The sequence below is a fragment of the Nonomuraea sp. NPDC050310 genome (assembly GCF_040655795.1).
GTDB lineage: Bacteria > Actinomycetota > Actinomycetes > Streptosporangiales > Streptosporangiaceae > Nonomuraea.
Genome location: NZ_JBFAKP010000022.1, coordinates 55,771 through 110,289, shown reverse-complemented (window position 1 = coordinate 110,289; position 54,519 = coordinate 55,771). Strand labels below are relative to the sequence as shown.

Annotated in this window: 58 protein-coding genes (2 of these 58 cut by a window edge); 30 read left to right on the top strand and 28 right to left on the bottom strand. The window is 72.6% G+C overall.

Going from position 1 to position 54,519, the window contains the following annotated elements; all coding sequences use genetic code 11:
* The 4 genes in view from AB0I67_RS35350 to AB0I67_RS35335 are tightly spaced (at most 27 nt apart) and all read right to left on the bottom strand, a layout consistent with a single transcriptional unit that may run on beyond the window.
* On the bottom strand, positions 1-784 hold the 5' portion of the coding sequence (locus AB0I67_RS35350) for an ATP-binding protein (protein ID WP_357932883.1). Its footprint begins 626 nt before the window's first position; 784 of the gene's 1,410 nt are visible here — the first part of the coding sequence; its start codon is at positions 782-784; the stop codon falls past the left edge of the window.
* The gene (locus AB0I67_RS35345) at positions 781-2,436 is read right to left on the bottom strand and encodes an FAD-dependent oxidoreductase (RefSeq protein WP_357932880.1); all 1,656 of its coding nucleotides are present in this window, start codon (positions 2,434-2,436) and stop codon (positions 781-783) included. The genes AB0I67_RS35350 and AB0I67_RS35345 overlap by 4 nt, the downstream gene beginning before the upstream one ends.
* A gap of 27 nt (positions 2,437-2,463) precedes the next feature.
* On the bottom strand, positions 2,464-3,225 hold the full coding sequence (locus AB0I67_RS35340; RefSeq protein WP_357932878.1) for an SDR family oxidoreductase: 762 nt from the start codon (positions 3,223-3,225) through the stop codon (positions 2,464-2,466).
* A gap of 8 nt (positions 3,226-3,233) precedes the next feature.
* A complete protein-coding gene (locus AB0I67_RS35335) occupies positions 3,234-4,076 on the bottom strand; it encodes an RNA polymerase sigma-70 factor (protein WP_357932875.1) in 843 nt (280 codons plus the stop codon).
* 67 nt (positions 4,077-4,143) lie between these two features.
* On the opposite strand from AB0I67_RS35335, the gene AB0I67_RS35330 reads away from it, so the two are divergent.
* Entirely contained in the window at positions 4,144-4,818 is a 675-nt protein-coding gene (locus AB0I67_RS35330) for a ThuA domain-containing protein (protein WP_357932872.1), read from the top strand.
* Here AB0I67_RS35330 and AB0I67_RS35325 read toward each other — a convergent pair.
* The gene (locus tag AB0I67_RS35325; RefSeq protein WP_357932869.1) at positions 4,803-5,441 is read right to left on the bottom strand and encodes a MerR family transcriptional regulator; all 639 of its coding nucleotides are present in this window, start codon (positions 5,439-5,441) and stop codon (positions 4,803-4,805) included. The two genes, AB0I67_RS35330 and AB0I67_RS35325, sit on opposite strands and share 16 nt — an antisense overlap.
* A 68-nt stretch (positions 5,442-5,509) precedes the next feature.
* Between AB0I67_RS35325 and AB0I67_RS35320 the strand changes: the two genes are divergently transcribed.
* The 3 genes from AB0I67_RS35320 to AB0I67_RS35310 are packed head-to-tail and all read left to right on the top strand — an operon-like array spanning position 5,510 to position 8,006.
* Positions 5,510-6,583: an acetyl-CoA acetyltransferase gene (locus tag AB0I67_RS35320; protein WP_357932867.1), complete on the top strand. Its 1,074-nt coding sequence runs from the start codon at positions 5,510-5,512 to the stop codon at positions 6,581-6,583.
* A gap of 32 nt (positions 6,584-6,615) precedes the next feature.
* Positions 6,616-7,167, top strand: a complete 552-nt coding sequence (locus AB0I67_RS35315; RefSeq protein WP_357932864.1) for a sigma-70 family RNA polymerase sigma factor — start codon at positions 6,616-6,618, stop codon at positions 7,165-7,167.
* Complete coding sequence (locus AB0I67_RS35310) at positions 7,164-8,006, top strand: hypothetical protein (RefSeq protein ID WP_357932861.1); 843 nt, start codon at positions 7,164-7,166, stop codon at positions 8,004-8,006. Before AB0I67_RS35315 ends, AB0I67_RS35310 begins: the two co-directional genes overlap by 4 nt.
* A gap of 61 nt (positions 8,007-8,067) precedes the next feature.
* On the opposite strand, the gene AB0I67_RS35305 is transcribed toward AB0I67_RS35310, so the two are convergent.
* The gene (locus AB0I67_RS35305) at positions 8,068-8,973 is read right to left on the bottom strand and encodes a BadF/BadG/BcrA/BcrD ATPase family protein (RefSeq protein WP_357932858.1); all 906 of its coding nucleotides are present in this window, start codon (positions 8,971-8,973) and stop codon (positions 8,068-8,070) included.
* Between the two features lie 73 nt (positions 8,974-9,046).
* Between AB0I67_RS35305 and AB0I67_RS35300 the strand changes: the two genes are divergently transcribed.
* The 5 genes from AB0I67_RS35300 to AB0I67_RS35280 all read left to right on the top strand — a co-directional run bounded on the left by AB0I67_RS35300 (position 9,047) and on the right by AB0I67_RS35280 (position 13,683).
* A complete protein-coding gene (locus AB0I67_RS35300; protein WP_357932855.1) occupies positions 9,047-9,940 on the top strand; it encodes a MurR/RpiR family transcriptional regulator in 894 nt (297 codons plus the stop codon).
* Positions 9,897-10,664 carry an SIS domain-containing protein gene (locus AB0I67_RS35295; protein WP_357932852.1) on the top strand — a complete coding sequence of 256 codons (768 nt, stop codon included), beginning with the start codon at positions 9,897-9,899 and terminating at the stop codon, positions 10,662-10,664. The genes AB0I67_RS35300 and AB0I67_RS35295 overlap by 44 nt, the downstream gene beginning before the upstream one ends.
* 75 nt (positions 10,665-10,739) lie before the next feature.
* The gene (locus AB0I67_RS35290; RefSeq protein ID WP_357932849.1) at positions 10,740-11,993 is read left to right on the top strand and encodes an extracellular solute-binding protein; all 1,254 of its coding nucleotides are present in this window, start codon (positions 10,740-10,742) and stop codon (positions 11,991-11,993) included.
* Positions 11,990-12,868: a sugar ABC transporter permease gene (locus tag AB0I67_RS35285; RefSeq protein WP_357932846.1), complete on the top strand. Its 879-nt coding sequence runs from the start codon at positions 11,990-11,992 to the stop codon at positions 12,866-12,868. Before AB0I67_RS35290 ends, AB0I67_RS35285 begins: the two co-directional genes overlap by 4 nt.
* Complete coding sequence (locus tag AB0I67_RS35280; RefSeq protein ID WP_357932844.1) at positions 12,865-13,683, top strand: carbohydrate ABC transporter permease; 819 nt, start codon at positions 12,865-12,867, stop codon at positions 13,681-13,683. The genes AB0I67_RS35285 and AB0I67_RS35280 overlap by 4 nt, the downstream gene beginning before the upstream one ends.
* Positions 13,684-13,686: 3 nt before the next feature.
* On the opposite strand, the gene AB0I67_RS35275 is transcribed toward AB0I67_RS35280, so the two are convergent.
* Positions 13,687-15,510: a M48 family metallopeptidase gene (locus AB0I67_RS35275; protein ID WP_357932841.1), complete on the bottom strand. Its 1,824-nt coding sequence runs from the start codon at positions 15,508-15,510 to the stop codon at positions 13,687-13,689.
* A 102-nt stretch (positions 15,511-15,612) separates the two neighbouring features.
* Between AB0I67_RS35275 and AB0I67_RS35270 the strand changes: the two genes are divergently transcribed.
* Positions 15,613-16,518 (top strand): hypothetical protein, encoded by a 906-nt coding sequence (locus tag AB0I67_RS35270; RefSeq protein WP_357932839.1) that lies wholly within the window; start codon positions 15,613-15,615, stop codon positions 16,516-16,518.
* 94 nt (positions 16,519-16,612) lie between these two features.
* On the opposite strand, the gene AB0I67_RS35265 is transcribed toward AB0I67_RS35270, so the two are convergent.
* The gene (locus AB0I67_RS35265; RefSeq protein WP_357932836.1) at positions 16,613-17,548 is read right to left on the bottom strand and encodes a BadF/BadG/BcrA/BcrD ATPase family protein; all 936 of its coding nucleotides are present in this window, start codon (positions 17,546-17,548) and stop codon (positions 16,613-16,615) included.
* A gap of 80 nt (positions 17,549-17,628) precedes the next feature.
* On the opposite strand from AB0I67_RS35265, the gene AB0I67_RS35260 reads away from it, so the two are divergent.
* From AB0I67_RS35260 to AB0I67_RS35245, 4 genes are read left to right on the top strand one after another with little or no spacing between them, the layout of a single operon-like run.
* Positions 17,629-18,495 (top strand): MurR/RpiR family transcriptional regulator, encoded by an 867-nt coding sequence (locus tag AB0I67_RS35260; RefSeq protein WP_357932833.1) that lies wholly within the window; start codon positions 17,629-17,631, stop codon positions 18,493-18,495.
* A 7-nt stretch (positions 18,496-18,502) separates the two neighbouring features.
* On the top strand, positions 18,503-19,870 hold the full coding sequence (gene ngcE, locus AB0I67_RS35255; RefSeq protein ID WP_357932830.1) for an N-acetylglucosamine/diacetylchitobiose ABC transporter substrate-binding protein: 1,368 nt from the start codon (positions 18,503-18,505) through the stop codon (positions 19,868-19,870).
* Positions 19,867-20,763, top strand: a complete 897-nt coding sequence (locus AB0I67_RS35250) for a sugar ABC transporter permease (protein ID WP_357932827.1) — start codon at positions 19,867-19,869, stop codon at positions 20,761-20,763. The genes ngcE and AB0I67_RS35250 overlap by 4 nt, the downstream gene beginning before the upstream one ends.
* Positions 20,763-21,608 carry a carbohydrate ABC transporter permease gene (locus AB0I67_RS35245; RefSeq protein WP_357932824.1) on the top strand — a complete coding sequence of 282 codons (846 nt, stop codon included), beginning with the start codon at positions 20,763-20,765 and terminating at the stop codon, positions 21,606-21,608. Before AB0I67_RS35250 ends, AB0I67_RS35245 begins: the two co-directional genes overlap by 1 nt.
* Here the strand turns inward: AB0I67_RS35245 and AB0I67_RS35240 are convergent.
* Positions 21,601-22,443 carry a LysR family transcriptional regulator gene (locus AB0I67_RS35240; RefSeq protein ID WP_357932821.1) on the bottom strand — a complete coding sequence of 281 codons (843 nt, stop codon included), beginning with the start codon at positions 22,441-22,443 and terminating at the stop codon, positions 21,601-21,603. The two genes, AB0I67_RS35245 and AB0I67_RS35240, sit on opposite strands and share 8 nt — an antisense overlap.
* 72 nt (positions 22,444-22,515) lie before the next feature.
* On the opposite strand from AB0I67_RS35240, the gene AB0I67_RS35235 reads away from it, so the two are divergent.
* A complete protein-coding gene (locus tag AB0I67_RS35235; protein ID WP_357932818.1) occupies positions 22,516-23,175 on the top strand; it encodes a type 1 glutamine amidotransferase domain-containing protein in 660 nt (219 codons plus the stop codon).
* A 63-nt stretch (positions 23,176-23,238) separates the two neighbouring features.
* On the opposite strand, the gene AB0I67_RS35230 is transcribed toward AB0I67_RS35235, so the two are convergent.
* On the bottom strand, positions 23,239-23,613 hold the full coding sequence (locus AB0I67_RS35230; protein ID WP_357932816.1) for a MerR family transcriptional regulator: 375 nt from the start codon (positions 23,611-23,613) through the stop codon (positions 23,239-23,241).
* Positions 23,614-23,668: 55 nt separating this feature from the next.
* Here AB0I67_RS35230 and AB0I67_RS35225 point away from each other — a divergent pair, with 55 nt between their 5' ends.
* Positions 23,669-24,727, top strand: coding sequence for an aldo/keto reductase (locus tag AB0I67_RS35225; RefSeq protein ID WP_357932814.1), 1,059 nt, complete (start codon positions 23,669-23,671; stop codon positions 24,725-24,727).
* Between the two features lie 52 nt (positions 24,728-24,779).
* Entirely contained in the window at positions 24,780-25,346 is a 567-nt protein-coding gene (locus AB0I67_RS35220; RefSeq protein ID WP_357932811.1) for a GNAT family protein, read from the top strand.
* Here the strand turns inward: AB0I67_RS35220 and metE are convergent.
* A complete protein-coding gene (gene metE, locus AB0I67_RS35215; RefSeq protein ID WP_357932809.1) occupies positions 25,312-27,558 on the bottom strand; it encodes a 5-methyltetrahydropteroyltriglutamate--homocysteine S-methyltransferase in 2,247 nt (748 codons plus the stop codon). The genes AB0I67_RS35220 and metE overlap by 35 nt on opposite strands.
* Positions 27,559-27,643: 85 nt before the next feature.
* Between metE and AB0I67_RS35210 the strand changes: the two genes are divergently transcribed.
* Together AB0I67_RS35210 and AB0I67_RS35205 are read left to right on the top strand one after the other, a co-directional pair.
* Positions 27,644-28,483 carry a LysR family transcriptional regulator gene (locus AB0I67_RS35210; RefSeq protein WP_357932983.1) on the top strand — a complete coding sequence of 280 codons (840 nt, stop codon included), beginning with the start codon at positions 27,644-27,646 and terminating at the stop codon, positions 28,481-28,483.
* A gap of 119 nt (positions 28,484-28,602) precedes the next feature.
* Positions 28,603-29,763, top strand: a complete 1,161-nt coding sequence (locus AB0I67_RS35205) for an MFS transporter (RefSeq protein ID WP_357932981.1) — start codon at positions 28,603-28,605, stop codon at positions 29,761-29,763.
* Here the strand turns inward: AB0I67_RS35205 and AB0I67_RS35200 are convergent.
* Both AB0I67_RS35200 and AB0I67_RS35195 read right to left on the bottom strand, forming a co-directional pair.
* Positions 29,735-30,421: a DNA alkylation repair protein gene (locus tag AB0I67_RS35200; RefSeq protein ID WP_357932806.1), complete on the bottom strand. Its 687-nt coding sequence runs from the start codon at positions 30,419-30,421 to the stop codon at positions 29,735-29,737. The two genes, AB0I67_RS35205 and AB0I67_RS35200, sit on opposite strands and share 29 nt — an antisense overlap.
* Positions 30,418-31,089: a TetR/AcrR family transcriptional regulator gene (locus tag AB0I67_RS35195; protein ID WP_357932803.1), complete on the bottom strand. Its 672-nt coding sequence runs from the start codon at positions 31,087-31,089 to the stop codon at positions 30,418-30,420. Before AB0I67_RS35195 ends, AB0I67_RS35200 begins: the two co-directional genes overlap by 4 nt.
* 75 nt (positions 31,090-31,164) lie before the next feature.
* On the opposite strand from AB0I67_RS35195, the gene AB0I67_RS35190 reads away from it, so the two are divergent.
* The 6 genes from AB0I67_RS35190 (at position 31,165) to AB0I67_RS35165 (ending at position 38,220) form a co-directional block, all read left to right on the top strand.
* Positions 31,165-32,316, top strand: a complete 1,152-nt coding sequence (locus tag AB0I67_RS35190) for an acetyl-CoA C-acetyltransferase (protein WP_357932800.1) — start codon at positions 31,165-31,167, stop codon at positions 32,314-32,316.
* Positions 32,317-32,348: 32 nt separating this feature from the next.
* The gene (locus AB0I67_RS35185; protein ID WP_357932797.1) at positions 32,349-32,840 is read left to right on the top strand and encodes a hypothetical protein; all 492 of its coding nucleotides are present in this window, start codon (positions 32,349-32,351) and stop codon (positions 32,838-32,840) included.
* Positions 32,841-32,849: 9 nt separating this feature from the next.
* Positions 32,850-34,157, top strand: a complete 1,308-nt coding sequence (locus tag AB0I67_RS35180; RefSeq protein ID WP_357932794.1) for an alkaline phosphatase D family protein — start codon at positions 32,850-32,852, stop codon at positions 34,155-34,157.
* Positions 34,158-34,202: 45 nt separating this feature from the next.
* A complete protein-coding gene (locus AB0I67_RS35175) occupies positions 34,203-35,687 on the top strand; it encodes a glycoside hydrolase family 3 N-terminal domain-containing protein (RefSeq protein ID WP_357932792.1) in 1,485 nt (494 codons plus the stop codon).
* A 130-nt stretch (positions 35,688-35,817) separates the two neighbouring features.
* Positions 35,818-37,545 carry an amidohydrolase gene (locus AB0I67_RS35170; RefSeq protein WP_357932790.1) on the top strand — a complete coding sequence of 576 codons (1,728 nt, stop codon included), beginning with the start codon at positions 35,818-35,820 and terminating at the stop codon, positions 37,543-37,545.
* Between the two features lie 9 nt (positions 37,546-37,554).
* The gene (locus AB0I67_RS35165; protein WP_357932787.1) at positions 37,555-38,220 is read left to right on the top strand and encodes a pentapeptide repeat-containing protein; all 666 of its coding nucleotides are present in this window, start codon (positions 37,555-37,557) and stop codon (positions 38,218-38,220) included.
* On the opposite strand, the gene AB0I67_RS35160 is transcribed toward AB0I67_RS35165, so the two are convergent.
* Genes AB0I67_RS35160 through AB0I67_RS35145 form a run of 4 tightly spaced genes read right to left on the bottom strand, consistent with a single transcriptional unit; the run spans position 38,217 to position 41,437 of the window.
* Complete coding sequence (locus AB0I67_RS35160) at positions 38,217-39,248, bottom strand: nitronate monooxygenase (protein ID WP_357932784.1); 1,032 nt, start codon at positions 39,246-39,248, stop codon at positions 38,217-38,219. The genes AB0I67_RS35165 and AB0I67_RS35160 overlap by 4 nt on opposite strands.
* Entirely contained in the window at positions 39,245-39,961 is a 717-nt protein-coding gene (locus AB0I67_RS35155) for a CoA-transferase (RefSeq protein ID WP_357932781.1), read from the bottom strand. Before AB0I67_RS35155 ends, AB0I67_RS35160 begins: the two co-directional genes overlap by 4 nt.
* Entirely contained in the window at positions 39,948-40,721 is a 774-nt protein-coding gene (locus AB0I67_RS35150; RefSeq protein ID WP_357932978.1) for a CoA-transferase, read from the bottom strand. The genes AB0I67_RS35155 and AB0I67_RS35150 overlap by 14 nt, the downstream gene beginning before the upstream one ends.
* A 5-nt stretch (positions 40,722-40,726) precedes the next feature.
* Positions 40,727-41,437, bottom strand: coding sequence for an enoyl-CoA hydratase family protein (locus AB0I67_RS35145; protein WP_357932778.1), 711 nt, complete (start codon positions 41,435-41,437; stop codon positions 40,727-40,729).
* 46 nt (positions 41,438-41,483) lie between these two features.
* Between AB0I67_RS35145 and AB0I67_RS35140 the strand changes: the two genes are divergently transcribed.
* Entirely contained in the window at positions 41,484-42,251 is a 768-nt protein-coding gene (locus AB0I67_RS35140; RefSeq protein WP_357932776.1) for an SDR family oxidoreductase, read from the top strand.
* Between the two features lie 110 nt (positions 42,252-42,361).
* Here the strand turns inward: AB0I67_RS35140 and AB0I67_RS35135 are convergent, their stop codons facing one another.
* Complete coding sequence (locus AB0I67_RS35135; RefSeq protein WP_357932773.1) at positions 42,362-42,898, bottom strand: NIPSNAP family protein; 537 nt, start codon at positions 42,896-42,898, stop codon at positions 42,362-42,364.
* Positions 42,899-43,108: 210 nt separating this feature from the next.
* Between AB0I67_RS35135 and AB0I67_RS35130 the strand changes: the two genes are divergently transcribed.
* The 3 genes from AB0I67_RS35130 to AB0I67_RS35120 all read left to right on the top strand — a co-directional run bounded on the left by AB0I67_RS35130 (position 43,109) and on the right by AB0I67_RS35120 (position 44,692).
* On the top strand, positions 43,109-43,366 hold the full coding sequence (locus tag AB0I67_RS35130) for a hypothetical protein (RefSeq protein ID WP_357932770.1): 258 nt from the start codon (positions 43,109-43,111) through the stop codon (positions 43,364-43,366).
* Between the two features lie 65 nt (positions 43,367-43,431).
* Complete coding sequence (locus AB0I67_RS35125) at positions 43,432-43,689, top strand: hypothetical protein (RefSeq protein WP_357932767.1); 258 nt, start codon at positions 43,432-43,434, stop codon at positions 43,687-43,689.
* Positions 43,690-43,888: 199 nt separating this feature from the next.
* Positions 43,889-44,692, top strand: coding sequence for a hypothetical protein (locus AB0I67_RS35120; protein WP_357932764.1), 804 nt, complete (start codon positions 43,889-43,891; stop codon positions 44,690-44,692).
* On the opposite strand, the gene AB0I67_RS35115 is transcribed toward AB0I67_RS35120, so the two are convergent.
* Genes AB0I67_RS35115 through AB0I67_RS35070 form a run of 10 tightly spaced genes read right to left on the bottom strand, consistent with a single transcriptional unit; the run spans position 44,689 to position 53,669 of the window.
* Entirely contained in the window at positions 44,689-45,435 is a 747-nt protein-coding gene (locus tag AB0I67_RS35115) for an SDR family oxidoreductase (protein WP_357932761.1), read from the bottom strand. The genes AB0I67_RS35120 and AB0I67_RS35115 overlap by 4 nt on opposite strands.
* Positions 45,436-45,445: 10 nt before the next feature.
* Positions 45,446-46,636, bottom strand: a complete 1,191-nt coding sequence (locus AB0I67_RS35110; protein ID WP_357932759.1) for a hypothetical protein — start codon at positions 46,634-46,636, stop codon at positions 45,446-45,448.
* Complete coding sequence (locus AB0I67_RS35105) at positions 46,633-47,346, bottom strand: alpha/beta hydrolase-fold protein (protein ID WP_357932756.1); 714 nt, start codon at positions 47,344-47,346, stop codon at positions 46,633-46,635. The genes AB0I67_RS35110 and AB0I67_RS35105 overlap by 4 nt, the downstream gene beginning before the upstream one ends.
* Positions 47,343-48,326 (bottom strand): hypothetical protein, encoded by a 984-nt coding sequence (locus AB0I67_RS35100; RefSeq protein WP_357932754.1) that lies wholly within the window; start codon positions 48,324-48,326, stop codon positions 47,343-47,345. Before AB0I67_RS35100 ends, AB0I67_RS35105 begins: the two co-directional genes overlap by 4 nt.
* 10 nt (positions 48,327-48,336) lie before the next feature.
* Positions 48,337-49,632 carry a DUF2252 domain-containing protein gene (locus AB0I67_RS35095; protein ID WP_357932751.1) on the bottom strand — a complete coding sequence of 432 codons (1,296 nt, stop codon included), beginning with the start codon at positions 49,630-49,632 and terminating at the stop codon, positions 48,337-48,339.
* A gap of 19 nt (positions 49,633-49,651) precedes the next feature.
* Positions 49,652-50,971, bottom strand: a complete 1,320-nt coding sequence (locus AB0I67_RS35090) for a hypothetical protein (protein ID WP_357932749.1) — start codon at positions 50,969-50,971, stop codon at positions 49,652-49,654.
* A complete protein-coding gene (locus AB0I67_RS35085) occupies positions 50,968-51,285 on the bottom strand; it encodes a helix-turn-helix transcriptional regulator (protein WP_357932976.1) in 318 nt (105 codons plus the stop codon). The genes AB0I67_RS35090 and AB0I67_RS35085 overlap by 4 nt, the downstream gene beginning before the upstream one ends.
* A 38-nt stretch (positions 51,286-51,323) precedes the next feature.
* The gene (locus AB0I67_RS35080) at positions 51,324-52,070 is read right to left on the bottom strand and encodes an SDR family oxidoreductase (RefSeq protein ID WP_357932748.1); all 747 of its coding nucleotides are present in this window, start codon (positions 52,068-52,070) and stop codon (positions 51,324-51,326) included.
* Complete coding sequence (locus AB0I67_RS35075; RefSeq protein ID WP_357932745.1) at positions 52,067-53,164, bottom strand: acyl-CoA dehydrogenase family protein; 1,098 nt, start codon at positions 53,162-53,164, stop codon at positions 52,067-52,069. Before AB0I67_RS35075 ends, AB0I67_RS35080 begins: the two co-directional genes overlap by 4 nt.
* Positions 53,151-53,669, bottom strand: coding sequence for a flavin reductase family protein (locus AB0I67_RS35070; RefSeq protein ID WP_357932973.1), 519 nt, complete (start codon positions 53,667-53,669; stop codon positions 53,151-53,153). The genes AB0I67_RS35075 and AB0I67_RS35070 overlap by 14 nt, the downstream gene beginning before the upstream one ends.
* Positions 53,670-53,833: 164 nt before the next feature.
* Between AB0I67_RS35070 and AB0I67_RS35065 the strand changes: the two genes are divergently transcribed.
* Positions 53,834-54,519, top strand: partial view of an acetyl-CoA acetyltransferase gene (locus AB0I67_RS35065; protein ID WP_357932743.1) — the 5' portion only. Its footprint extends 454 nt past the window's final position; 686 of the gene's 1,140 nt are visible here — the first part of the coding sequence; its start codon is at positions 53,834-53,836; its stop codon lies off the right edge, out of view.

Genomic DNA, 54,519 nt, shown 5'->3' with positions numbered 1-54,519 from the left:
TCTCGGGGGTGAACCCGGCGTTGACCAGCGCGGGCGCGAGCTCCCACGCCTCGGCCACGCCGAGCTCCTCCAGCGCGTCGCCCAGCTCGTCCTCGGCGTCGGCGATCTGTAGCGGGCTGCGCTTGGGCAGCTTGCCGACCGCCATGGCGCACGCCTCCACGGTGTCGATCAGCGCGCGCAGCCGCTCCGGCGGGATGCCCTCCTCGGCCATCCCGGCCAGGTGCAGCCGCGAGTTGCGGATCAGCGTGCGCAGCTCGCCCACCGCGCGCACAGCCGCGGCCGCCGGGTTGTTCAGCTCGTGGGTCAGGCCGGCGGTGATCTGGCCGAGCGCGGCCAGCCGCTGCCGCCGGTCGATGATCTCGCGCTGCGCCCTGCCGCCCAGGAACATGCCCTGGAGCAGGTGCGTGGCCATCGGGAACCACTCCGACACGATGTGCGCGAACTTCTTGGCCGGCAGCAGGAACAGCCGCGACGGCGCGGTGGCGCGCAACGAGTGCGGGTAGTACTTCGGCGCCTGCTCGCCCAGCCACGCCGAGACCGCCCCGGCGTAGACGCCCGGGTGGGCGGTGCGCGGCGAGTTCACCGGCCCGGTCGTGGTGTCGGTGCTCATCTGCACCTCGCCCTCGACCAGGACGAAGAAGCAGGTCGCCTCGTCGCCCTGCCGGACGATCAGCTCGTCCTGGGCGTAGAAGCGCTCCTCGCCCTTGCCCAGCAGCAGGTCGAGCTGCTCGTCCGACAGCTTCTCGAAGAGGAAGAGCTTGCGGAGCTCGTCAGCGGTGATCATTGCTTCTCCAGGTACCGGTGCACCAGCGCCACGGCCATCGCGCCCTCGCCGACGGCGGAGGCGACCCTCTTGATCGAGTCGGCGCGCACGTCGCCCGCCGCGAACACCCCGGGGATGTTGGTCTCCAGGAAGTACGGCTCGCGCCGCAGCGGCCACTGCCGGGGCCGGCGGCCGCCGGCCACCAGGTCGGGCCCGGTCAGCACGAAGCCCTTGCCGTCGCGCTCGACCGTCTCGCCCAGCCAGGAGGTGAACGGCTCGGCCCCGATGAACACGAACAACCACTGCGCGTCCACCTCGCGCCGAGCGCCCTGCTCGGTCAGGGTCAGCCGTTCGAGGTGCCCGTCGCCGGCCGCCCCGCTCACCTCGGCGCGGTAGTGCACCTGGATGTTCGGGATGCCGGCGATCTGCTCGATGAGGTAATGGGACATGGACTTCTCCAACCCGTCACCTCTCACCAACAAGTGCACGGTGCTGGCGAATCCCGCCAGGTAGACGGCCGCCTGGCCGGCCGAGTTGGCCGCGCCCACGACGTAGACCTCGTTGTCCTGGCAGCTCGGCGCCTCGGTGAGCGCCGCGCCGTAGAAGACGCCGCGGCCGACGAAGTCCTCCAGCCCGGGCGCCTCCAGCCGCCGGTAGGAGACGCCGGTGGCCAGGATGACCGCGTGCGCGGCGATCTCCTCGCCGTCGGCGAAGCTGACCACCTTGGCCGGGCCGCGCGCCTCCAGGCCGGTGACCTTGCGCGCGGTGAGCAGTTCCGCCCCGAACTTGAGCGCCTGGCGCCGGGCCCGGTCGGCGAGCTGGCCGCCGGAGACGCCGTCGGGGAAGCCGAGGTAGTTCTCGATCCTGGAGCTCTGCCCGGCCTGGCCGCCGGAGGCGTGCGCCTCGACCAGCACGGTGTTGAGCCCCTCGGAGGCGCCGTACACCGCCGAGCCGAGCCCGGCCGGGCCGCCGCCGATCACGATGAGGTCGTAGAAGTCGGTCGCCGGGGTGGTCGACAGGCCCACCGCGCCGGCCAGCGTGGCCTGGTCGGGCGCCTGCAGGGTCTCGCCTTCCGCGGTCACCACCAGCGGCAGCCGGCACTCCTCGCCGACGGCCGCCACGAGCTGGGCCGCCTCCGGCTCCTCCGCCAGCATCCAGCGGTAGGGCACGTGGTTGCGGGCCAGGAAGTCGCGCACCCGGTAGGAGGGGGCCGACCAGCGATCGCCGACCACGCGCAGCTCCGCGGGCGGCACCCGGTCGGCCCGCTGCCAGGCGTCGAGCTGGCCGTCGATGACCGGGTAGAACTTCTCCTCCGGCGGGTCCCACGGCTTGAGCAGGTAGTGGTCGAGGTCGACCACGTTGATCGCCTGGATCGCGGCGTCGGTGTCGGCGTAGGCGGTCAGCAGGACCCGGCGGGCGAAGGGGTACAGGTCCATGGCCTGCTCCAGGAACTGCACGCCGTTGAGCTGGGGCATCCGGTAGTCGGCCAGGATCGCGGCGACGTCGTCGCCGCGCAGGCGCATCTCGCGCAGCGCCTCGATGCCCTGCACGGCCTCATCCGCGCGGACGATCCGGTACTGCTGGCCGTACCTCCGGCGCAGGTCCCGGGCCACGGCGCGGGAAACGCCGGGGTCGTCGTCCACGGTCACAATGATCGGTTTGTCCACGCTCACCCTTGCAAGGATGCCATGTCGTCCCGATCAGGCGATGACGCGGCTGGCACCCCCGTCGACGAGCAAGGACACCCCGTTGACGTAGGAGGCGCGCTCGCTGGCGAGGAAGGCGATGACGTCGCCGAGCTCCTCCGGCCGGCCGATCCGGCCGACCGGAACGTCGGCGGCGCGGGCCTTGAGCCCCTCCTCGCCGCCGGACAGCTGGCGCAGCCGGTCGGTGTCGATCGAGCCGGGCAGCACGTTGTTGACCAGCACGCCCTGCCCGCCGACCTCGCGGGCCAGCGTGCGCACGACGCCGGCGACCGCGGCGCGGGTGGCGTTGGACAGGGCCAGGCCGTCCAGGGCCTCGCGCACCGAGCTGCTGGTGACCGTGATGACCCGGCCCCAGTTGCGGCCGGCCATCTCGGGCAGCACCGCGCGGATCAGCCGGACGATGCCCAGCAGGTTGCGCTGGACCGCCACGTCCCACGCCTCGAGGTCCATCTCGGTGAAGCGGCCGGCGGGCGGCCCGCCGGCGTTGGCGACCAGGATGTCCACCGGCCCAATCACCTCGCGGGTCTCGGCGGCGACGCGCTCGGCCGAGGCCGGGTCCTCCACGTCGGCCAGGATGCCGTGCACGGTCGTGCCGTACTCCTGCAACTCCACGACCGCGTCGGCGAGCCGCTCGGGGTGGCGCGCGGTGACGCAGACGTGACAGCCCTCCCGGGCCAGACTCCTGGCGGCGGCCAGGCCGATGCCCGCGCTGCCGCCGGTGATCAGGGCTACCTTGCCCGCGATGCCGAGGTCCATAGAGGGGACTATAGAACCCTGGTGAGCTTGTCGGGATTGGCCACCACGTAGAGATCGTGGATCAGCCCGTCGCGCATCGACACGGTGACCACCTGCTGCCGCTCTCCCATGTCGACCAGGAAGCCGGTCTCGCCGTTGACCTGGACCGGACGGACCTCGCCCAGCTCGTAGCGGCGCACGAGCCCGGCGAGGAAGGCGGCGACGTTGGCCCGGCCGGTGACCGGGCGCAGCGCGGAGCGCACCTTGCCGCCGCCGTCGTTCCACGAGGTGATCTCCTCGTGCAGGAAGCCGGTGAGCGCGTCGAGGTCGCCCTCGCCGGCCGCCCGCAGGAACTCCGCCAGCAGCTTGGCGTGCTCCTCCTCCGACGGGCTGAACCGGCCGCCGCGCTCCTCCTCCAGCCGCGTCGCGGCCCGGCGGTGGAGCTGGCGGCAGTTGGCCACCGAGGTCTCCACGATCCCGGCGATCTGGTCGTAGGGGAACTCGAAGGCCTCGCGCAGCACGAAGACCGCCCGCTCGGGCGGGGTGAGCTGCTCCATCAGGTGCAGCGTGGCGAAGGAGACGGTGTCGCGCAGCTCGGCGGTGTCCAGCGGGCCGATCTGGCCGGTGGCCACCGGTTCGGGCAGCCAGGGGCCGGTGTAGGACTCGCGCCGGACCCGCGCCGAGCGCAACTGGTCGAGCGCCAGGCGCGAGACGACGGTGGTGAGGAAGGCGCGCGGCTCCCTGACCTCCTCGCGGTCCACGCTCTGCCAGCGCAGCCAGGCGTCCTGGACGACGTCCTCGGCGTCCCACATGCTGCCGAGCAACCGGTAGGCGATGCCCAGCAGAAGCGGACGAAGCTCCTCAAACTCCACGGTCCAGATCATAGGTCGGCCGCTTCCGGCCATGGATTTGGGTGGCGGTCCGTGATGAGCTGGCGACGTGGCGAGAAATCTCATCCTGTCTGGAGGCCTCTACCACGACTTCCAGGCCACCTCCGAGGCGCTGGCGGCGGTGCTGGCCGAGGTCGGCGTGGAGTCCGAGATCACCGAGGACATCCCCGGCGCCCTGGCCGAGCCTTCCGAGTACCAGCTCATCACGGTCAACGCGCTGCGCTGGCAGATGACCGGCGACCGTTTCGCCGACCAGCGCGCGCAGTGGGCCTTCCGGCTGCCGCCGCAGGCCCGCACCACGCTGCTCGACCACCTGGAGCGCGGCGGCGGGCTGCTGGCCATGCACAGCGCCGCGATCTGCTTCGACGACTGGCAGGGCTGGCCGCGCGTGCTCGGCGGGCGCTGGCAGTGGGGCCGCTCGCACCACCCGCCGCTCGGCTGGGCCGGCGTCCGGGTCGGCGGCGACCACCCGGTGGTCGCCGGGTTACGCGACTTCGACCTGGTGGACGAGGTCTACAGCGACCTCGACGTGCTGCCCGACGTCAAGCCGCTGGCCACCTGCGGTGGCCATCCGGTGCTCTGGGCCCGTCCGGTACGGCGGGGCCGCGTCGTCTACGACGCCCTGGGGCACGACACCCGCTCCTACGACAACGAGGTGCACCGCACGCTGCTGCAGCGGGCCGCGCTCTGGTTGCTCAAACGGCCGGTTCAGCTCCGCGACTGAGGCGCGTTCGCGGTGCGGGCCGCCGAGGCCGACTCCTGGGCCAGGCGGCGCAGGGCCTCGAAGGCCTTGCCGTACAGCACCGAGTTCAGGACGAGCGCCTCGACGGCGGCCTCGCGCGGCCCGTCGAGCGGGATGGTGGGCAGTTCGACCTCGGTGACCAGCCGGTCGGCGAGCTCGGCGTAGGGCCGCAGGTCGGTGGTGAGGCCGAGCTGGCGCAGCCGGAGCAGGGCCTGGGCCAGCTCGTCGCGGGCCGGGGCGCCGGGCGCGACCGCCCAGCCGAGCTCGTCGACCAGGCGGTCGGCGGCCTGGCGGGCCAGCGTCCAGTCCTCGCCCGGCTCGGGTTCCACGGCCGGGCTGAGCGCGTAGTGGGCGGTGCCGAGCAGCTCGTGCAGGGGGAGGCTGTCGTCGTCGACCGCGTCCAGGATCTTCTTGATCGAGGCGATCGGCAGCCGGCCGACCTCCAGCAGGGCGCGGATCAGCCGCAGCCGGCGCAGGTGGCTGTCGTCGTAGGCGGCTCGGGTGGCGGCGAGCTGGACGCCCTGGGGGAGCAGACCCTCGCGCAGGTAGTACTTGATCGTGGCGATGGCCACCCCGGACCGGGTGCTGAGCTCGGACATCCGCATCGTTGGATAATACGGCTATCCAGCAATGAACGGTTAACCGAGCAAGCGCTTGCGTGTTACCGTGCGGCATGCAGGACTTCGCGGGTCGGGCGGCGATCGCCGGGATCGGCCTGACCGAGCTCTCCCGGCGCTCGGGCCTGGGCGAGCAGGCGCTGGCCGTGCGGGCCTGCCGCCTGGCCTGCGCGGACGCCGGGATCGAGCCGCGCGAGGTGGACGCCGTGCTCAGCTACCACCTGGGCGACTCCGCCCCGGCCGTCGCCGTCGCCGCCGCCCTGGGCATCGAGCGGCTGGGCTGGCACAACGACATCTGGGGCGGCGGCACCCAGACCGCCTCGATCCTGGGCGACGCCGCGCTGCTCATCTCCAGCGGGCTGGCGCGACACGTGCTGATTTATCGGGCGATGAACGGGCGCTCCGGCCGGCGGCTCACCACGCTGCCCACCGGCCGGCAGGACGCCTACACCCGCCCCTACGGCCTGGCCGGGCCGCTGCCGATGTTCGGCCTGGCGGCCACCCGCTACCTGCACGACACCGGCCTCACCGAGGAGCACCTGCACGCCGTCGTCGCCCAGTCCAGGGCCAACGCCGCCGCCAACCCCCGCGCGCAACGCCGCGACCCGCTCCCGCTCGACGACTATCTGCGCCTGCCGTACGTCTGCTCGCCGCTGCGGGCCGCCGACTGCTGCCAGGAGAACGACGGCGGCTGCGCCCTGCTGGTCAGCGGCGTGCTGGACGGCCCCCGCATCCGCGCCGTCGTACGCGCGGGCGGCCCGGGATGCTCGGCGATGGACCGCGCCCCGGACGTCACCACGATCTTCTCCGCCTACGTCGCGCCCATGCTCTGGTCCGCCTCCGGCGCCCGGCCGGCCGACGTGGACGCCGCGCTGCTCTACGACGCCTACTCCTGGCTGGTGCCGCGCCAGCTCACCGACTTCGGCCTGACCCGCGAGCCCGGCCCCTACCTGCTGGAGCGGCGGCACGCCTGGGTCAACCCGCACGGCGGCCTGCTCAGCGAGGGCTACGTCCACGGGCTCAACAACGTCGCCCAGGCCGTGCGCGAGCTGCGCGCAGGCCGCTCGCTGGCCCTCGTCACCGGCTTCGGCGGCTCCTACGGCAGCGCCGCCCTCCTCGAAAGCGGGTGAAACGCTAGGGCGGAACGCGGCATGGGAGGGGTGTGAGCATCGAAACCGACCGGGAGCGGTTCGAGGCGGTCTACCACGCCACCTACGAACAACTCCTCGGCTACGCCGCCCGCCGCTGCGACCGGCCGGAGGACGCCGCCGACGCGGTCGCCGAGACCTACCTGATCGCCTGGCGCCGCATCGACCGGCTGCCCCGCGACGGCGAGGCCCGCCTCTGGCTGTACGGCGTGGCCCGCAAGGTCCTGGCCGGCCAGCGCCGCAAGCGCCACAACCGCCGCGAGCGCGTGGCGGAGCTCGACGCCGAGCTGGCCGAGCTGTTCGGCGGCCACTCGCCGTTCGGCACGCCGGAGTCCTCCGTCGAGCTGGCGGCGATCACCCGGCTGTTCCGCGAGCTGCCCGAGGCCGACCGGGAACTGCTGTCGTTACTGGCCTGGGAGGGACTCGACCACGCCGAGCTGGCCACCGTCCTCGGCATCTCGCGCAACGCGGTGCGCGTCCGCCTGCACCGGGCCCGGCGCCGCTTCGCCCGCCTGCTGGCCCGCGACGGGCTGCCCGTCCATCACCTGGCATTGGAGTCGTTGTGAGCATCGAGAAGCTGGCCCGGGTGCGGGACGAGGACCTGCGCGGCCGGGCCACGGGCCCCGGAGCCCGGGCATTGCTGGAGGCGGTCACGCGGGAGACGCCGCGCCGGAGCGCCGGCCTCGTGCGGCGCAGGTTCGTGGGCGGGCTGGCGGTCGCCGTCGCGCTGGCCACGGCGGCCGTGCTCACCCCCGTCGTGCTGCCGGGCGAGCCGGCCCGCGCCACCTCCTACGCCAACTCCGCCATCTCGCTGGAGCGGCGCGGCGACTGGTGGGTCGGGGTGGTCAAGGACCCGTACGCCGACGTCGCCCGCTTCAACGAGGCCTTCCGCGCGCTGGGCGTGCGGATGACGCTCAACCTGGTGCCCGTCTCGCCCAGCGGGGTCGGCGAGGTGTTCCGGATCAGCATGGCGCCGCCGCCGGGGACCAACGACGGGTTCTTCTCCGAGTCGCTGGCCGACGGTGGGCTGGAGCTGCGGTTCCCGGTCGGCTTTCCCGGCGACGGGTGGGTGATGATCGGGCGCCGGGCGCGGGCGGGGGAGCAGTACCAGAACGCCGCTTCCGCCGACGCGGAGGGTGAGGTGCTGGAGGGGGTCAAGGTGGACGAGGTCACCGTCGGCGACCTGCGGCCCGAGCTGGCCCGGCGTGGTGTCACCGCCGGCTTCCAGTTGGTGGTGCCGCAAGGGGACGGGCACACCCTGCGGGCGCTCGACCCGGCCCAGGTGGGGGACGGGTGGTGGGTGTGGGACGCGCAGGTGCGGTCGGCCGACTCGGTGACCCTGCTCGTCACCCGCGACCGCCTCCCCGGCAACCCGCTCTACGAAGGCGGCAAGAAGCGACGGTGACCGCAGGGCCGCCTTCGCTTCCGTTCCGCGAGGGCGGCGGTGACCGCGGGCCGCTTCCGCTCTACGCGGGTGGGAGGAAGCGGTGGTGGACGCGGGTGGCCTCCGTCTCGGACAGCAGGGTGCGGGCGGCGAGCCAGGCGGCCGCCGCCTCGCCGCGTCCGGCGGTGTGCACCTCTTCGGCGGCGAGCAGGCCGAGGACCGCCTGCCGTACCGGCCCCTCGGTGGTGAGCACGCTGCCGGCCAAAACCACGGGGGAGCCCGGCTCGTGCACCTCGCGCAGCGTGCGGGCCAGCCGCCGCGCCGCGTCGGCGACGATCTCGGCCGCCACCGGATCCCCCTCGGCGGCGGCCCGGCTGACCAGGGGCGCGAGCTCGGCCAGGGCCAGCGGCGGCGCCGACTGCACGGCGACGGCGACGTACTCGGCCAGCGGGTAGGGGTCGAGCGCCGGCGCGTCGAGATGGCGCAGCACCAGCTCCCTCAGCCGCCCGGGCACGCCGCGCACCACGCTGCGGGCGGCCTCACGGCCCAGCCAGAAGGCCGAGCCCTCGTCACCGAGCTGCCAGCCGTACCCGTCGGCGGTCGGCCCCTGGACGCGGCCGGTGATCCTCGACGCGATGGCCCCGGTGCCCGAGATCAGCACCGTGCCGGAGGCCGCCGGGGTGCCCGCGGCGAAGGCCACGACCACGTCACCGACGCAGTCGGGCGCGACCGGAAAGGCCAGCGCGAGGTCCGCGCCCGCCCCGGCGAGCCCGGCCATGCCCACGGTCGCCGCCTTCACCTGGACCGGGTCCACCGTGGCGAGCGCCTGCCGTACCGCCGCGGAGAGCTCGGCCAGCGCGGCGCGCGGGCCGGCGGCGGCCGGGTTGCCGCACCCGGCTCGCCCCTCGCCCAGCACGGCGCCGGACAGGTCGGCCACCAGGGCGCGGGAGGAGGTGCCGCCGGCGTCCACGCCGAGAACCAGGGTCATGACAATTATTATTGAGCAAACCCCTTGACGGTGCTAGGTGCTGAGCATAATTTTCACCATCAAGGAGGACCAAGTGGAACTACTCTCCCGGATCAGGTCCGAACAGCAGGACCTGCCCGAGGCGTTGCGCCGGGTCGCCGAGGTGATCCTGGACGACCCGGCCGAGTCGGCCAGGATGACCATCGTCGACCTGGCCGAGCGCAGCGGCACCTCGACCGCGACCATCACCCGGTTCTGCCGGGCGCTGGGCTTCGGCGGCTACGCCGAGCTGCGGGTGGCGGTGGCCACGGAGACCGGCCGCGCCGCGCGGCAGCACTGGGAGACCGACATCGGCCAGGAGATCCTGCCCGGCGACGGCCTCGACAAGGTGCTCGGCGTGGTCTCCAACAGCGACATCCGGCTGATCCAGGAGACCGCGGCGCAACTCGACCTGGCCACGGTGGAGAAGGTGGCGAGCGCCATCGAGAGCGCCGGGCGGGTGCTGTTGTTCGGCGTGGCCAGCAGCGCGGCGGTCGCCGGCGAGATGGAGTACCGCCTCCAGCGCATCCGGGTCCCGACCTGGAGCAGGTCGGACGCGCACAGCGCGCTCACCGACGCGGCGCTGCTCGGCCAGGGCGACGTGGCGATCGGCATCTCGCACAGCGGGCGCACCCGCGAGGTCATCGAGGTCCTGGCCGAGGCGGGCAGCCACGGCGCGATCACGGTCGCGGTCACCTCGCACCCGCGCTCGCCGCTGGCCGAGGTCGCCGAGCTGGTCCTGTCCACCGCCGCGCGGGAGACCACCTTCCGCGCCGACGGCTTCGCCGCGATCCACTCCCAGTTGCTCGTGCTCGACGTGGTCTACGTCGCGGTCGCGCAACGCACCCACGAACGGACGAAGGAGGCGTTCGACCTGACGGTCAGAGCCGTCACAGGTCATCGTTATGAACCCAGCCAGCAGCCCCCAGCCCAGCCCCAGTCCGGATGACTACTTCGCGCAGCTCAAGGTCCTGATCGACCGGCTGCCCGAGCAGCCGGTGCGCCAGGCCGCCACCCTCGTCGGCCGGGCGCTCGACCGGGGCGGCGTCATCCAGGCCTTCGGCTCCGGCCACTCCGAGGCGATCGCCATGGAGATCGCCGGCCGCGCCGGCGGCCTGGTGCCCACCAACCGCCTCGCCCTGCGTGACATCCACCTGTACGGCAAGGCGGACCGCACCGAGCTCGACCGCTACGACCTCGAACGCGACCCGGCCGTCGCCCACCAGATCCTGGCCGCGGCCCCCATCGACCCGGCCGACCTGTTCGTCGTCATCTCCAACTCCGGCGTCAACGGCGTCGTCGTCGAACTGGCCACCCAGGTGAAGGAACGCGGCCACGACCTGATCGCGATCACCTCGCTCCAGCACGCCGGCGCCTCGGTCTCGCGCCACCCGTCGGGCCTCAAGCTCTGCGACCTGGCCGACGTCGTCCTGGACAACCTCGCCCCCTACGGCGACGCCCTGCTGCCCCTGCCCGGGGGCGGCGCCACCGGCGCCGTCTCGACCGTCACCTCCGCCCTGCTCGCCCAGCTCGTTGTCACCCAGGTGATCAGCGACCAGGTCGACGCCGGGCAGGTGCCGCCGATCTACCTGTCGGCCAACGTGCCGGAAGGCGACGAGCACAACCTCCGGCTCGAAGCGCGTTACGCCGGCCGGTTGCGCCGAGGCGCCTGACCCACGCCCGGCTGCCCGCCGTACGCCAGGCAGCCGGGCCACCACCCAGCTCACCGCCCCCCACGGAGCTTCGCCATGCCCAGAAACCTGTTGAAGATCGCGCTGGCTCTGCCTCTTCTGGCCGCCTGCGGCACCGCCCAGCAACCCGCCGCCTCCTCCGCCCCGTCCGCCGCGCCGGCCAAGCTGGTCGTGTGGATCATGGACGGCAGCGTCACCAAGGACCTGCTCGCCTCCTTCGAGAAGGACTACGAGACCGCGCACCCCGGCATCGACCTCGACCTGCAGATCCAGGCGTGGGACGGCATCGGCGAGCGGGTCACCGCCGCCCTGGCCAGCACCGACGCCCCCGACGTGATCGAGGTCGGCAACACCCAGGTCGCCCAGTACTCCGCCAGCGGCGGCGTCCGCGACCTCACGAGCAAGGTCGCCGACCTCGGGGGCGCCGACTGGCTGCCTGGCCTCGCCCAGCCGGGCAACATCGACGGCAAGCAGTACGGCATCCCCTGGTACGCCGCCAACCGGGTGGTCGTCTACAACAAGGAGCTCTGGGGCGACACCCCGGTGCCGAAGACCCGCGCGGAGTGGCTGGCCGCCACCGCCAAGCTCAACAAGGGCGGCAACCAGGGCATCTACCTGACCGGCCAGACCTGGTACGCGCTGGCCGGCTTCATCTGGGACGAGGGCGGCGACCTGGCCGTCAAGCGGGGCGAGAGCTGGGCCGGCGCGCTCGACACCCCCGAGGCGCTGGCCGGGATGGCCTTCTACCGCGAGCTCCAGGCGCTCGGGAAGGGCCCCAAGGACGCCGACGAGGCCAACCCGCCCCAGCACGAGGTCTTCGCCCAGGGCAAGGTGGCGCAGATCATCGCGGTGCCGGGCATCGCCGCCCGGGTGCTGGAGGTCGAGCCCGGGATGAAGGACAAGATCGGATATTTCACCATCCCGGGGAAGACGGCCGACAAGCCGGGCGCGGTGTTCACCGGCGGCTCCGACCTGATCATCCCCGAGGCCTCCCGGCACCCCGAGGCCGCCTACGAGGTGGTCAAGGCGCTGGCCGGGGAGAAGTTCCAGACCGACCTGGCCAAGGCGATGAGCTTCGTGCCCAACCGCACCTCCCTGGCCGGCGTGCTGGCCGGTGACGAGGGCACCGCCGCGATGGCGGCCGGCGCGGCCAACGGCCGGGCCACCCCCAACACCCCGGCCTGGGCCGCCGTCGAGGCCACCGCGGTGATCAAGCAGTACATGACCGCGGTCCTCACCGGCGGCGACCCGGCCGCCGAGGCGGCGAAGGTCTCCAAGACCATCACCGAGACCCTCAACAGCGGCTCGTGAGCACCAGGCGGGCGAACCTCTGGCCCTACCTGCTCATCGCGCCGGCCGTCGCCGCGGGCGTCTTCCTCCTGCTCTATCCGCTGCTCAAGGCCGCCGTCCTGTCCGTCCAGCACTTCCGGATGGGCGAGCTGATCCGCGGCGGCGCCGAGTTCGTCGGACTCGCGAACTACCGCGAGCTGCTGGCCAAGACGGAGTTCTGGGAGGTGCTGCTGCGCACGGCGGTGTGGACCGTGATCAACGTGGGGCTGATCGTGGCCCTGGGCACGGGCGTGGGGCTGATGCTGGCCAGGCTGGGACGACGCGCGCGGCTGCTGCTGATGTCCGCGCTCGCCCTGGCCTGGGCCACCCCGGTGATCGCCGCGACGACGATCTTCCAGTGGCTGTTCCAGTCGGAGCTCGGCATCGTCAACTGGCTGCTCGGCACCCGCGGCTTCGCCTGGTTCGCCGACCCGGTGGCCACCTTCGCGGTGCTGGTGGTGCTGGTCGTGTGGCAGTCGATCCCGTTCGTCGCACTGACGCTCTACGCCGGGCTCACCACGATCCCGGCCGAGCTGTACGAGTCGGCCAGGATCGACGGCGGCACCAGCCGGCAGATCTTCTGGAAGATCACCTTCCCCGTCCTGCGGCCGCTGTTCGCGCTGATCACCTCGCTGGAGGTGATCTGGGTGGCCAAGTGCTTCCCGCAGATCTGGGTGCTCAGCCAGGGCGGCCCGGACGGCGCCACCACCACGCTGCCCGTCTACGCCTTCAAGGTGGCGCGGGTGCTGCACCGCTACGACCTCGGCTCGGCGGTGGCCATGCTCACCGTCCTCGTCCTCGCCGCCGCGCTGGTCGCCAACCTGCGGCGGATGCTCAGGCAGGAGGCGGCCCAGTGAGAAGGGTCCTGCTCAACACCGCCGCGGCGGCCACCTTCGTGGTGATGATCTTCCCGGTCTACTGGATGGTCAGCACCGCCTTCAAGCCGACCAAGGAGATCCAGGCCGAGACGCCGTCGCTGCTGCCGCTGCGCCCGACGCTCCAGCACTTCGAGACCGCCATGGCCGCCGACGGCTTCTGGCGCTTCTGGGCCAACAGCCTGCTGGTCACCGCGGGAGCCGTCCTGCTCGCGCTGGTCGTGGCGTTGCTGGCCGCCTTCGCGGTCTCGCGGATGCGCTGGCGCGGCCGGGGGCCGTTCATCGTCGCGGTGTTCGCCGCGCAGATGGCGCCCTGGGAGGCGTTGCTGGTGCCGATGTTCATCATCGCCCGCGACACCGGGCTGCTGGACTCGCTGCTGATGCTCACCGGCGTCTACTTCATGATCACGTTGCCGTTCACCGTGGTGACCCTGCGCGGCTTCCTCGCCGCCATCCCCGCCGAGCTGGAGGAGGCCGCGCTGGTCGACGGCTGCACCCGGGCGGAGGCCTTCCGCCGGATCGTCTTCCCGCTGCTCGCGCCGGGGCTGATGGCGACCTCGCTGTTCGGCTTCATCACCGCGTGGAACGAGTTCGCCTTCGTCAACGTGCTGATCATCAAGGACGAGGCCAACCGCACGCTGCCGGTCTGGCTGTCCTCCTTCCGCGACGTCTTCGGCACCGACTGGGGCGCCACCATGGCCGCGGCGACCCTGTTCGCCCTGCCGGCGCTGGTGCTCTTCCTCTTCCTGCAGCGCCGGGTGGGGGTGGGCATGACCGCGGGCGCGGTCAAGGGCTGAGGCTCAGCCGATGCCGCGCAGGATGCCGAGGAAGACGTCGCGGCTGTCCTTGGCCAGGAACTCGCTGGCCATGCGCTCCTGCACCGCCAGCACCTGCCCGTCGTGCAGCCGCAGCGTGGCCTTGACCGGCACCTCGCGCTCGACCGTGGCCTGCGCGATCTCCTCGTAGGGCAGGAAGCGGTGGGCGGCGGCCAGTTCCTCGGCCTCGGACGCGGCGACCAGGGCCTGCAGCCGCCGCGTGCCCTTGTCCGACTTGCCGGGGTCGGGGATGAGGACGAGCCCGGAGCTGAGCGCGACGACGTCGTACTCGGCCCCGTCGATCTTGAAGTTGGCCAGCCCGGCCACGATCGCCGACCCGAGCGCCCCGGCCCGGCCGGCGACCATCGTCGCCGCCGCCGGGTCGATGCCGTTCTCGGCCAGCCAGGCCCGCGCGTCGGCCAGCCCGTCGCCGACCGCCGCCTCGGCCACCTTGGCCAGGATCTCGCGCACGTCCGGCTTCAGTACGGCGGGGCCGGACCACGAGTGCTCCCATCCGGTGACGCGAGACCGGACCGCGGCCAGCAGGAGCAACGTCTCCAGCGGCTCGGCGAACCGGCCCCCGACCTCGCGCCGGGTGGCGGTGGGGAAGAGCGGCTGCGCGATCTCGGCCAGCCGCCCCGCCTCGATCAGGTCGAGCACGTCGGCCAGCGAGAGCCGCTCGGCCCCGGTGACCCGGCGGATGCTGCGGAAGATCGTGTCGGCGTCGTCCTGCAGGTCGGCGGCGAGCGCGGCGGCGGTGAACTGCGGCCAGGGCAGGACCGTGCGGCCGTCCAGGTCCAGCACCTGCGCCTGCAGGGCCCGCCCGGCCCCGGCCAGGTCCGGCAGCAGCCGGGTGGCGGGCCGCTCGTCCACCTCGACCTGCGGCTCGGGCAGCGCGGCGAGGGCGGCGATCCGGACCGGCATCGGGGGATGGGTGTCCCAGAGCGAGCCGTCCTCCTCCTCCGGGGGCGCGGCGCGCAGTTCGGCGAGCTCGCTCTCCCGGGCCTTGACGAAGGCGGCGAAACCGGCGAACAGGTCGTCGGGGGCGTAGCCGTGCTGCCAACCCAGGGTGAGGTAGGCGTGCTGGAAGAACGACCACGCGGCGTCCAGCACCGGGATCTCCAGTAGCGCGCTGCGTGCCGCCTGCGGGCCGGCCAGCCGTACCGATGCCTCGTCCGCCTGGAACTCCTGGCGGCGGGAGACGGCGTTGTCGGCGAGCAGGTAGAGCCGGGCGTAGCCCTTGAAGACCCAGCCGGCCACGTTGTACGGGCCGATGCGCGCCAGCGTGCCGCCGATGGCCAGGCGGCCGCGGTAGGCGACCGCGCCCAGGCGGGTGTGGCTGTTGGAGTAGTGGCCGAGCTCGTGCGCGAGGACCGCGCGGAGCTGGGCGACGGTGAAGGTGTGCAGCAGCGGCAGCCCCACGTACAGGTGCCGCTCCCCGCCCACCAGGCCGAACAGCCGGGTGTCCTCGGTGACGGCGGCGTTGGCGTCGGGGATCAGGTGGATCCGGTCCGGCGGCCGGGTGCCCACCGCGGCGGCCAGCTCCCGGACGGTCTGCCACAACTCGGGCGCCTGCTCCGGGCCGACCGGCAGGCCCTCGGGACGGCTGGGCCTGGTGCGCAGCGCCTGCCACAGCGCGCCGCCCACGCCGCCGACCACGGCGAGGCCGATCGGCCAGGTGAGCTTGACGGCGATGATCCCGGTCGTGGCCGAGGCCAGCCACATGGCGAGGGCGACGGCGCCGCCGAGCATGGCCACGGCCACGAGGAGGAAGCCGGCGAGAAGGGCGAGAGAAACGGCGGCACGCATGAGGGGGTCCGTTCGTCCGCATAAATGGCGAAATTTCAGCGCTTGAAGCTACAACGCGCTTGATAGGTTGTGCACCCGAAATTGCCGACTGGGGGTATTCCGATGGCATTCTGGAAGAAGAAATTAAAGATCGATCCGCTGGGCGGCGACCCCAACGCGGTCCTGCTCGCCGAGGCGATGTCCAAGCAGGACGTGGCGGCGGTACGCGAGCTGTTCGCCTCCGTGCACCACCCCGACGACCGCGCCTACTACGCCGGGATCTGCGCCGAGGTGCCGGGCGTCCAGGACTGGATCGACGGCTGGATCGCCGCGGAGCCGCGCTCCACGCTGCCCTTGCTGCTCAAGGGCGTGCACGGGGTGCGCCACGCGTGGGAGGCGCGTGGCGCGGCCACCGCCGAGCACACCGCCATGGAGCAGTTCCGCGAGTTCCACCGCCGGCTGAAGATCGCCGAGGACTGCCTGGACGAGGTGGTCGAGCGCGACCCGGACGACACCACGGCCTGGGCCGCGCTGGTCACCTCGGCGCGGGGGCGCCAGGTCGGCGCGGCGGAAGCCCAGCGGCGTTTCCAGGGGGTGATCTCGCGCTTTCCCGAGCACCGTGAGGCGCACGAGCAGATGTTGCAGTACAAATGCGGCAAATGGTTCGGGAGTGAGGAGGAGATGTTCGCCTTCGCGCGCAGCGCTCCCGATTCGCTCGCGCATCTGGTCGCGGTCGCGCACATCGAGTCCTGGCTGGGCGGGGACGACGGCGGGGCGCTGGAGAGCGAGGAGGTCCGGGCCGAGCTGCGGGCGGCCGAGGGGCGGGCGGCGGGGGCCAGGCGTGATCCGGGGTGGGGGACCGTGGACAACACCTTCGCCATGGCTTTCGGGCTGGCCGACGAGTGGACCGCGGCGAAGGCGCGCTTCGAGATGATCGGTGATCGGGTGACCGAGTGGCCTTGGCTGTATCTGGGGGACGCGGAGCGGAAGTTCGAGCAGTTCAGGAAGCGGGCCAACCGGCTCGGCTGAACCAGGGGAGGCCGCCGCCCAGGGTGACCCGCCGCCTTGGTGTCCCCCTCGGTATCCCCGCCTTCGTGTCCGGGTGGGTCCCTTTTTCGGGCGGTCAGCCGCGGGTGAAGGGGGCGTGGGGGGCGGTGGGGTCGAGGAGCCGGGCCGCCGTCCAGGCCGCCGCGCCCGCGCCGTCCCGCGCGGTCTCCACCCGCTCGGCCAGCTCCCCGAGCCGCTCCAGTACGGCCCGCCGTACCGGACCCTCGTTGGTCAGCACGCTCCCGGCCAGCACGATCGGCCCGCCCCGGTGCACCCGGCCGACCGTCGCGACCAGCTCGCGCGCCGCCTCCTCGACGATCGCCGTGGCCGCCCGGTCGCCGTTCTCGGCGGCCTTGCCGACCAGCCGGGAGACCGCGGCCAGCCGCATGTGGTCGGCCTGCGCCAGCCGCACGATCCGGTCGGCCCGCAACCGGGCGGTGGGCCAGGACTCCTCACCGAGGAAGTGCGCGCAGACCAGGGCGACCAGCTCGCCCTCGGGCTCGTCGCGGTCGAGCGCCTCGACGGCGGCCTTGGCTCCGGCGCGGCCGATCCAGAAGCCGGACCCGGCGTCGCCGAGCAGCCAGCCGAGCCCGTCGGCGATGGCCTCGACCTCGTGGCCGGCGAAACGCGCGGCCACCGCGCCGGTGCCGGACAGCAGCAGCGAGCCGTCGGGGCTGCCGGTGCCGGCCGCGTAGGCGATGGGCACGTCCTTGACCATCGTGGGCGCGATCGGCAGCCCGGTGGCGCGCCACAGGTCGGCCAGGGCCTGGGCGAAGGCGGGGGACTGGCCGGCGACTCCGGCCACCGAGCCGCGCACCGCGCCCGGGTCGAGGTCGCCGAGCGCGATCGTGAGCGCCTCGCGGACCGCGCCGGCCGCCTTGTCCACGCCGTGCGCCGAGGGGTTGCCGGGGCCGGCGGTGCCGTACCCCAGCCTGGTGCCGTCCAGGGCGTGCACGGCGACCCGGGTGGAGGTGGCACCGGCGTCCACGCCGACGACGAACGGTTTTGTCACGGACCGATTCTGGGTCTTGACGTGACCGACTTGCAAGAATAATTTTCGCCGCAAGGTTGGTTGTTCGGAAGGAAATTTCCGTGACCCCTGGTGCGCTGGGCCGGATCGAGACCGAACTCCCCGGACTTCCGGAGGCGCTGCGCCGTGTCGGCGAGGCGGTCCTGGAGGATCCGGCCGAGGCCGCGCGCTCCACGATCATCGCGCTCGCCGAGCGGGCGGGCAGTTCCCCGGCCACCGTCACCAGGTTCTGCCGCGCCTTCGGCTTCACCGGCTACGCCGACCTGCGGGTCGCCCTCGCCACCGAGACCGGCCGGGCCGCGCAGGCCGGGTGGGGCGCGGGCATGGGCCACGAGATCGGGCCCGACGACCCGCTCGCCGACGCCATCGAGGTGATGGCCGCCGCCGACGCCCGGCTGATCCAGGACACCGCCGCCCAGCTCGACCCGGCCGTCGTCGCCAAGGTCGCCGAGGCCGTCATCGCCGCCCGCGCCGTGCTCCTCGTCGGCGTCTCCACCAGCAGCGACGTCGCCCGGATGCTGGAGGGCAGGCTGCGCCGCATCGGGCTGCCCTGCTGGAGCACCGGCGACGCCCACCAGGCGCTGTCGGAGGCCGCGCTGCTCGGCGAGGGCGACGTGGCGATCGGCATCAGCCACCGGGGCCGCACCCGCGAGGTGATCGAGGCGCTGGCCGAGGCGGGCAGCCAGGGCGCCACCACGGTCGCGGTGACCTCCTTCGCCCGCTCCCCGCTGGCCGAGCTCGCCGACCTGCTGCTGACCACCGCCTCCCGCGAGACGACCTTCCGGCTGGGCGGGCTGGCGGCGGTGCACTCCCAGCTCTTCGTCCTCGACGCCGTCTACGTCGCTGCGGCCCAGCGCACCTTCGAGCGCACCAACCGCGCCTTCGAACGCACCATCCGAGCAGTGGAGAGTCACCGAATCGAGAGGTAGCCCCCAGATGCCCGTCACCCGACGTGAGTTGCTCCGCGCCGCAGCCCTCATCCCCGCCGCGGGGGCCCTGGCCGCCTGCGCCACCCCCGCGGCGCAGCAGACCCCGGCGGCCAGCGCCCCGGGCGCGGCCAAGTCGCTGGAAGTGTGGATCTTCGACGGCGGCTTCGGCCACCAGTACGCCACCGACATCCACCAGCCGCTGTTCAAGAGCAAGTTCCCCGACGTGCAGGTCAAGCACAACTTCACCAAGGAGATCACCAAGGTCCTGCAGCCGCGCTTCGCCGGCGGCAACCCACCGGACGTCATCGACAACTCCGGAGCCAACGCCATGGACTTCGGCGCGCTGGCGCAGGACGGCCAGCTCCTCGACCTGACCCCGCTGCTGGAGATGCCGAGCTGGGACGACCAGGCGGTGAAGGTGCGCGACACGCTCGACCCGGCGGTGATCGACATCGGCACCTACGACGGCAAGTTCTCCGTCCTCGGCTACGTCAACTACATCTTCGGCATCTGGTACTCGCAGAAGGCCTTCACCGACAACGGCTGGCAGGTGCCCAAGACCTGGGAGGAGTTCCTCCAGCTCTGCGAGACGATCAAGAAGTCCGGCAAGATGGCGCCCTTCACCTACGCCGGCAAGCACGCCCAGTACCTCTACGAGACCCTGCTGACCATGGCCGCCAAGATCGGCGGCAACGAGGTCCTGGTGAACATCGACAACCTGGAGGACGGCGCCTGGAAGGCCCCGGCCATGCTGGAGTCGGCCACCCGCTGGGCCGAGGTCGGCGCCAAGTACCTGATGGAGGGCACCGCCGGCCTCGACCACGTGCAGACCCAGACCGCCCAGAACAAGTACCAGGTGGCGATGCTGCCCTCCGGCTCCTGGCTGGAGAACGAGCAGAAGTCCACCACCCCGCCCGACTTCGCCTACGGCATGTTCCCCGTCCCCGACGTCACCGGCTCCGACAAGATGCCGTACGGCACGCTCCACACCCAGCCCGGCGAGAACTACATCGTCCCCGCCAAGGCGGCCAACACCCAGGGCGGCGTGGAGTACCTACGCGCGATGCTCTCCAAGAAGGCGGCCGGCGACTTCAGCAAGATGGTCGCCACGGTCTCGGTGGTCAAGGGGGCGGGCGAGGGCCTGGACCTGTCGCCCGGCGTCAAGAGCGCCTCGGCCGCCTTCGCCGCCGCCGGGACCAACACCGTCTACTACCGCTGGCAGTCGTGGTACCTGCAGCTCAAGGACGAGGCGGTCGCCGCCACCGGCCAGCTCATGAGCGGCGGCATCACCCCGGAGAAGTACCTGGAGCGCATCCAGGCCAAGGCCGACGAGCTCAAGAAGGACTCGGCGATCAAGAAGTTCCGCCGCACATGAGGCGTCGGCTGTTCATCTTCTCCTTCCTGGTCACCCCGGTGACCCTCTACCTGGTCTACGTCATCGCGCCGTACGCCCAGGCGTTCTACATCTCGATGACGAACTGGCGGGGGGTCAGCGCCAACCCGCAGTTCATCGGGCTGGAGAACTTCCGCCGCCTGCTGGACGACACCGTCTTCTGGAAGGCGGCCCTGCACAACGGCCTGCTGCTGCTCCTGCTGCCGCTCATCACCATCGCCATCGCGCTGGTCTTCGCCTTCCTGCTGAACGTCGGCGGGAAGGCCGGGGTGGGCGGCGTGTGGGGGTCGAAGGTCTACCGGGTGCTGTTCTTCTTCCCGCAGGTCCTGGCGGTGACCATCGTCGCCGTGCTGTTCGCCCAGGTCTTCCGACCGGACGCGGGCGGCATGATCAACGGGCCGCTGATGGAGCTGGGCCTGCGGCCGGTCGGCTTCCTGTCCAACCCGTCCATCGCGCTGTGGTCGGTGCTGGGCGTGCTGATCTGGCAGGCGGTCGGCTTCTACGTGGTGCTCTTCTCCGCCGGGCTGGCCTCGGTGCCGCGCGAGCTGTTCGAGGCGGCGCAGATCGACGGGGCCGGGCGGGTGGCGCTGTTCTTCCGCATCACGCTGCCGCTGCTGCGCGACACCGTGCAGGTGGCGTGGGTCTACCTCGGCATCCTGGCGCTGGACGCGTTCGCCATCGTCTGGGTGATGACCGACCAGCACGGCGGGCCCGACTTCTCCACCACGGTGATGGCCGCGGAGATCTACCGCAACGCCTTCCAGTACTTCCGCTTCGGTTACGCCTCGGCGCTGGGTGTGGTGATGTTCTTCTTCGTCCTCGGCTTCGCCGTACTGTCGCTGCGGTTGTCGCGGCGGGAACGGATCGAGTTCTGATGCGGCGCACACCCTGGTCGATCCTGTCGCACCTGGCCCTGGCGGTGTGGGCGCTGCTGGTGATCATCCCGCTGATCTGGACCTTCCTGGCCTCGGTCAAGAGCGAGGACGAGATCTTCGGCGACGCCTGGTCGCTGCCGGCCACGCTGCGCTGGGACAACTTCGCCCGGGCCTGGGAGCAGGCGCAGATCGGGCAGTACATGCTCAACAGCGTGATCGTCGTCTTCTTCGGCGTCGCGGGCACGATGGTGCTCGGGGCGATGGCCGCCTACGTCCTGGCGCGCTATCCCTTCCGCGGCAACCGGGCGATCTACCTGCTGTTCGTGTCGGGGCTCGCGTTCCCGATCTACCTGGCGCTGACGCCGCTCTTCTTCGTGGTGCAGAACCTCGGGCAGTGGGTGCCGTTCATCGGGCTGAACACGCACGCGGGGCTGGTGCTGGTCTACATCGCCTACTCGCTGCCGTTCACGATCTTCTTCCTGGCCGCCTTCTTCCGCAGCCTGCCCACGGCCGTGGCCGAGGCGGCGATGGTGGACGGGGCCTCGCACACCCGGATCTTCTTCCAGATCATGCTCCCGATGGCGCGGCCCGGCCTGGTCAGCATCACCATCTTCAACGTGCTCGGGCAGTGGAACCAGTACCAGAAGCCGCTGGTGCTGCTCCAGGACCGCGACAAGTGGGTGCTGACCCAGGGCATCGCCGACATCTCCACCGCGGCCGGCTACGACCAGGACTGGTCGGCGTTGTTCGCCGCGCTGACCCTGGCCATCCTGCCGATGCTGGTCATCTACACGATCTTCCAGCGGCAGATCCAGTCCGGGCTCACCGCGGGGGCGCTCAAGTGACGTCGCGCAGCGAGGTCAGGAGGAAGTCGAAGGCGCGCGCCACCGCCGGGTCGGCGCGCGCACCCGAACGGATGGCCAGGTAGCCGGTGTTGATCGGCGCGAGCTCCGGCTCACGCACGGCCACCAGGCGCCCGGCGGCGAGATCCTCGCGGCACAGGTAGGAGGGCAGCACCGACACCCCGAGCCCGGCCCGTACGGCGTTGCGCACCCCGCGCAGGTCGGGCACCACGAGCGCGGCCGACATCGACGGCCGGGTCCCGAACAGCGTGCGCCAGTAGCGCCGGATGATCGGCAGGTCCTCCGCGTAGGCGATCAGCGGCCCGTCCTCGTGCCCCGGCGCGGCGACGAGCACGAACTCCTCGTCGTAGAGCGGCTCGGCCCGCACCCCGCGCAGCCGGGGCCGGATCGTGGAGACGACCAGGTCGAGCCGCCCGGCCGCCAGCCGCCCCAGCAGGTCGTCGGTCAGGCCGAAGACCAGGCGCAGCCGGATGCCCTCCGCGAGCAGCGGGCCCAGCCTCGGCACCAGCACCTCCGAGCACAGCTCGGCCGGGCCGCCGAGCAGCACGGTCCGGCCGGCCGGCAACTCGCCGCCGATCACCTCGCCGAGGGTGTCCAGGGCTCCGCCCACCCGCCGCGCCAGCTCGTCGGCCGCGGCCGTCGGCGCGACGCCGCGCGGCAGCCGGTCGAACAGCGGCCGGTCGAGAGCCGCCTCCAGGGCCTTGACCTGGGCGGTCACCGCGGGCTGCGACAGCCCGAGCGTCTCGGCCGCCGCCGTGATCGAGCCGGTCCGGTACACCGCCAGGAAGCTGCGCAGCAGGTCAAGCGAAAGGGTCATATCAGAATTCTGATGGCAGACCCGGCCTCGCGCTATTGGCGGCCCATGGCGGGCGAGGGGCATCATCGAGGCATGAGCAAGCGCATCCTGATCGTTCTGACCAGCCACGACGACCTGGGCGGCGAGCGGCCGACCGGGTTCTACGTCTCCGAGGCCGCCCACCCGTGGGAGGTCTTCCGCAAGGCCGGCTACCAGGTGGACGTGGCCAGCGTCGCCGGCGGCGAGGCGCCCCAGGACGGCTTCGACGCCGACGACCCCGTCCAGCGGGAGTTCGTCGAGACCTTCGACCTGAGCGCCACCGCGCGGGTGGCCGACCTCGACCCGGCCGCCTACGACGCGGTCTTCTACGCCGGAGGCCACGGCACCATGTGGGACTTCCCGTCCGACCCCGGCGTCGCCCGGGCGGGGCGCGAGGTCTACGAGAACGGAGGCGTGGTCGCCGCCGTCTGCCACGGGCCGGCGGCGCTGGTGGACCTCACGCTGTCCGACGGGAGCCACCTGGTGGCGGGCAAGCGGGTGGCCGGGTTCACCAACGCCGAGGAGGCGGCCGTGGGGCTGACCGAGGTCGTGCCGTTCCTGCTCGCCGACCGGCTCACCGCCGCGGGCGCCACGCACGTGCCGGGGCCGGACTTCCAGCCGCAGGTCGTGGTGGACGGCCGGCTGGCCACCGGCCAGAACCCGCAGAGCGCCGGCGCCCTGGCCGAAGAGGTCGTCACCCTCCTGGGCCGCTGACCCCGCTTCAGGAGGGCCGTTTCAGGAGGGCCGTTTCAGGAGGGCCGTTTCAGGAGGGCAGGGTCAGCCGAGGCTGCAGCCGGACAGGCGGCCCTCGTAGACGCCGACCTTCCTCGAGATCAGGTCGAGGCACGCCGAGAGCTCCCCGATCTGCTCGCGCACCCGCTCCTGGTGCTCGCGCAGCAGGTCGAGGCGCTCGGCCTCGTTGCCGTGGCCCTGCCGTACCAGCTCGTTGTAGCGCCGGATCGCCGGCAACGGCATGCCCGAGGCCCGCAGCCGGATGCAGACCTGGAGCCAGTCGAGATCCTCGTCGTCGTAGACCCGGCGCCCGCCCGCGTCGCGCACGACCGGGCTGAACAGGCCCTCCTTCTCGTAGAAGCGGAGCGTGTGCACGCTCAGCCCGGTGCGCTCGGCGACCTGCCCGATGCTCAGACCCATGGATCCTCTCCCCGGAGTTGACCTAGAGCCGACTCTAGCTCCTAGGGTCGCGGGCATGACAATGCGCTACAGAACGCTTGGCGGAACGGGCATCGAGGTCAGCGTGCACTGCCTCGGCGCCATGATGTTCGGCGCGGTCGGCAACTCCGACCACGAGGACGCCGTCCGCATCATCCACACCGCCCTCGACCACGGGGTGAACTTCGTCGACACCGCCGACATGTACTCCCAGGGCGAGTCCGAGGTGATCGTCGGCAAGGCGCTCAAGGGCCGCAGGGACGAGGTCGTGCTGGCCACCAAGGTGCACTTCCAGATGGGCGAGGGCCCCAACCGCGGCGGCAACTCGCGGCGCTGGATCGTGCGCGAGGTCGAGGAGAGCCTGCGCCGGCTGGACACCGACTGGATCGACCTCTACCAGATCCACCGGCCCGACCCCACCACCGACATCGAGGAGACGCTCGCCGTCCTCACCGATCTGGTACGGCAGGGCAAGATCCGGGCCTTCGGCTGCTCGACCTTCCCCGCCGAGGACATCGTCGAGGCCTACCACGTGGCCGAGCGACGCGGCCTCTACCGCTTCCGCACCGAGCAGCCGCCGTACTCCATCCTGGCGCGCGGCATCGAGAAGGACATCCTGCCCACCGCCCAGCGGCTCGGCATGGGCGTGCTCACCTGGAGCCCGCTCGGCTCCGGGTTCCTCACCGGCCGCTACCGCAAGGGCCGGCCGCTCGACCTCAGCACCGGCCGCCCGACGATCGTGCCGTTCCGCTTCGACCCGGACAACCCGCTCACCGCGGCCAAGCTGGAGATCGTCGAGCAGCTCGTCGAACTGGCCGACGAGATCGGCTGCACCCTGCCCGAACTCGCCGTCGCCTTCGCCGCCGCCCACCCGGCCGTGACCTCGGTCATCACCGGCCCGCGCACGATGGAGCAGCTCCAGAGCCTGCTCAAGGGCGCCTCGCTGGTTCTCGACGACGCGGCGCTCGACCGTATCGACGAGATCGTGCCGCCGGGCACCGACATCTACCCGCCCGACGGCGCCTGGCAGCGCCCCGCCCTCAAGGACCCCGCCCAGCGCCGCCGCCCCCTGTCCACCCGCGCCGCCCAGGACTGACCGCGCTTTAAACCAGTTGGGCCGCCCGCCCCCCGGGTGCTTGGGTGTGCCCATGACCTCCGCCTGGACGGGACACCTGGTCCGGCTCCGCGCCGCCGAGCCCGAGGACTGGACGGCCTTCGCCGCCTACGCCGAGTACACCGACGACGAGCGCAACGGCTGGCGGCTGGCCCCGCCGGTCTCCGCCGAGCGGACCAGGCGGCGGATGCAGGAACTCGCCGAGACCGATCCCGATCTGGACGTCTTCGAGCTGGTCATCGCCACGCTCGCGGACAACACCCCGGTCGGCACGGTCAACACGACCTCGGTGGAGCCCGAGCACGGGCTGTTCTCCTACGGGGTCGGGGTGGGGCGGCCGCACCAGCGGAAGGGGTATGCGGCCGACGCCATCGTCGTGCTCCTGCGGTACATGTTCGGCGAGCGGCGCTTCCAGAAGTGCGACGTGCGGGTGTACGGGGTCAACGAGGGTTCCCAGGCCCTGCACAGGCGGCTCGGCTTCGTGGAGGAGGGCCGCCTGCGCAGGTCGAGGTACGCCGGGGGGCGCTACGACGACATCCTGCTGTTCGGGATCACCGTCGAGGAGTTCAGCGCCCGGCACGGGCTCGCCGGGCCACGGTGACCAGGGTGGTCAGCGCGGCTTCGACCTGGGGGTAGGTGCGGGTCTTCAGCCCGCAGTCGGGGTTGATCCACAGCCGCCCGGCCGGCACGCGCTCCAGGGCGGCCTCGACCAGGGCCTCGACCTCGGCCTCGGACGGGACGCGCGGGGAGTGGATGTCGTAGACGCCCGGCCCCAGGCCCCGGGTGAAGCCGGCCACGCCGTCCAGGATGCGGGCCCCCGAGCGGGCCGACTCGATGGTGGTCACGTCGGCGTCGAGGCCGTCGACGGCGGCCAGGATCTGGTCGGCGTCGGAGTAGCACAGGTGGGTGTGGATCTGGGTGCGGTCGGCGGCGACGGCGGTGGCCCGGCGGTAGGCGCCCACCGCCCAGGCGAGGTAGTCCTGCTGGGCCGCCGCGCGCAGCGGGAGGAGCTCGCGCAGGGCGGGCTCGTCCACCTGGATGATCGAGACGCCGGCGTCCTGCAGGTCGGCCACCTCGCCGGCGAGCGCCTCGGCCACCTGGTGGGTCACCTCGCGCAACGGCAGGTCGGTCCGGACGAACGACCAGGCCACGATGGTGACCGGGCCGGTCAGCATGCCCTTCACCGGCCGCTCGGTGAGCGACTGCGCGTAGCGCGCCCAGCGGACGGTGATCGGCCGGGGGCGGGCCACGTCGCCGTGGATGATCGGCGGGCGGGTGCAGCGCGAGCCGTACGACTGGACCCAGCCGTTGCGGGTGACGGCGAAGCCGTCGAGGTGTTCGGCGAAGTACTGGACCATGTCGTTGCGTTCGGGCTCGCCGTGGACCAGCACGTCCAGGCCGAGGCGTTCCTGCACCCGGATGGCATGCTCGATCTCGCGCTCGACCAGGGCGTCGTAGTCGGCGTCGGTGAGCGTCCCGGCGGACAGGGCGGCGCGGGCGGCGCGCAGCTCGCCGGTCTGCGGGAAGGAGCCGATCGTGGTGGTGGCCAGCGGCGGCAGCCCGAGGTGCGCCTCCTGCGCCGCCGCCCGCACGGCGTACGGCGAGCGCGCGGGCGCACCGTCCACCGTGGAAGCGGGGGAGGCGGTGGAAGCGGGGGAGGTGGGGGACGCGGTGGAAGCGGGGGAAGCGGCGGAGGTGGTCGAAGTGGTGGAGGTGGGGGACCCGGGGGCCGGGCTGCCTGCGGGGGCGGGGCCGGGCACCGTGGGCGGGTTGTCGCCGGTGGCCAGCAGGCGGGCCAGCTCGACCACCTCGCCCACCTTCTCCTCGGCGAACGCCAGCCGCGCCCGCAACCCGGGCGCGAGCCCGTCCTCCCCGGCCAGGCTGTAGGGCACGTGCTGCAACGAGCACGACGTGCTCACCACCACCTGCCCCGCCCGTACGGCCCGCAGCACGCCGAGCGCCCGAGCGGGATCGGTCCGCCACACCTCACGCCCCGACACCACCCCGGCCAGCACCACCTTCCCCGGCAGCTCCGGCGGCACGGCCCCGCGCACCAGGTCGAGCGCCAGCCCCTCGACCGGGCTCGCCGCCAGCACGGGCAGCGCCTCGCCCAGGTCCCCGAAGTAGGCGGCCACCAGCAAAGCCGGCCGCGCCGGAACGGATCCGAGCCGGTCGTAGGCCACCCGCACCGCCTCCAGCTCGGCCGGGCTGCGGTCGGCCACCAGGGCGGGCTCGTCGAACTGCACCCACGCCACCCCTTCGGCGGCCAGCTCGGCCAGCAGCTCCTCGTAGCAGCCGAGCACCTCCTCCAGCCGCTCCAGCGCCCCGGCCAGCAGCAGGAAGGTCACCGGCCCCAGCACCACCGGCCGGGTCTCGAAGCCCAGCGCCCGCGCCTCGCGCACCTCGCCCAGCACCTTGGCCGAGTCCAGCTTGAAGGCCGGCCCGAGCTCGGGCACGAGGTAGTGGTAGTTGGTGTCGAACCACTTGGTCATCCGCAGCGGCGCGAGCCCGTCGGTGCCGCGGGCCATCGCGAAGTACGGGTCCTCGGCCTCCCGGTAGCGCTCCGGCACCGCGCCGAGCAGCACGGCGGTGTCGAGCACCTGGTCGTAGAGGGAGAAGGTGCCGGACGGCAGCCCTTCCAAGCCGAGCTCGGCCAGCCGCCGCCAGGTCGCCGCGCGCAGCTCCGCGCCGGTCGCCTCCAGGTCGGCGCGGGTCGTGCGGCCCGCCCAGTAGGACTCCAGCGCCCGCTTCAGCTCGCGGTCCGGGCCGATCCGCGGATAGCCCAGCACTGTCGAAGACGGAAAAGTCGGCATGAGAAACCCCCAGGGGACGATCGGTCGGTCGCCCGGCATCCTCTGCTGTCCCGGCGCGGTGGTGCATCATCTATTCGTGCTGCTTATGCTTCGCGAGCTGCAGTGCTTCGTCCGGGTGGCCGAGGCGCGCAGCTTCTCCCGTGCCGCCGCCGACCTGGGCCTGTCCCAGCCGGCCGTCAGCCAGGCGGTCACCCGGCTGGAGAAGGCGACGCGGCTGCGGCTGCTGGAGCGCAACGCCCGCGCGGTGCGGCTGACACCCCAGGGCAGGACGCTCCTGGAGCACGCCCTTCAGGTGCTCGCCGCCATGGACTCCTTCGAGGCCGAGGCCGAGCGGCTGGCCCGGCCGGTCATCCATCTGGCTTATCCACCCCTCGCCGGGCCGCTCGCCGCCCGGGCCGCCCGCCGGTTGGCCGGCCGTACCCCGCCGGTGACGGTCGAGCTGCGCCTGGCGGGCCGCGCGGCCGCCGCGGCCGCGCTGGAGGCGGGGGAGGTCTCCGCCGCCCTGATGGCCGTGCCGGCCCCGGCCGGCTTCGTGACCGGCGCGCGCTTCCACGTCGCCCTCGACCGCCTCGCCAGGCCCGCCCACCCGGGCCGCGGCGCCAGGGACGTGCTGCTGGTGCCGCGCAACCGCCCGGTCGGCGGGGCGTGGGCGGCGGTGGCGGCCCGGTGGGGCGGGCGGCACCGCGTGGTCGCCGACGACCTCGACGACTTCGCCGCCGCGCTCGACCTGGTGGCGGCGGGCGCGGGCGTGCTGCCGGTGCCGCAGCTCCTCACCCGCACGATCCGGCGCGACGACGTGGAGTTCGTCCCGCTCGACCCGCCCGACCTGCGCCTCACCTACGGTCTCGCCTGGTCCGCCGACCGCCCGGCGGCCGAGCTCATGGCGCTGGTCCAGGCGGTCCAGGACTCCCTGTGGACCAGGTGACACGACCAGGTGACAGGACCAGGTGACTGGCCCGCGCGAAATCCGCTCGCCTCGCCGCGAAAGGGTCGTCTAGGCTGAGGCGCATGAGACGCCGACATTGATCCACACCTGAACATCGGCTGACGCGCCGGCTCTACGCCTACGCGTTCCTCGAGGACTTCATCCTCGTCTACCCGGTCTACGCGCTGCTGTTCGCGGCGCACGGCCTGTCGCCCGGCGAGATCTCCTCGCTGCTGGTGATCTGGTCGGTCACCGGGTTCGTGCTCGAACTGCCCTCGGGCGTGTGGGCGGACCTGTTCTCCCGCCGCAAGCTGATGGCCCTGTCGCCGCTGCTGGCCGGGGCCGGTTACGCGCTGTGGACCTTCCTGCCGAGCTATCCCGCCTTCGCCGTGGGCTTCGTGCTGTGGGGCGCGGCCGGGGCGGTGCGGTCGGGGGCCTGGGAGGCGCTCGTCTACGAGGAGCTCGCCCGGCTCGGCGCTGAAGACTCCTATGCCCGGGTGATCGGCCGCGCCGAGGTGGCGAGCACGGTCGCGATCATGCTCGCCTCCGCGCTGGCCGCGCCGGTGCTGCAGGCGGGCGGCTACGTCGCGCTCGGAGTGGCCAGCGTGGTGGTCCCCCTGCTGACGGCGCTGGCCGGCTGGTCGCTGCCGGAGACGCGGGGCGAGCCGGAGGAGGAGCCGACCTTCCGGCAGGTGCTGCGCTCGGGCGTGGCACAGGTACGGCGTGGCCCGGCGGTCCGGCGGGCGCTCCTGCTGCTGGTGGCGGTGTACGGGTGCACCGGGATCGACGAGTTCCTGCCGCTGCTGGCGGTCGAGGGCGGCGCGAGCCCGGCCGGTGCGGCTCTGCTGGTCACGGTGGTGACCGCGGGGGAGACGGCGGGCGGCTGGCTGGCCGGGCGCGGCCTGCGCGCCGAACGGCCGCTCCTGATCGTGGCGGCCCTCTGCCTGGCCGGGGGTGCGGTGACGATCGGAAGGGCGACGCCAGCGCCAGGGTTCCCGGACGGGGTCGGCGGCTGGGGGACGGTGGCGGGGTTCGCGCTGGTCGCGGTGGCGTTCGGGATCTTCCGGTGGGCGGTCGTGGCCGCCGACACCAGGCTCCAGGACCGCATCGACGACACCGCCCGCGCGACGGTCACCTCGCTGTCCGGGCTGGGCACGGAGACCGTCGTGGTGCTGGTCTACGCGGGGTACGGGCTGGGCTCGGGGTGGCTGGCGTCGTGGCAGCTCTTCTGCCTGGCGGCCGTGCCGTACCTCATCCTGGGGCTGGTGCGACGTTCTTGAGCGCCTCGCGCCGGCTCAGCCCGCTGATGCCCTTGGCCTGCACGTACCGCACCACCTCGCGGGCGTTGACCTTGGCGTACTCGCGCAGCGCCCAGCCGATCGCCTTGCGGGCGAAGAAGTCGTGGTCGGACAGGCTCGGCTCGATGCAGGCGTAGAGCAGCGCGGTGTCGGTGCGGTCCTTGAACCGGTTCTGGGACAGGATCGCGGTGCGGCGCTTCCACAGGTCGCTGTCGTGCGCCCACTCCAGCATCAGCGAGCGCATCGTGTCGGGGAAGGCGGCCAGCAGCCCGCCGATGCGGTGGGTGGCGAGCTCGTCGACCACGTCCCACCAGGCGCCGGTGACGATCATCTCCTCGTACATCGGCACGGTGTAGAGCGTCTGGTAGTCGCGGTAGAGCCGGAACCCGGCCAGCTCCATCGCCGCGTAGCGCTCCTCGCGGTACTCCGCCTCGCGCCACAGCTCCAGCACCGCGCGCCGCCACTCGGGCGCGCTGTCGAGGCGGTTCGCGAGGAAGGCGGCCTTGAGCGCCACCCGCCGGGGCCCGGCCGGGACGCCGAGGAAGGGCATGTCGGACTTCATGTACGCCTGCATGGACGCCGCCCGTTCCGGCTCGGCCACCCGGCGGAGCGCGGCGCGAGCCGCCTCGACGACGCTCATGCCTGCTGGGAGGTCCGCTCGCCGGTGGCCAGGCCGTCGAAGAGCATGGTGATGTAGTGCTCGGCCAGCCCGGTGGTGTTGAGCCGCCCGCCGGGACGGAACCAGCGCACGGCGACCCAGATGGTGTCGCGGATCATGCGGTAGGTGAGCTTGGGGTCGACGTCGGGCCGGAACTGCCCGGCGGCCTGGCCGGCCTTGATCTGCTCCAGCCACATGCGCTCGACCTCTTCCTCGACCTTGACCAGGTAGTCGAAGCGGTCGCCGGGCAGGGAGCGCAGGTAGTTCCAGTCGTTCTGCATCACGGTGATGGCCGCGCGGTGCGGCTCCAGCGTGGAGAAGCCGATGCGCACCATCTCGGAGAGCACCTCGCGCGGGCTGCCCCCGGCCTCCAGCGCCCCGCGGTAGCGCCCCACCAGGTCGTCGAGGAAGGTGCTGAGCACCTCGTCGACGATGGTCTCCTTGGAGTCGAAGTGGTGGTAGAGGCTGCCGGACAGGATGCCGGCCTCGTCGGCGATCTCGCGGACGGTGGTGGCCTGGAACCCCTTGCGGGCGAACAGCTCCGCGGCGAGCTTCACGAGGTGGTCGCGACGCTCGGAGGCGGATCCGCTCGCCGGCCGCTGACGCCGGGTGGTGGTGGCCGGAGCGGTGTTCTTTCTGGTGGTGGGCACGGAACCATTATGGCCCTTGCGCAATCGCTTGTTCGCCAGGTTCGTGTTTAACCAAGCGCTTGATAGGGTTCATCCATGCGTGAGGCCTATCTCGTCGACGCGGTCCGCACCCCCGTCGGCCGCCGCGGCGGCGGCCTGTCCGCCCTGCACCCCGCCGATCTCGGCGCGCACGTGCTCACCGCGCTCATGGACCGCACCGGTCTCGACCCGGGCGCCGTGGAGGACGTGATCTTCGGCTGCGTCGACACCGTCGGCCCCCAGGCCGGCGACATCGCCCGCACCTGCTGGCTGGCCGCCGGCCTGCCCGAGCACGTGCCCGGCGTCACCGTCGACCGCCAGTGCGGCTCCGCGCAGCAGGCCGTGCACTTCGCCGCCCAGGCCGTGCTCAGCGGCACCGCCGACCTGGTCGTCGCGGGCGGCGTGCAGAGCATGAGCCTGGTCCCGATCTCCACCGCCATGCTGGCCGGCCGGGCGCTCGGCTTCGAGACGCCCTTCGCCGGTTCCAAGGGCTGGACCCAGCGGTACGGCACGCGCGAGGTCTCCCAGTTCGCCGGTGCGGAGGAGATCGCCCGCAGGTGGGGCCTCACCCGCGAGGCGATGGAGCGCTACGCCCTCGAATCGCACCGCCGCGCCCTGGCCGCGATCGACGAGGGCCGCTTCGCCGCCGAGATCGCCCCGGTCGAGGGCGTCGCCGTGGACGAGGGGCCGCGCCGCGACACCACGCCGGAGCGGATGGCCGCGCTCAAGCCGCTGCTGCCCGGCGGCCGGTTGACCGCTGCGCTCGCCTCACAGCTGTCCGACGCCGCGGCCGCCCTGCTGGTGGCCTCGCCGCAGGCCGTACGCGAGCACGGGCTGACCCCGCGCGCCCGGATCCACCACCTGTCGGCGCGCGGCGCGGACCCGATCATGATGCTCGCCGCGCCCATCCCGGCCACCGCGCACGCCCTGGCCCGCAGCGGGCTGTCCGTCGGCGAGATCGACGCCTTCGAGGTCAACGAGGCGTTCGCCAGCGTGGTGCTGGCCTGGCTCGCCGACACCGGGGCCGACCCGGCGCGGGTCAACCCCAACGGCGGCGCCATCGCCCTGGGGCACCCGCTCGGCGCGACCGGCGCCCGGCTGATGACCTCGCTCCTGGGCGAGTTGGAACGCACCGGCGGGCGCTACGGCCTGCAGACCATGTGCGAGGGCGGCGGCCAGGCCAACGTCACGATCATCGAACGGCTGTGAACTTCCGGCCGCTCAGAGGAGTCGTAACGGTCATGAAGATTCTGGGAGCGGCAGTGGTGGCCGGTGCTCTGGTGATCGGTGGTTCGGCCCCCGCGCTGGCGGCGCCGAAGTCCACGCTCGGGCCGAACGGATACGGCGCGGTCAAGCTCGGCATGACCGCCAAGAAGGCATACGCCACAGGCAAGATCGTCCTGAAGATGAAGGCCGGCGAGGGCACCTGCTCCGGCTGGGACCTCAAGGCCCACCCGACCGGCAAGGACACGGTCGGCCTGTACATCTCGAAGAAGCACGGCGTCGCCGCGATCTTCGGCTGGAAGGGCATGAAGACGCCCGAGGGCATCGGCATCGGCGCCACCCTCAAGCAGATCAAGAAGGCCTATCCCAAGCTGAAGACCGCCGCCAGCGGTTACCCGTACACGCCGGTGCCCGGCAACGCGAAGGCCTACTACTCCTTCCTGCTCGACGCCAAGGGCAAGGTCTACGAGCTGGCTCTGGGCCTGAACGCGCAGGACTGCTTCAACTAGCCTGGCCGGATGGCCGACCCCTTCACGCTGGGCGTCGCCTCGGGGGAACCGCTCCCCGACGGCGTCGTCCTCTGGACCCGATTAGCTCCCCGGCCGCTGCAGCCCGGCGGCGGCCTGCCGGCTCGGCCGGTCGCCGTCGAGTGGCAGGTCGCCGAGGACAGTCGCTTCACCAAGGTGGTCCGCTCGGGCCGCCTGCAGGCCCAGCCCGCCTGGGCCTTCAGCGTCCACGCCCGCGTCGACGGGCTGCGCCCCGGCGCGGAGTACTTCTACCGCTTCCGCGCCGGCCGGGACGTCAGCCCCACCGGACGCACCCGCACCGCCCCCGACCCGGCCTCCACCGCGCCCGTGCGCTTCGCGCTGGCCAGTTGCCAGCGCTACGAGCACGGGCTCTACCAGGCCTACCGGCATCTCGCCGCCGAGCGTCCCGACGTGGTCTTCTTCGTCGGCGACTACATCTACGAGTCGCGGCAGGCGGCCGACCCGGTACGCCCGCTGCCCGATCCGGGCGAGGCCGCCACGCTCGCCGCCTACCGGCTGCGTTACACGCGCTACAAGCTCGACAAGGACCTGCAGGCCGCGCACGCCGCCGCGCCGTGGGTGGCGACCTGGGACGATCACGAGGTCGCCGACAACTACACCGGCGCGCCGGCCTTCTTCGCCCGGCGGACCCACGCCTACCGGGCCTTCTACGAGAACATGCCGATCCGCGTCAAACCCGACGGGCACCTGCTGCAGATGTTCCGGCGCCGCAGCTACGGGCGGATCGCCGACTTCATGGTGCTCGACTCGCGCCAGTTCCGGGTGCCCGGCGACATGCTCGGCAGGGCCCAGGAGGCGTGGCTGCTCGACCGGCTCAAGGTCAGCACGATGCGGTGGAAGGTGCTCGTGCAGCCGCTCTTCTTCGCCCGCCGCCTGGTCCCCGGCAACCCGCCCAGCCTGCGGCTCGACGCCTGGGACGGCTTCCAGGCCCAGCGCGCCCGCATCCTGGCCACCCGGCCTGAGGGGCTGGTCGTGCTCAGCGGCGACGTGCACAACACCTGGGTGGGCGACCTGCTGGCCGACTTCCTCGACCCGGCCTCGGCGATCGTCGGCTCGGAGTTCGTGGCCAGCTCCGTCTCCAGCCGCCCGCCGGTCACCGACGCCCCGGCCGTGCTCGCGGCCAACCCGCATCTGCGGTTCTTCGACGGCCGCCGCGGCTATCTGTCCGGTACGGCGAGCAGCACCGACTTCCGCATCTCGGTCAAGGACGCGGTGACGGGTGCGGCCATCGCGGAGTTCGTTACAGAAGGTAGGGGAGTGCGGCGTTCTGACGTTTGAAAATGCCTCTAGCAAATAGGAAAGTTTCCTATTAGATTTCGGGTCATGCCCACGCGCGACCGCGGCCTGCTCAGGCTTGCCGACTCCGTCCTCCTGCCCGGGTTCCAAGGCACCACCCCGCCCGACTGGCTGCGTCGCCGCCTCGGCGAAGGCCTGGCCGGTGTGGTGCTCTTCTCCCGGAACATCGCCGGTTTCACCCAGGTCGCGGAGCTGACCGCGGCCATGCGCGCGGAGAATCCCGCGGTGCTGGTCGGCGTGGACGAGGAGTCGGGCGACGTCACCCGCCTGGAGGTGGCCACCGGCAGCAGCCGCCCCGGCCCCTACGCGCTCGGCGTGGTGGACGACGTGGCGCTCACCGAGGCGGTCGCCTGCGGCCTCGGCCGCGACCTGGCCGCCGTGGGCATCGGGGTCGACTTCGCCCCCTCCGCCGACGTCAACTCCAACCCCGACAACCCGGTCATCGGGCTGCGGGCCTTCGGCGCCGACCCCACCCTGGTCTCCCGGCACACCACCGCCTTCGTCCGCGGTCTGCAGGCGATGGGCGTGGCCGCCTGCGCCAAGCACTTCCCCGGCCACGGCGACACCTCCGTCGACTCCCACCACGGCGTGCCCGTGGTCGGCCCCGGCTACGAGGAGGCGCTGATCCCCTTCCGCGCCGCCATCGCCGCCGGGGTGCGCTCGGTCATGACCGGCCACCTGCTCGTGCCCCTGCTCGACCCCGGCCTGCCCGCCACGCTCAGCCCGCGCATCCTGACCGAGCTGCTGCGCGAGGAGCTCGGCTTCGACGGCATGATCATCACCGACGGCATCGAGATGGCCGCGGTCGCCGGCGTCTACGGCCTGGGCGGCGCCTCCGCGCGGGCCGTCGCGGCCGGCGCCGACGCGATCTGCGTGGGCGGCGAGCACTCCGACGAGGCCACCGCCGTCGCCGTGCGCGACGCCATCGTGGACGCGGTCGTCGAGGGCTGGCTGCCCGAGTCCCGCCTGGCCGACGCCGCCCAGCGCGTCGCCGACCTGGCCGACTGGAGCCTCGCCACCCGCCGGCCCGGCACCCCCGAGCCCTCCCGCGACGAGAGCGGCCTGGCCGCCGCCCGCCGCGCGGTCCGCGTCACCCGCCGCTCGGCCGCCCCGGTGCTGCCGATCACCACCGCGCCGCAGGTGATCGAGCTGGCCCCGGAGATGAACCTCGCCATCGACAAGAGCACCCCCTGGGGCGTCGGCGAGCCGCTGTCCAAGCTGATGCCCGGCACCACGGTGACCCGCCTGGACAACGCCGCAGGCCCGGCCATCGAGGCGCTGCTGGCCGCCACCGACGGGCGCCCGCTGGTGATCGTCGCGCGTGACGCCCACCGCTACCCGTGGCAGCTCCAGGCGCTGGAGCACCTGCTCTGCGCCCGGCCCGAGGCCGTCGTGGTCGAGATGGGCCTGCCCGAGCGGGTGGACCTCGGCGCGGTGCACATCGCCACGTACGGCTCGGCCCGCGTCTGCGGCCAGGCGGCGGCCGAAGTCATCACCGGCGTCACCGGATAGACCCGGAATCTGCGGTCACCGGGCGATATCGACTCGGAATCCGTTACAGACTGCTCCCTTGCGGCCAGGCGTCCTCACCCGGCACAGTCCTTCAGCAATCCCCCTGATGCTGGAGAGGAAGGTGTGCCCCGTGAGGCGCATCGCCGCGGCTTCCGCCGTACTCGCCCTGGCCTGCCTGGCCGTGTCCGCGCCCGCCGCGTCCGCCGGAACGGAGATCGACCCGGCGGACACCGTCTTCACCGGCGGCACCGTCTACACCGCCGCCAAGGGCGGCCTCGCCCGCGCGGTCGCGGTGGACGACGGCAAGATCGTCTACGTCGGCGACGAGAAGGGCGCCGCCGCCTACGTCGGCGAGGGCACCAAGCTCGTCCGGCTCGACGGGCGCATGGTCATGCCGGGCATCCTCGACGGCCACATCCACCTGGAGCCGGAGCTGTTCGACTGCAGCCTGGAGTACGCCGAGCTGACCGCCGCCCAGCTGCTCGAGCGGCTGCAGAAGTGCCTCGACGCCGACAAGGGCGGCGACGACGACTGGCTGACCGTCTTCCACTGGGACCTGCAGGGCATGAAGCCGGCCGGCTTCACCCCCACCCGCCGGCTCCTGGACAAGCTGAAGACCAAGCGGCCGATCTACCTGTTCTCCACCGACGGCCACAACGCCTGGGTCAACAGCCGCGCGCTCAAGCTCGCCGGGATCACCGCCAAGACCAAGAACCCGCCCAACGGCGTCATCGTCAAGGACGCCAAGGGCCGGCCCACCGGCTACCTCAAGGAGGAGGCCGGCCGCCTGATCACCAAGGTGATCCCCAAGCCCGCCGCCTCGCGGGTGCGCGCGGGCATCAAGGCCATGCTCTCGGCCGCCGTCAAGGCGGGCATCACCGGCGCCAACTCGGTCATCCTGGAGCCCTACCAGCTCCCGGTGTGGAAGGAGCTGGCCGACGCGGGCGAGGTCCCGATCAAGCTCGACGCCACCGTGCGCATCGACGCCCGGGAGTTCGCCAAGGACCCCGAGGCCGGGGTCGCCAAGCTCGCCGCGCAGGCCGAGCAGTTCGACGGGCCCAACTTCCGCATCGGCGGCGTCAAGATCTTCCTCGACGGCGTCATCGAGTACCCCGCCCAGACCGCCCTGCTGCGCAAGCCGTACGTGGGGAGCAAGAACCGGGGCACACGCTTCGTCAGCGACCGCGACCTGCGCAAGACGGTCACCGCCCTCGACGCGGCGGGCTGGCAGGTGCACCTGCACGCGCTCGGCGACGGCGCGGTGCACCAGGCGCTGAACGCCGTCGCGTACGCCCGGCGGGTCAACGGGCCCGGCAAGCCGCACTCGCTGGCGCACCTGCAGCTCGTCGACCCCGTCGACCTCAAGCGCTTCCGCCCGCTCGGGGTCATCGCCGACCTGCAGCTCCAGTGGGCCCAGCGCGACCCCTACACCGTGGACGCGGTCCGCGCCCACCTCGGCGAGTCCCGCTGGAAGCGGCAGTACCCCGCCCGCTCGTTGTGGCGGGCCGGCGCGCTGGTCGCCGGCGGCAGCGACTTCCCGGTCGACCCGCTCAACCCCTTCCGGCAGATCGAGGCCGCGATCACCCGTACCATCGACGACCCGAAGGCCTACCCGCGCTACGCCAAGCCGCTCGGCCCCGACCAGGCGCTCACCCTGGAGCAGTCGCTGCGCATGCACACCCTCAACACCGCGATCCAGCTCCGCATGCGCGGCCAGACCGGGTCCCTGGAGGTGGGCAAGCAGGCCGACCTGCTGCTGCTCGACCGCGACCTGTTCGCCGTCCCGGCCACCGCGATCAGCGACGCCCGGCCGCTGGCCGTCCTGGTCGACGGCAAGACTGTCGCAGGGGGCCTCTAACATCCTCGGATGGACTTCACCGGACAGGACCTCTCGGGCCGCACGCTCGACGATCTCCCCGCCGAACCGCACACCTTCCGCGACTGCGACCTCACCCGCACCGAGCTGTGGGGCGCGTCGCTGGCGGGTGCGCGGTTCGACAACTGCGTGCTGGAGCAGACCGACTTCCGCCGCGCCGACCTCGACGGCGCGGCGTTCCACGGCGGTGGCGGCCTGGGCGCGCGGTTCGGTGACGCCGACCTGCTCGACGCGGTCTTCACCGACGTGGACCTGTCCTCGGCGGTGTTCGGCGGCGCGCTGCTGACCGACGCCTCCTTCACCGGCTGCCGCATGATCGGCGCCAAGCTCACCGGCGCCCGCGGCACCGGCTTCCACGTCGAGCGCAGCAACCTGACCATGGCCAACCTGGGCGGCTGCTCCTTCCGCAACGCCACTCTCCAGGGCATCCGCTTCGACGACGCGGACCTGTCCGGCTGCGACTTCACCGGGGCCGTCCTGGCCGACTGCCGGCTCATCGGCGCGCGCATGATCGGCACCGTCTTCGCGAAGTCCGACCTGCGCGGCGCCGACCTCGGCCATCCCGACGACGCGACCCTGCGCGTCCTGGCCGGCGCGGCCATCACGCCCGCCCAGGCCGCCGCGCTCCTGGCCGACCGCGGGCTGCACGTCGTCTAGGGCGGCGGCAGGCGCTTCAGGGTCCGCTCCGCCTCGGTCATGATCCGGGCGATCAGCTCCGCGCACGACGGCAGGTCGCCGATCACCCCGACCACCTGCCCGGAGGCCATGACGCCCAGGTCGGCGCGCCCGTCGACCATGGCGGCGCGCAACAGCACCGGGGTGCCGGCCGCCTGGAGCACCTGCGCCCAGGTGAGGTCCCGGCTCGCCTTCATCCGCCGGGCCTCGCCGAGCAGCGCGCGGAGCGAGAGGCCGGAGACCTCGCGAAGGCGCAGGCCGTTGCGTACGGCCCGCACCAGCCGGGCCCGGCGGTGCAGCGAGTCCACGAACGGGGTCCGGAGCACGCGGTGCGGGACGCCGTCCACCTGCGTGGTGACGAGGGTCTCGGTCGCGTCGAGGTAGGCCCGCTTGACCCGGTCCGGCACCGGCGAGTCGCTGGTCAGCAGGAAGCGCGTGCCCATGGCCACCCCCGCCGCGCCGTAGGCGAGGGCGGCGACCAGGCCCCGGCCGTCGAAGAAGCCGCCCGCGGCGACGACCGGGATGTCCACCGCGTCGACCACCTGGGGGAGCAGCAGCGTGGTGGCCAGCGGCCCGGTGTGGCCGCCGCCCTCGCCGCCCTGGACGATGACGGCGTCGGCGCCCCACGCGGCGACCTTCTCGGCGTGCCGGCGGGCGCCGACCGACGGGATGGTGACGACGCCGGCGTCCTTGAGCCGGGCGATGAGCTCGCGGCGGGGGGCCAGGGCGAAGGAGGCGACACGGACGCCTTCGCGGATCATCACCTCGGCCCGCTCGGCGGCGTCGGCGGCGTCGGCGCGGATGTTCACCCCGAAGGGCGCTTCGGTGGCCGCCTTGACCTCGCGGATGGCCGCGGTCATCTCGGGGACGGACATGGTCGCGGCGGCGATGACGCCGAGCCCGCCCGCCCGGCAGGTGGCCGTCACCAGCCGCGCCCCGGCGACGTAGCCCATGCCGGTCTGCACGATCGGGTGCCGGCAGCCGACCAGCTCGGTGAGCGCGGTCTTCACGGCACCTCGCGGTGGCGCTGCCCGGCCGGGTCGAGGCGAGCCAGGACGGCCAGCTCGGCGGGGGTGGGTTCGGGAGTGACCGGCACGTGCGCGGGCACGGTCAGCTCGAAGCCGGTGGCGGCGACGACCTGCTCGACGGTGACGCCGGGGTGGACCGAGGCCAGCCGCATCGAGCCGTCCGGGGTGCGGAAGTCCAGGACGGCCAGGTCGGTGACCACGCGGCGCAGGTCGGCCGCGCCCCGATCGGTGCCGAGGCCGCTGACCAGGTCCACCCGCTGGACGAACACGCGCGGCGAGTGGCGCGGGATCCAGTAGCTGGTCGGGTTGCACAACGTGTTGCCCGGCGCGCCGCGCACGCCGAGGAGCTGGGCCTTGGGCCGGGCCCAGTCGCCGATGCAGGAGATGTTGCTGTTGCCGTACCGGTCCATCTGGGAGGCGCCGAGCATGACGTGCCGGCGCCCGTGCAGGACCAGCCAGAGGTGGTCGCGGAAGGGCAGCCAGCCCTCCACCACCTCGGGAGCCTCGCCCAGCGGCGGCACGTCCCCAGTGAGCAGGCAGGTGCCGTCGTGGGTGAGCAGCTCGGGCTCGAAGGTCAGCCGGGCCAGCCGGGCGCCCAGCACGGTGATCGCGCCGCCGATCCCGGCTGCCAGGATCTCCCCGTCGCCGCGGAAGGCCTCCGCGCAGGCGAGCACGCAGACGTCAGCCCTGCTCATCGAGGAACTCCTCCCAGCCGGTGGTGGCGTAGCGCCGCTGCCGCTCCTCGTCGCGCGGGTAGTCGGGCTCGCAACTGGTGAACCACGCGCCGCCGGGCGCCTCCACCACCCCGGCGACCATCGAGCGGCTGATCAGCAACGACTGCACGGGCCCCTCCTTGAGCAGGTCGGCGGTGTCCACGACGCGCTCGCAGGAGACGTAGGTCGCGGTCGCGGCCTTGGCGTAGAGGTCGTCGAAGTAGGGATCGGGCCCGAGGTACTGGGCGTTGCCGCGGGCGTCGGCGCGGTTGAGGTGCACGAGCGCCGCGTCCAGGGTGAGCGCGGGGACCGCGACCAGTTCCTCGCCCCCGTACGGCGAGCGGACCGTCCGCAGCTCCGGGTTGATCCGCAGCACGTCGGAGCCGAGCCCCGCCCGCGTCGGCAGGAACGGCAGCCGGTGCGCCCCGGCCAGCAGCCCGGCCATGAACATCCCCTCGTCCCACTCGGTGAAGGCCACCCGCCCCTCCTGCCGGGCCCGCCGGAAGTGCGGGTCGAGCGGGATGGAGTCCAGCGTGACGAAGGGCGCGACCACCCGGCGCACCTTGCCGGCGGCGCACAGCAGGCCCACGTCGGCCCCGCCGTAGGAGACGATCGTGAGGTCTGTCAGCGGCGAGCGGGCGAGCGCGGCGACCAGCGCCATCGGCTTGCGGCGCGAGCCCCAGCCGCCGATGCCGACGGTCATCCCGCTCTCCAGCCGGCCGGCCACCTGCGCCGCGGTCATGACCTTCATGCCAGCCCCCTGCGCTTGCCCAGCAGGCTGAGCTCGAAGGTGAAGCCCTGCTCGAAGCGGTAGCTGCGGCGCACGTCCACGGGGTCGATGCCGTTGAGCGACTCCTTGGCCCGGCGGATGACCTCGGGGTCCTTGGCCGCGATCCGCCCGGCGAGGTCGAACGCGGCGGCGCGTAAGGAGTCGCGGGAGGTGACCTCCAGCACCGAGCCGAAGGCGTGCAGCTCGCGGGCGCTGACCGTGCGGCAGGTGTAGACCATGGCCCGCATCAGGTGCTGCGGCACCAGCCGGGCCAGGTGCGTGGCCGCGCCGAGCGCGCCGCGCTCCACCTCGGGCAGGCCGAAGTAGGCCTCCTCGCTGGCGAGCACGATGTCGGCGTTGCCCGCCAGGCCGACGCCGCCGCCCAGGCAGTGGCCGTGCACGGCGGCGATCACCGGCACCGCGCACTCGTAGACCGCCGCGAAGGCGGCGAAGCAGCCGCGGTTCACCTCGACCATGAGGGACTCGTCGGCGTCGAGCTCCTTGACGTCCACGCCGGCGTTGAAGCCGCGGCCCTCGGCTCTCAGGACCACAACCCTGGTCGCGGGGTCCTCTCCGGCCTGCCGTACGGCTCGCGCCAGCTCGTGCCAGCCGGCCGCGGTGAGGGCGTTGACCGGCGGGGCGTTCATGACGATCTCGGTGATGGGGCCGGGGACTGCGTCTATGGCCATGCCGCTCCCATGGTTTACCTAACGCTTGCTTGGTACGGTAGCATCCGTGCGCACGCGATACGACTTCACCGGCAAGGTCGTGCTGGTCACCGGCGGCACCAAGGGACTGGGCGCGGGAATCGCCCGCGGCTTCCTCGAAGCGGGCGCCGAGGTGATCGTCTGCGCGCGCAAGGAACCGCCGGCGCCGGTGCGCACCTGGATCTCCGGCTCGGCCCATCCCTGGCGGACCGCGCGCTTCGTGCAGGCCGACGTGCGCGAGGAGGCCGACGCCGAGCGGCTGCTGGAGGGGCTGGCGCGGCTGGACGTGCTGGTCAACAACGCGGGCGGCTCGCCGTACGCGCCGGTGGCGGGCACCTCGCCGCGGCTGCACCGGCGGATCGTGGAGCTCAACCTGATCGCCCCGCTGCTGCTGTCCCAGCGGGCCCACCCCCTGCTCGCGGCGGCCAGCGGGTCGATCGTGATGATCGGCAGCACCAGCGGCGCGCGGCCCTCGCCCGGCACGGCGGCCTACGGGGCGGCGAAGGCCGGGCTGCACCACCTGGCGGCCTGCCTGGCGGCCGAGTGGGCGCCGGCGGTCCGGGTCAACACCGTGGTGGTGGGGCTGGCCGAGACCGAGAGCGTGCCGGAGCACTACGGCGGCGCGGAGCGGGTCGCCGCGGTGGCCGCGACCGTCCCGGCCGGGCGGCTGGCCCGGCCGGAGGACGTGGCCGACGCCTGCCTGTGGCTGGCCGGGCCGGGCTACGTGACCGGCGCCGAACTCCTCGTCCACGGCGGCGGCGAACGACCCGCCTGGCGCACCCTGGCGGACGGCTGACCGACCGATCCGCCCGCGGCCTCCTTCCCCGGCGGCCCCCCTCCTCAGCGGCCTCCTTCCCCAGCGGTCTCTTTCCGCGGCCTGCTTCCCCTCGGCGGAGGGTGGGCTCGTCAGCGGATGGGTGACCGGGAAGTCGGCAGGAGCCGGAGGTGCTGCAGGGCCTCCGGGGGCGCGCTCAGCCCGCGCCCGAGCCAGAGCCGCACGTCCTCCCCCTCCCGCACCGGCAGCCGGGGAAAGGTGTTCACCGAGTGCTCGCCCTCGAAGACCACCGCGGCCCCGCCCGGCTCCACCGCCGCCGGCGCGACCACCGCCTCGACCGGCCCCGCCCCGCCCGGCACCACCGGCACGCCGTCCAGCCGCAGCAGAAGCACGTCGTCGGAGTCGATCATCATCCCGTTGGCCGCGTCCCGATGCTCCCGCCAGGCCGCCCCCCGCAGGTAGAACTCCTCCAGGGCCACCCGCCTGGCCTCCATGTCAGGGAAGGCGCGCATCCACACGAACGCGTCGGGCCGGTCGAGATCGGTGAAGATCCCGACCAGGCTGATCCCGGCCTCCTCCTGCGACTCGACGAAGTGCCGCTCGAAGAGCCGCACGAACTCCTCCCGCACGCCGGGATGGAGCGTGTACTGCCGAAACTCGTAGATCATGCCTCGCACGCTAACGCCGCCTCACTGCCAACCCATGTCAGCGAAAAGACACGCCGAAGAAACTTCTAATTACTCTCCGCTACCACTCGATGACCTAGAGCTATATGATCGCTTTGGCTTTGACCTCCAAGGTCAAGCCGAGTCAAAGGGGCAGTCGTGTGCCTGAGGGCCCGGGCACGTGGCTGCCGGCCATCGGCGAAGGAGCTGTAAGTGATCAAGAAGCTGTGCGCCACCGGCGCCGTCCTCGCAGCGGCGGCGGGTGTGACCCTGCTGGCCACCCCGGCCCACGCGGACCGCTGGAGCAGCAACTGGAGCAACAACAGCGAGTCCTCCCAGTCCGGCAACACCTTCGGGAACGTCTTCACGGCCAACCGCGGCGGGTTCGGATCCACCAACGTGAACAACGTCAACGGGTTCGCGACGACCGCCGCCAACGGCAGCATCGCCGTGACCTACATCTTCTGGTGACCATCCCCTTCTCTTCGCGTCCCTTGTCTTCGCGGCACGCACACACACTCCGGAAGGACATCCCCATGCTCAAGAAGCTCTGCGTCACCTCCATCGTCGTCGCCGCCGCCGGCGTGACCCTCATGGCCGCGCCCGCCAGCGCCGACAGCCACTCCCGGAACTGGAGCAAGAACAGCGAGTCCTCACAGTCCGGCAACACCTTCGGCAACGTCTTCGCCAGCAACGTCGGCGGGGGCTGGGCCACCAACGTCAACAACATCAACGGCAACGCGGTGACCGCCTCCAACGGCAGCCGCGCCGGTGTCTTCGCCGTGCTCGACTAGCGGCGGGGGTTCGCCCGCCGGAGCTCCGTTCCGACGCGGCGAGCCGGGCCCGAGCGGCCCGGCTCGCCCGCCTTCCCCAAGGGGGACGGGGGTACGGCGGGCATCCGGTTCCCGGGGGGCAGGGCGGGGTGGGGGCCCGGTCCCCCGGGAGCTGGGGGTCTGCAGACCGTGCGCTTGACCGGCAAATATCATCCGTTGCGTGACTATTTGTGCATATGTGACGTATGACGGGCCGGACGACGAGCGCGACCTGGCCGTGCAGGCCTGGGGAGCCGCCGGGATCGACGGCAGGATCGTCCGCTGGGACGACCCCGAGGCCGACTGGAGCGTCTTCGACGCGGTCGTGATCCGCTCGGCCTGGGACTACGTCGGCCGCCGCGCCGAGTTCCTGGCCTGGACCCGCCGCGTGTCCGAGGTGAGCCGGCTGCTCAACCCGGCCGACGTCATCGAGCGCAACACCGACAAGACCTACCTGGCCACCCTCGGCGTCCCGACCGTGCCCACGCACTGGTCCTCGGCCGATCTGCCCGACTGGCCGGAGTACGTCGCCAAGCCCTCGATCTCCGCCGGGGCCCGCGACACGATCCGCACCACCGACCGTGAGGTCGCCGCGGCGCACGCCGCCGCCCTGGAGGCGGCCGGCCGTACCCCGATGGTCCAGCCCTACCTGACCATGGTCGAGGACGAGGGCGAGACGTCGCTGCTCTACTTCAACCGGCGCTTCAGCCACTCGGTCCGCCGGACTCCGATGCTCGTCCCCGGGCGCAAGGAGATGGACAACGCCGTGGCCGACACGCGCACCCCGGCCGCCGACCAGGTCGAGCTGGCCGAGAAGGTGCTGGCCACCATCTCCGAGGACCTGCTCTACGCCCGCGTCGACCTGGTCCGGCTGTCCGACGGCACCCCGGCGGTGATCGAGCTGGAGCTCACCGAGCCCTACCTCTACCTGCGCCACGAGCAGGCCGCCGCCAACTTCGCCCGGGCCCTGGCCGAGCTGCTCTAACAGGAGATGCCGCCGTCGACCGGGATGACCGTCCCGGTCAGGTAGGCGCCGGCCCGCGAGGCGAGGAAGATCGCGGTGCCCGCCATGTCCTCGGGCCGGCCGATGCGCCCCAGCGGCACGCCGTCGGCCACAAGCCTGCGGGTCGCCGGGTCGTCGAGCGCGAAGGCCATCATCTTCGACTCGAAGGGGCCGGGGGCGATGGCGTTGACCGTGATGTGCTCGGGCGCGAGCTGCCTGGCCAGGTGCCGGGTGAGCATGTGCACGCCGGCCTTCGAGGCGGAGTAGGGGAAGTTCTCCAGCGACGGCACCCGGATGCCGTCGATGGATCCGACGTTGATCACCCGGGCCGGGTCGTCGGCGGTGGCGGACTTGCGCAGCCGGGGGAGCAGCCGCGTGGTCAGGTAGAAGACGCCCTTGACGTTGATGTTCCAGAGCTTGTCGAAGGCGGTCTCCGGGAAGTCCTCCAGGGGCGCGCCCCAGGTGGCCCCGGCGTTGTTGACCAGCACGTCGATCCGGTCGGGCAGCGCGTCGGCCAGGGTGTCCACGCCCTCGGCGGTGGACAGGTCGGCCACCACGCCGGCGCAGCCCATCTCCTCGGCCGCCCGGCCCACCTCCGCGCTCTTGCGCGCGGAGATGGTGACCGAGGCGCCCGCGTCCGCGAAGCCCTGAGCGATCATGCGGCCGATGCCGCGGGAGCCGCCGGTCACGACGACGTGCTTGCCCGCCACGTTGAACAGAGTCATGTTCTGGAGACTAGTGGGAGTTGTCCTTCACCCACAGGGTCATCAGGCCGCGGAAGTGCTCGACGAAGCGCTCGTGCTCGTGCGGCGGGTAGGTGTGCCGCACGGTGTCCACCAGCAGGTCGTCGAAGTCGGGCCCGGCCACCCAGTCCAGCACCACCTCGTCGAGGTCGGCCAGCCGGTCGGCGCAGAACTCGTGGTAACGCTCGGTCTCGAAGTAGTCGTCGGCCAGCTTGCGGTAGGCGGCCAGCCGCTCGTCGTAACCGCCCTCGACGGCGAAGTACTCGCGGGTGTCCAGGTCGATGCGCGGCCGGCGGCCGGTCTCGGCGCAGAAGACGGTCCACTTGACCAGCGTCTTGATCGCCCACGGGAAGTAGTAGTGCAGGCTGGTCAGCGCCACGTCCGGGCAGGCGTTGGCGTAGTCGATCGGATGCACGTCCGAGCCCTTGACCAGCACCTCGCAGGAGTTGAACTCCCAGCGGAAGAAGGCGTTGACCAGCCGCGAGATGGTCACCACCTCCTCGCCCACCTCGGGGGAGAGGAAGGAGTGGTCGACGGCGTAGCGCGAGTGCATGGGCAGCTCCGGCCGGAACTTCATCACCATGGTCTCGGCGCCGATGGACAGCGACCGGGCGAAGGCGTCGTAGTCCTCGATCGCCTTCTGCAGGTGCATGAGCATCTCGCCGCTGGCGTCGTAGGCGGCGTGCAGTTCCTCGGGCGAGCGCACCATCGACACGCCACGCCACGCGCCGCCGTCGTAGGGCTTCATGACGATCGGGTAGCCGAGCTCCTCGGCGATCGCGTCCAGGTCGAAGGAGCGGTTGTAGCGGGCCGCGGTGTAGGCGTAGCGCGCGTTGTCCAGCGGGTTCTTGTACGGCACGAGCACCGTCTCCGGCACCTTGATGCCCAGCCGCATGAGCGCGCAGTAGGCGGTGTGCTTCTCCATCGCCTGGAAGGTGAAGGGGCTGTTGAGGACGTAGACGTCGTCCATTATCGCGACCTTCTTCAACCACTCGCGCGGGTGGTAGTACCAGTAGGCCAGCCGGTCGATGACGACCTGGTGGCGGGGTTTGTCCCGCAGGTTGAACGGCTCGATGGTCAGCCGTTCGACGTCGAAGCCGGGGGCCGCGCGGCGCATGAGGGTCTCATACGCCGTCGGCCAGTCCTCCTCCGTGCCGAGCAGCAGGCCGACCAGGTGTCTCATGTGAACCTCCCGAGGTGGTGGGCGAGCTGGGCGCGCCAGGAGGGCCAGTCGTGCGGCACGTCGTGCCCCCACAGGTCGAGCTCGTGCCGGATGCCCTTGGCGGCGAGCGCGGCGGCGAGGGCGCGGGTGCTGTCCAGCGCGCCGGTGGTGTCCTCCCACTGGCCCTGGCCGCAGACCAGCAGCAGGCTGACCCGCGAGCGCAGCCAGTCGAGGTGGTCGCCGTGCAGGTGCGGCACGTAGTCCAGTGGGTTGTTGAAGTAGGTCGCCTCGCCGCGCTCGCCCCAGCCGTGCCAGCGGGAGGGGTCGTAGCTGCCGGACAGGCAGAGGGCCAGCGGGAACAGGTCGGCCCGCTTGAGGGCGAAGTTGGCGGCGTGGAAGGCGCCGAGACTGCAGCCGAAGAGCATGATCTCGCCCTGGCCCGCGCAGTCCTCCAGGATCGCCGGGGCGACCCGGCCGGTGATCCACTCCTCGTAGCCGGCGTGCCGCCGGGCCCGTTCCTCCAGCGGGATGTCGCGGTTGGACCAGGTGCCGGCGTCGGCGCTGTGCACGCAGTAGATCTTGACGCGGCCCGCCTCGACCAGGTCGGCGACGGCGGCGAGCATGCCGTTGTTCTCGAAGTCGCGGGCGTTGCCCTGCTCGCTGGGGAAGACGATCATCGGGCGGCCCCAGTGGCCGTAGGCGAGGACGCCGTCGACCAGCTCGCGGGTCATGCGCAGACCTCCTGTAACAGGCGGGTCAGGCTGGGGTGGAAGGCGTCTCGCCAGGCGGTGTAGTTGTGCACATCCCTCGTTTCCCGAAATGTCACCTTGTACCCCTGTGCGTCCAGAATTTCGGCCATCGATCGGTTGTTGCGCAGGTTCTCCTCCGCGCCTCCGCAGGTCAGCGCCACCGGGACCGGCCGGACCGGATCGCCACGGCCGACCTCCTCGACGAAGGCGGTGATGCGCGCGTACCCCGGGAAGCGCCGCTCGTGCCGGTCGAAGGCGTCGGTGAAGAAGCTGCCCGACTGTAGGAAGAGCGCGTCGGCCAGATCGGGGTGGCGGCGGTGGGCGTGGAGCATGGCCAGCGCGCCCAGGCTGGTGCCCATCCCGATCCGCACGGTTGCCGGGGTCTCGCGGGCCAGCGCGGCCAGGGCGTCGGCGTAGTCGTCGTTGACGCTGTAGCTGCCGTTGCGCTCGCCCGGATGCAGGAGCGCGACCCGGAGCCGGGGTAGCCGGCCGGCCGCGATCCCGGCCGAGACGTAGTGCGTGAGCGAGGCCAGGGCGTCGTACTCCGGGCCGTCGTGGACCAGCAGCAGCGGCAGCGGCTCGTCCCCGGCCTCCGGCGACCACCACGACACCTCGGGGCGGCCTGCCGTACCGGATCGGTGCCCTTCGCGGGGCGGCTCGGCCAGCCAGCCGGGCGGCGCGTAGTCCTCGAACTCCAGCACGCTCTTGTCCCCGAACACGCCCGCCACGCGCCGGGCGTTGCCGGGGTCGAGCACGGTCTCGCGGTTGCCGTCGCGGTGCAGCAGCTCGAAGAGGTACTCCATGCGCGAGACCGGCGGCCGGGCGGTGACCAGCCGCCAGCCCCCGGCGACCGGCTCGAAGTCGAGCGTGCGCAGGCCGACCTCCTGGTAGAGGCGCACCCCGGCCAGCCGTCCGCGATCGGGCAGGTCGAAGGTCACCGTGGACGAGTCGAAGGCGGGCATGCTCCTCCCGTCAGAGTCCCGGCATGCGGCCGTTCCTAAAGAGGTCGACGAAGAGCTGGTGGTCCTGGCGAGCCTGTGCCCCGTATCGATGCGAGAAATCCGTCAGCATCGCCAGGAAGCCGCGCTCGTCGCCGCCGATCACCTCCGCGATGGCCTCCTCGGTGGAGAAGTCGACCAGGTCGTGGCTCGACTCGTCGTCGGCCACCGAGTGCATGCGCGCCACCGCGCGGCCCAGGTCGCTCATGATCGAGCGCAGCTCCTCCGGCTCGTTGACGTCGCCCCAGTCGAGGTCGGCGGAGTAGGGGGAGACCTCGGCGACGAGCTGGCCCACCCCGTCGAGCGTGGTGTAACCGAGCCACGGATCGGCGTAGGCCTGCAGGGCGCGCTGCGACTCGGCGGTGCGGTGGCCCTGGTGCAGGAAGTACTCGCGGACCCGCTGGTCGGTGATGTGCCGGGCGACCGCGGGCACCTGCGCCTGCTTCATGTAGAGGATGACGTCGTTCTCCAGGGCCTGCGAGCGGCCCTCCAGCAGCAGGTTGTAGGAGGGCAGCCCGGCCGAGCCGATGCCCACGCCCTTGCGCAGCGCCACGTCCTTGATGTGGTGCTCGACCGGGCTGGAGGGAATCGGCAGCGTGGCGAGGTAGTCCTCGAAGGCCGCGCAGACCTTGCGCCGGGTGGCCTCGCCGACCGCCTCGCGGCCCTCCATGATCGTGAACCGGCGGTCGTAGTCGTCGATGGTGGTCTCCACGTCCAGCATGGCCACCCGGGTGGACAGCCGCGCGGTCTGCAGCACGCGGTGGAGGACGCCGCTGGTGGTCTCCAGGGTCAGCGAGCCGATCGCGTCGTCGCCGCCGTGCGCGATGGCGTGCAGCTCGGTCAGGTAGGCGTGCCCGAACTCGCCGACCAGGGCCGAGATCGCCTCGTCCGACAGGGCCTTGGCATACCCGATCAGCGCCACGCTGGCCGCGAAGCGCTTGAGGTCCCAGGTGTAGGGGCCGACGTAGGCCTCGTCGAAGTCGTTGACGTTGAAGACCAGCACGCCGGAGGCGTTCATGTAGGTGCCGAAGTTCTCGGCGTGCAGGTCGCCGTGGATCCACACGTGGCTGGTGCGCTCGTCGAGGAAGGCGGAGTCGGCGAAGTCGCCGGTCATGTCCGCGTAGAAGAGCGCGGCGCTGCCGCGGTAGAAGGCGAACGGGGTGGCGGCCATCTTCCGGAACTTCCGGGCGAAGGCCGCCGGTTCACGCTGGATGGAGTCGCCGAACTCGGTCAGGAGCACGTCGAGAATGCGGGCCTCGCGGGAGCTCATGACTCAACATATGCCGTCCCTACCTGCGCGCCAAGCCGCTGTTCTCCCTCGGTACGGCAGGCAGCCCCCGCATCCCTGCCGCCGCCAGCGTCACACTGAGCACGGTGACCGTGATCACCTGGATCGCGATCGCGGTCTCCTGGCCCGCCCACAGGCCCGACAGGCCCCTCGCCAGCAGGGCGGTGACGCCCAGCAGGGCTACGGCGAGCATGGCGTCCGCCGAGCGCAGCCACAGCGCGGGCACCGCGGCCACCACGACCAGGAGGGCCGCGTAGCCCGGCAGGTCGCCCCAGACCGCGATCCACGGCGGCGTGCCCGGCTCCCGCAACACCGTCGCGCCCAGCACCAGCGGCAGCACCCCGGCCACCACCACAGCCCCCACCGGCCACCACCCCCGCCCCGCGACCGTCGCGCCACGCTGCCGGCCGAGCATCCCGGTTGGAGCGCCGCGGTGCTGGCCGAGCAGGAGGGCGAGGACCGGCACGACCATGATCAGCAGGGCGGGCAGGTGGCCGGTCAGCACGGCGTGCCAGTCCAGCCCGCCCACCCCCGCCAGCCCGTCCGCCACCCCGACCCCAGCGGGATCCTCGGCCGCGAGGAAACCGCCGGGTCCCTCGGTGGCGAGGGCGCCCCCGGCCGCGTCGGCGGAGGTGACGCCGGGGGTTCCGGCAGAGGCGGCGGTGGGGATCGCGGTGGAGGTTCCGGCAGAGGTAGCGGCGGAGGTTCCGGCGGAGGTAGCGGTGGAGGTCTCGGCGGAGGTGGCGGTGGGGGCTTCGGTGGGGGTGCCGCCGATGGCGAGGGTGCCGAGCCAGGCCGGGGTGGCGATCCAGGCGAGCTCGGCGGCCAGCCCGGTCAGGGCCAGCGCCTTGGCCGCCCGCACATACCCCTGCAGCAACGCCGCGAAGGCCGGCAACCAGCTCAGCCCGGCCACGAAGAGCACGAGCAGCACCCCCGACCCCGCCGGCCCGACCGCCTCGGCCTGCTCGGCGGGCAGCCCGGTCAGCACCCCGACGGTGACCATCGCCTGCAGGCCCAGCCCGAGCACCGCCAGCAGCCGCAGCGCCCCGCCCCAGGCCGCCGCCCGGGGCGTCCAGCTCAACCGCACCCGTACCGCGAGCGCCGCCACGCTGGCCAGTTCCGCCCAGGCGGGCCGCGGGTTGGCCTCATCGGGAGCCTCGCCGTACAGCTCCAGGAAGGCGGCCACCATCTCCTCCTCCCGCTCGGCCCGGTACCCGGCCGGGAGCAGCCGCAACGCCCCGCGATACCGCCGCTCAAGCAGGGACGGCCCGGAAGGAGCGGGCTCAGAAGGGGCGGGAGGGGTGGGGTCGGGCGCGGTCATGGGGTCACCGGCCGGGCGCGCAGCCGCTCGGTCGCGGTGCGGGCGTTGGCGGCCAGCCGTTCGGCCTCGGCCCGCAACGCGCCCGCGCCGCTGTCGGTGAGCCGGTAGTAGCGCCGCAGCCGCCCGTTCTCGGCCTCCTCGCGGTCGAGCTCGACCAGCCCGTCACCGGCCAGCCGGTCCAGCACGCCGTACAGGGTGCCGATCTTGAGCTGGACCGTCCCCCCGGAGAGCCGGTCGACCTCCTGGACGATCCCGTATCCGTGCCGCGGCCGGTCCACCAGCGCGGTGAGCGCCAGGAACATGGGCTCCGTCATAGTCACAGCGGACACGATATCCTGTCAGTCAGGATATGTCACGGATGCTGACTCGACACCGAGACCACCTCGCCGGTCATGTAGGAGGAGTAGTCGCTGGCCAGGAAGACGATCACGTTGGCCACCTCCCAGGGCTCCGCCGCCCGCCCGAACGCCTCCCGGGCGGTCAGCTCGGCCAGCGTCTCCGGCGTGGTCACCTTCTCCAGGAACGGGTGCATCGCCAGCGAGGGCGCGACCGCGTTGACTCGGATGCCGTACGGCGCGGCCTCCAGCGCGACGCAGCGGGTGAGCGCCATGACCCCGGCCTTGGCCGCGGCGTAGTGCGCCTGGCCGCGCTGGGCCCGCCACCCGATGACCGAGGCGTTGTTGACGATCACCCCGGAGCCCTGCGGGATCATCGTCCGCAGCGCCGCGCGGGTGCAGCGCATGGTCCCGTTGAGCGTCACGTCGAGGACGGCGTGCCACTGCTCGTCGGTCATCTCGGCCAGCTCCGCCGTACCGCCGAGTCCGGCGTTGTTGACCACCACGTCCAGCGGGCCGCAGGCGGCGAAGAGCGCCTGCACCTGCTCCTCGCAGGTCACGTCGCACGGGACGGCCAGCGGCTCGGCGCCGGTGAGGTCCTTGAGCGTGGCGGCGGCCTCGGCCAGCCGGCGTTCGTGGCGGTCGGAGACGATCACGCGGGCGCCCTCCTCGGCGCAGCGGCGCGCGGTGGCGAAGCCGATGCCCGCCCCGGCCGCCGCGGTGACCAGAACGGCCCGGCCGGCCAGCAGCCCGTGCGCCTTCACCGGGGCAGTCCCAGCACGCGTTCGGCGATCAGGTTGCGCTGGATCTCGCTGGACCCGGCGTAGATGGTGTCGGCGCGGGAGAAGAGGTAGAGGCGCTGCAGGTCGTTGAGCTCGCCGTCCGCGGCGATCAGCCCGTCGAGGCCCTGCGCCTGCTGGGCCAGCTCGCCGAGCCGCCGATGCCACTCCGACCAGTACAGCTTGGCCGTGGGGGAGCCGGGCGAACGGTGCCGCATGAGCCGCAGCTCGATCCAGGAGCGCACGAGCGCGTCGCGGAAGACCGGGTCGTCCAGCACGCCGCTGCGCCGGGCCGCCTCGACCACGCGGTCGTACTCGCGCTGGAAGCCGAGCTGCTGGCCGAGCGTGGAGACGCCGCGCTCGTGGCCGAGGGTGGCCATCGCGATCCGCCAGCCGTCGCCCGGCGCCCCGACGATCAGCTCGGCGTCGGTGCGGGCGCCGTCGAAGAACACCTCGTTGAACTCCGAGTCGCCGGTGAGCTGCACGATCGGCCGCACCCGCACGCCGGGCTGGTCGAGCGGGACCAGCAGGTAGGACAGGCCGCGGTGGCGCTGGGACCCGGGTTCGGTACGGCAGAGCACGAAGATCCAGTCGGCGACGTGCGCCAGGGAGGTCCACACCTTCTGCCCGTGCACGACCCACTCGCCGCCGCGCAGTTCGGCCCGGGTGCGGACCGCGGCCAGGTCGGAGCCGGCGTCCGGTTCGGAGTACCCCTGGCACCACAGCTCCTCGCCGCGCTGGATCGGCGGCAGGAAGCGGCGGCGCTGGGCGTCGGTGCCGTGCTCCAGCAGCGTCGGGCCGAGCAGGGTCTCGCCGATGTGCCCGACCCGGGCGGGCGCGCCGGCGCGGGCGTACTCCTCGTGGAAGGCGATCTGGTCGGCCAGCGAGGCGGCGCGCCCGCCGTAGGCCTCGGGCCAGGCCAGGCAGGTCCAGCCGGCCTTGCCGAGCGCGCGTTCCCAGGCGCGGCGCAGCTCGAAGCCCTCGTGCTCGCGTCCGGGGCCGCCGAGGCCGCGGGCGGCGGCGAACTCCCCGCCGAGCTGCGCCTCCAGCCAGGCGCGCGCTTGCTCACGCAGGGCCATCGAACCGGCCGTAGGAGCCGCGGAAGAACAGCAGGGGGCCGCCGTCGGCGTGGGTGTCGAGCTGGAGCACCCGGGCCACGACGATCACGTGGTCGCCGGCCGGGTGCTCGGCCTCCACCGCGCAGTCGATCCAGGCCAGCGCGCCGTCCAGCACCGGGTTGCCGCCGGGGGAGGAGGTCCATTCCAGGCCGGCGAACTTGTCGCCGCCGCGGGCGGCGAGCTGGGCGCAGACCGGCTGCTGGTGCTCGGCGAGGACGTTGACCGTGATGTTCTTGGCGCCGCGCACCACGGGCCAGCTCGTGCTGGTGTAGGCGACGCAGAAGGCGACCAGCGGCGGGTCCAGGGAGACCGAGGTGAAGGAGTTGGCTGCCAGGCCGCAGGGCCGGCCGGAGGCCGGGTCGAGCGCGGTGATGGCGACGACGCCGGTGGCGAAGCGCCCGAGGACCGAGCGGAAGCGCTGCCCGTCGGTGTGGCCGTTGCCCGGGGGGTGTTGCGCAGGGTGCATGGCCACTCCGTTGCGGTGGGCTCGGCGGCTCGCGCACTCCTCCGGCGAAAGGAGCCGGGCTGCGTGGGTGCTCATGGTCGCCTCCTTCGCCGCTCATCTTACCAAGCGCTTGCTTGGACGGTAGGCGGGTTGCCGGAACGGTGTCAAGCGCCTAGCGTGAGGTTGTGGCCAAGCGCTTGCTTGCTTTCTCGGACCGCACGGCTGTCGCGGGCGTGGGCTGGACCGAGTTCAGCAAGGACTCCCGGGTCAGCACGCTGACGCTGGCCTGCCGGGCGATCCTCGCCACCCTGGCCGACGCCGGGATCCGGCCCGAGGAGGTGGACGGCCTGGCCACCCATCGCGTCGGCGACTCGGTCGCCCCCGGCGTGGTCGGCCCGGCGCTCGGGCTGCCCTCGCCGTCCTGGTACCTCGACCAGTTCGGCGGCGGCAGCGTCTCGCACTCGGTGGTCGGCCAGGCGGCCCTCGCCGTCGCCGCCGGGCTGGCCGAGACGGTCGTGGTCTACCGGGCGATCAACGCGCGCTCGGAGTTCCGGATGGGGCAGGCGGCCAACCCCTCGCCCGAGGCGCAGTACCTGCAGCCGGCCGGGCTGGTCGCGCCGGTGCAGCACTTCGCCCTGTACACCCGGGCGCACATGCTGAAATACGGCACCATGGCCGAGCAGCTCGGGCAGATCGCGGTCCGCCAGCGTGAGCACGCCACCCGCAACCCGCGGGCCCTCATGCGGGAGCCGATCACCCTCGACGACTACCTGGCCAGCCGGTGGATCAGCGAACCGCTGCGGCTCCTCGACTGCTGCCTGGAGACCGACGGGGCCTGCGCGCTCGTCGTCACCACCGCCGAGCGGGCCCG

Coding starts and splice junctions, on each gene's coding strand:
- AB0I67_RS35340 (WP_357932878.1), bottom strand. CDS start 3,225: ATGGACCTCGGCATCGCGGGCAAGGTAGCCCTGATCACCGGCGGCAGC.
- AB0I67_RS35325 (WP_357932869.1), bottom strand. CDS start 5,441: ATGCGGATGTCCGAGCTCAGCACCCGGTCCGGGGTGGCCATCGCCACG.
- AB0I67_RS35320 (WP_357932867.1), top strand. CDS start 5,510: ATGCAGGACTTCGCGGGTCGGGCGGCGATCGCCGGGATCGGCCTGACC.
- AB0I67_RS35305 (WP_357932858.1), bottom strand. CDS start 8,973: ATGACCCTGGTTCTCGGCGTGGACGCCGGCGGCACCTCCTCCCGCGCC.
- AB0I67_RS35295 (WP_357932852.1), top strand. CDS start 9,897: ATGAACCCAGCCAGCAGCCCCCAGCCCAGCCCCAGTCCGGATGACTAC.
- AB0I67_RS35290 (WP_357932849.1), top strand. CDS start 10,740: ATGCCCAGAAACCTGTTGAAGATCGCGCTGGCTCTGCCTCTTCTGGCC.
- AB0I67_RS35275 (WP_357932841.1), bottom strand. CDS start 15,510: ATGCGTGCCGCCGTTTCTCTCGCCCTTCTCGCCGGCTTCCTCCTCGTG.
- AB0I67_RS35270 (WP_357932839.1), top strand. CDS start 15,613: ATGGCATTCTGGAAGAAGAAATTAAAGATCGATCCGCTGGGCGGCGAC.
- ngcE (WP_357932830.1), top strand. CDS start 18,503: ATGCCCGTCACCCGACGTGAGTTGCTCCGCGCCGCAGCCCTCATCCCC.
- AB0I67_RS35250 (WP_357932827.1), top strand. CDS start 19,867: ATGAGGCGTCGGCTGTTCATCTTCTCCTTCCTGGTCACCCCGGTGACC.
- AB0I67_RS35245 (WP_357932824.1), top strand. CDS start 20,763: ATGCGGCGCACACCCTGGTCGATCCTGTCGCACCTGGCCCTGGCGGTG.
- AB0I67_RS35240 (WP_357932821.1), bottom strand. CDS start 22,443: ATGACCCTTTCGCTTGACCTGCTGCGCAGCTTCCTGGCGGTGTACCGG.
- AB0I67_RS35235 (WP_357932818.1), top strand. CDS start 22,516: ATGAGCAAGCGCATCCTGATCGTTCTGACCAGCCACGACGACCTGGGC.
- AB0I67_RS35230 (WP_357932816.1), bottom strand. CDS start 23,613: ATGGGTCTGAGCATCGGGCAGGTCGCCGAGCGCACCGGGCTGAGCGTG.
- AB0I67_RS35225 (WP_357932814.1), top strand. CDS start 23,669: ATGACAATGCGCTACAGAACGCTTGGCGGAACGGGCATCGAGGTCAGC.
- AB0I67_RS35220 (WP_357932811.1), top strand. CDS start 24,780: ATGACCTCCGCCTGGACGGGACACCTGGTCCGGCTCCGCGCCGCCGAG.
- metE (WP_357932809.1), bottom strand. CDS start 27,558: ATGCCGACTTTTCCGTCTTCGACAGTGCTGGGCTATCCGCGGATCGGC.
- AB0I67_RS35210 (WP_357932983.1), top strand. CDS start 27,644: ATGCTTCGCGAGCTGCAGTGCTTCGTCCGGGTGGCCGAGGCGCGCAGC.
- AB0I67_RS35200 (WP_357932806.1), bottom strand. CDS start 30,421: ATGAGCGTCGTCGAGGCGGCTCGCGCCGCGCTCCGCCGGGTGGCCGAG.
- AB0I67_RS35190 (WP_357932800.1), top strand. CDS start 31,165: ATGCGTGAGGCCTATCTCGTCGACGCGGTCCGCACCCCCGTCGGCCGC.
- AB0I67_RS35185 (WP_357932797.1), top strand. CDS start 32,349: ATGAAGATTCTGGGAGCGGCAGTGGTGGCCGGTGCTCTGGTGATCGGT.
- AB0I67_RS35180 (WP_357932794.1), top strand. CDS start 32,850: ATGGCCGACCCCTTCACGCTGGGCGTCGCCTCGGGGGAACCGCTCCCC.
- AB0I67_RS35175 (WP_357932792.1), top strand. CDS start 34,203: ATGCCCACGCGCGACCGCGGCCTGCTCAGGCTTGCCGACTCCGTCCTC.
- AB0I67_RS35165 (WP_357932787.1), top strand. CDS start 37,555: ATGGACTTCACCGGACAGGACCTCTCGGGCCGCACGCTCGACGATCTC.
- AB0I67_RS35155 (WP_357932781.1), bottom strand. CDS start 39,961: ATGAGCAGGGCTGACGTCTGCGTGCTCGCCTGCGCGGAGGCCTTCCGC.
- AB0I67_RS35150 (WP_357932978.1), bottom strand. CDS start 40,721: ATGACCGCGGCGCAGGTGGCCGGCCGGCTGGAGAGCGGGATGACCGTC.
- AB0I67_RS35145 (WP_357932778.1), bottom strand. CDS start 41,437: ATGGCCATAGACGCAGTCCCCGGCCCCATCACCGAGATCGTCATGAAC.
- AB0I67_RS35135 (WP_357932773.1), bottom strand. CDS start 42,898: ATGATCTACGAGTTTCGGCAGTACACGCTCCATCCCGGCGTGCGGGAG.
- AB0I67_RS35125 (WP_357932767.1), top strand. CDS start 43,432: ATGCTCAAGAAGCTCTGCGTCACCTCCATCGTCGTCGCCGCCGCCGGC.
- AB0I67_RS35115 (WP_357932761.1), bottom strand. CDS start 45,435: ATGACTCTGTTCAACGTGGCGGGCAAGCACGTCGTCGTGACCGGCGGC.
- AB0I67_RS35110 (WP_357932759.1), bottom strand. CDS start 46,636: ATGAGACACCTGGTCGGCCTGCTGCTCGGCACGGAGGAGGACTGGCCG.
- AB0I67_RS35105 (WP_357932756.1), bottom strand. CDS start 47,346: ATGACCCGCGAGCTGGTCGACGGCGTCCTCGCCTACGGCCACTGGGGC.
- AB0I67_RS35100 (WP_357932754.1), bottom strand. CDS start 48,326: ATGCCCGCCTTCGACTCGTCCACGGTGACCTTCGACCTGCCCGATCGC.
- AB0I67_RS35095 (WP_357932751.1), bottom strand. CDS start 49,632: ATGAGCTCCCGCGAGGCCCGCATTCTCGACGTGCTCCTGACCGAGTTC.
- AB0I67_RS35090 (WP_357932749.1), bottom strand. CDS start 50,971: ATGACCGCGCCCGACCCCACCCCTCCCGCCCCTTCTGAGCCCGCTCCT.
- AB0I67_RS35085 (WP_357932976.1), bottom strand. CDS start 51,285: ATGACGGAGCCCATGTTCCTGGCGCTCACCGCGCTGGTGGACCGGCCG.
- AB0I67_RS35075 (WP_357932745.1), bottom strand. CDS start 53,164: ATGGCCCTGCGTGAGCAAGCGCGCGCCTGGCTGGAGGCGCAGCTCGGC.
- AB0I67_RS35070 (WP_357932973.1), bottom strand. CDS start 53,669: ATGCACCCTGCGCAACACCCCCCGGGCAACGGCCACACCGACGGGCAG.